Below are 57,671 nucleotides of genomic sequence, written 5' to 3'. Positions count from 1 at the left end.
CACGCCTTCAAGCCGGACCCGCGCACCAACCTGGACGATGACTCCCGTCGCTTCGACTTCTTCTCTCATGTTCCCGAGGCCACTCGCACACTTACCGAGTTGTATTCCGACTCTGGCACCCCGGCCAGTTACCGGGAAATGGACGGCAATGGCGTACATGCCTACAAATTGATCAACGCCAAGGGCGAAGTGCATTACGTCAAGTTCCACTGGAAGAGCCTGCAAGGCATCAAGAACCTCGACCCCAAGCAAGTCACCGAAGTGCAGGGGCGTGACTACAGCCATATGACCAACGACTTGGTCACCCATATCAACAAGGGCGATTTCCCCAAGTGGGACCTGTATGTGCAGGTACTCAAGCCAGAAGACTTGGCCAAGTTTGATTTCGACCCGCTGGACGCCACCAAGATCTGGCCGAATGTGCCCGAGCGCAAAGTCGGGCAGATGGTGCTGAACCGCAACCCGGCGAATGTCTTCCAGGAAACCGAGCAAGTGGCCATGGCCCCGGCCAACCTGGTACCGGGTATCGAGCCGTCGGAAGACCGCCTGCTGCAAGGCCGGGTGTTCTCGTATGCCGACACGCAGATGTATCGCCTGGGCGCCAATGCCCTGCAATTGCCGATCAACGCCCCACGGGTGACCGTCAACAACGGGAACCAGGACGGCGCGCTGAACTTCGGCAAGACCACCAGCGGCGTGAACTACCAGCCAAGCCGCCTGGAAAACCGTGAAGAGCCGCAAACCGCGCGCTACAGCCAGACGGCACTGTCGGGCAGCACCCAGCAGGCGAAGATCCAGCGTGAGCAGAACTTCAAACAAGCGGGTGACCTGTATCGCTCCTACAGCCCGAAAGAGCGTCAGGACTTGATCGACAACTTCGGCGGCTCCCTGGCCACGACCGATGACGAGAGCAAGCACATCATCCTGTCGTTCCTCTACAAGGCTGATCCGGAATACGGCACCGGCGTGGCCAAGGTCGCCAAGGGTGATCTGGCGCGCGTGAAGGCGCTGGCCGAAAAACTCACTGACTGATGTTGGTTTTGGTCGACGCCCATGCGGGCGTCGACCTCTGGCAGGAGAGAACCCATGCGTATTTCTATCGGCTTACTGATGGCCATGCTGGCCTTTGTCGCCCATGCCGAGTCGCCCGACCCGGTCGCCCTCAAGGCGCAGCTCCAGGATTATTACTTCGACGCCGCCCGCCGTGGCGACCTCGACATGCTCAACACCTTTATCGACTCCGGTTTCTCCCTCAACACCCAGGACGATAAGGGTTACACCGCGCTGATCCTCGCTGCTTACCATGGCGAAAGCGCTTACGTGGAGCGATTGCTCGCCGCCGGTGCCGACGCCTGCGTGCAGGACAAGCGCGGCAACACCGCGTTGATGGGCGCGATCTTCAAGGGTGAACTGAAAATCGCCCAGCGCCTGCTGGCCACCGACTGCAACCCCGACCAGCGTAACGGTGCCGGTCAGACGGCAGCCATGTATGCCGGGCTGTTCAAGCGCATCGAGTTGCTCGACGAACTCAAGGCCAAGGGCGCCGATCTCAACGCCGAAGACCCGGTCGGCAATAGTGCTTCACGATTGGCCAGCGGTGAAATCCGGACCCCGGCGTCGCGCTGAGCTATCATCGCGGTTTTTCGGTTGGAGGTTCTCAAATGGCAAAGGCCAAGCGCATGTACGGCTGCACGGAGTGCGGCGCGACCTTTCCCAAGTGGGCCGGCCAATGCACCGAGTGTGGTGCGTGGAATACCCTGACTGAAACCATGATCGAAAGCGGCGGCGCCGCTGCCCCTACCGGGCGTGCCGGTTGGACCGGGCAGCAGGCGCAGATCAAGACCCTGGCCGAAGTCAGCGTTGAAGAGATCCCGCGTTTCTCGACGGCTTCCGGCGAGCTGGATCGGGTTCTGGGTGGCGGCCTGGTGGACGGTTCGGTGGTGTTGATTGGCGGCGACCCCGGCATCGGCAAATCGACGATTCTGCTGCAAACCCTGTGCAGCATCGCCAGCCGCATGCCGGCGCTGTACGTCACCGGCGAAGAATCCCAGCAACAGGTGGCCATGCGCGCGCGCCGCCTCGGCTTGCCCCAGGACCAACTGCGGGTCATGACCGAAACCTGCATCGAAAGCATCATCGCCACGGCCCGGATCGAAAAACCCAAGGTCATGGTGATCGACTCGATCCAGACGATTTTCACCGAGCAATTGCAGTCGGCGCCGGGCGGTGTGTCTCAGGTGCGCGAAAGTGCGGCGTTGCTGGTGCGCTACGCCAAGCAGAGCGGCACGGCGATCTTCCTGGTCGGCCACGTCACCAAAGAGGGCGCGCTGGCCGGGCCACGGGTGTTGGAGCATATGGTCGACACCGTGCTGTATTTCGAAGGCGAGTCCGATGGTCGTTTGCGCTTGCTGAGGGCGGTGAAGAACCGCTTCGGCGCGGTGAACGAACTGGGTGTGTTCGCCATGACTGACCGAGGGCTGAAAGAAGTCTCCAACCCATCGGCGATTTTCCTGACCCGTGCCCAGGAAGAAGTCCCAGGCAGTGTGGTCATGGCGACGTGGGAAGGCACCCGGCCGATGCTGGTGGAAGTCCAGGCGCTGGTGGATGACAGCCATTTGGCCAACCCGCGCCGCGTCACGCTTGGCCTGGATCAGAACCGCCTGGCGATGCTGCTGGCGGTGCTGCACCGTCACGGCGGCATCCCGACCCACGACCAGGACGTGTTCCTCAACGTGGTCGGCGGGGTCAAGGTGCTGGAAACCGCGTCCGACCTGGCGTTGATGGCGGCGGTGATGTCCAGCCTGCGTAACCGGCCATTGCCCCACGACCTGCTGGTGTTCGGTGAGGTGGGGCTGTCGGGCGAAGTGCGCCCGGTGCCCAGCGGCCAGGAACGCTTGAAGGAAGCGGCCAAGCATGGCTTCAAGCGCGCGATCGTGCCCAAGGGCAATGCGCCGAAGGAAATGCCGCCAGGATTGCAGGTAATTGGAGTCACGCGCCTGGAACAGGCGTTGGATGCACTTTTCGAATAACTCAGGGATGGACGCCATGCAACGATCGAATCGCTGGGGTGTAGTCGCCCTGTTTATCGCCTTGGCCGGCTTGCCCGCCATGGCCTGGGCTGAGCTGCCAACGGGCTATCGCCTGGCGCAAACGCTGGTGACGCCAGATGGCAGTGTGCTGCAGGTGCTCGAAGACCAGCGCATCAGCCCCCAACTGCACAAGGACAGTTGGGGCAGTGGGCTGGATGAAGACTCGTTCGACGAGCCCGACGATTTGGTCGACAACCCGCTGCTCGAAGCCCAGGTGCGCTGGGTGTCGGCCTCTGGCGAGGTGATAGCTCACGAAGACCTCGGCTACCCGTTGGCCGAGGTCAAGAACGCCCCACTCAAAGGGCTGCCCGAACCTGTGTATTTTTTGACCATCGACCAGACCGCTCCCATGGGCAGCTACAGCGGGCCTGCCACGCAGCTGTTGCTGCCTGGCAAGCAGCAACTCAAACCGTTGAGTTACCAGGGGGCCGACGGCAAAGTCCAGGCGCTGACCCTGGCTCACACCGGCAAGGCTGCGTGGATGATCGCAACGCCAGCCAGTGGCGGCGCGGATGAACTGCTGCAGGTGTCGTCATTTATGGACGGCGACGGCGAGGACGACTTTGCCACCCGTTATCAGACTTATCGGTTTGTCGACGGGCAGTGGCACAGCGCCTCAAGTCAGAAGAAGGGCTACTGGGACACGGAAAGCGAATTTCCCGCACGTACCGCGTTCCCCTGAGCCATCACACTTCCAGCAACGCCGCCAGCTCCCGATCCAGTTCTTCCTGATCGCCTAGGTTCAGCTCGATCAGCCGCCGCAAGTGGCTGATCGAGTCCAGGTCGATGTATTGGCATACGAAACCCAACTGGCCAGGATCCTCGTGGGTCAGCTTCACCTGCATCTTTATATGGGCCTTTGGATCCAGACGAATATCGACGTCAAAGGGCAGCGCCTTATTTCCCTTCCACTCTTCAGGCCGTTGCGCCAACAGGCCCTTGAGCGACAAATCCACCAATTGCACTGGCCATTCGTTGCCGTTTTGCCGAAGTTCGGTCTTGGCATCAAAGGCGATCCGGCGAAAACGGCGACGATCAGACGCTTGCTCGGTCATGGTGAAACCCTCTGTGGATAACAGGATTGTAGCCCTGCGCCATCATTGGGCGATTTTTTCTGCTTTTTTTGCCCCTGCAAGGCTCTAGACCAACGTAGGGGGGTGGCCTTTAGGGCCAGTAGCGCTAAACTCCGGATGGCTGTCCTTTCTGTCCACCCTGGCTGGAATATAAAAATGAAAAATAATAATAGCCTGCTACGCCACTTACCCTGGCTGGTGCTGGCAATCGTAGGAGCGTGCGCCCTGGGCGTAGTGGCCTTGCGCCGCGGCGAGGCGATCAACGCCTTGTGGATCGTGGTCGCGGCCGTGGCCATCTATCTGGTTGCTTACCGCTACTACAGCCTGTTCATCGCTAACAATGTGATGCAACTCGATCCACGGCGGGCCACCCCCGCAGTGGTCAACAATGACGGTCTGGACTATGTGCCGACCAACAAACACATCCTTTTCGGTCACCACTTTGCGGCGATTGCCGGTGCAGGCCCTCTGGTCGGCCCGGTACTGGCGGCGCAAATGGGCTACCTGCCCGGCACGCTCTGGCTGATTGCCGGCGTGGTGCTGGCCGGTGCGGTGCAGGACTTCATGGTCCTGTTCCTGTCCACTCGTCGTAATGGCCGTTCCCTGGGGGATATGGTCCGCGAAGAGATGGGCCGTATCCCGGGGACCATCGCGCTGTTCGGCTGCTTCCTGATCATGATCATCATCCTCGCGGTGCTGGCACTGATCGTGGTCAAGGCCCTGGCCGAGAGCCCATGGGGCATCTTCACGGTGATGGCGACCATCCCGATTGCGATGTTCATGGGCATCTATATGCGCTACATCCGCCCGGGCCGCATTGGTGAAATTTCGATCATCGGCGTGCTGTTGCTGCTCGGTTCGATCTGGCTGGGCGGGCAGATTGCCGCTGATCCGGTCTGGGCCAAGGCCTTCACGTTCACCGGGATCCAGATCACCTGGATGCTGATCGGCTACGGTTTCGTGGCAGCGGTACTGCCGGTGTGGCTGATCCTCGCGCCCCGTGACTACCTATCTACCTTCTTGAAAATCGGCACCATCATCGCCCTGGCGATTGGCATCCTGGTCACCATGCCCGACCTGAAAATGCCGGCGTTGACCCAGTTCATCGATGGTACCGGCCCGGTATGGAAGGGCGGCCTGTTCCCGTTCCTCTTCATCACCATTGCCTGTGGCGCAGTCTCTGGCTTCCACGCGCTGATCTCCTCGGGCACCACGCCCAAGCTGCTGGCCAGCGAAAGCCACGCCCGTTACATCGGTTACGGCGGCATGCTGATGGAGTCCTTCGTGGCGATCATGGCGATGGTTGCCGCTTCGGTGATCGAGCCAGGCGTGTACTTCGCCATGAACAGCCCGGCGGCGATTGTCGGCACCGACGTGGTCACCGTGGCGCAAACCGTCAGCAGCTGGGGCTTTGCAATTACCCCTGAGGCGCTGTCGGCCGTGGCCCATGACATCGGTGAAACGACCATCCTGGCGCGTGCCGGTGGTGCGCCGACGTTGGCGGTGGGTATCGCGCAGATCCTGCACAGTGTGCTGCCGGGTGAAAACACCATGGCGTTCTGGTACCACTTTGCGATCCTGTTCGAAGCGCTGTTCATCCTGACGGCAGTTGACGCCGGTACCCGTGCCGGTCGCTTCATGCTCCAAGACCTATTAGGTTCCTTCGTACCGGCGCTCAAGCGCACTGAGTCCTGGACCGCCAACCTGATCGCGACCGCCGGTTGCGTGGCCATGTGGGGTTACCTGCTGTACCAGGGCGTGATCGATCCACTGGGCGGTATCAATACCTTGTGGCCGCTGTTCGGTATATCCAACCAGATGCTGGCCGGTATCGCGCTGATGCTCGCTACGGTTGTGCTGATCAAAATGAAACGCCAACGCTACATCTGGGTGACCATGCTGCCGGCGGTATGGCTGCTGATCTGCACCACCACCGCAGGCTTCATCAAGCTGTTCGACGCCAACCCGGCGATCGGCTTCCTGTCCCTGGCGAAGAAGTACAGCGATGCCCTGGCGAACGGCCAGATCCTGGCCCCGGCCAAGAGCGTGGACCAGATGCAACATGTGATCTGGAACGCCTACACCAACGCAACGTTGACGGTGCTGTTTCTGTTCGTGGTGTTCAGCATCCTGTTCTATGCGCTCAAGGTCGGCGTCGCCGCCTGGGGCAACAAAGAACGTACGGATAAAGAAGCCCCGTTCCAGGCCGTACCTGACGCATAACCGAGGATTGCAAACATGTTCAATGACATCAGTCGCCTCGGTAAATACCTCGGTCAGGCCGCGCGCCTGATGGTCGGCATGCCCGACTACGACACGTACGTCGAGCATATGCAAACCAAGCACCCGGACAAGCCGATGATGGACTACAAGGCGTTCTTCCGGGAACGCCAGGAGGCCCGATACGGCGGCAAGGGTGGGCCCAAGTGCTGTTGATTTAACGCAACGCCCCTGTGGGAGGGGGCTTGCCGCCGATAGCGATGTGTCAGTGACAGATCAGTGCCTGACACACTGCTATCGGGGGCAAGCCCCCTCCCACATTTGTTTCTGTGTTCCTTCAAGGAGAATTTCTTTGTCCTCTCCCATTCCAGTCACCGTCCTCAGTGGCTTCCTCGGCGCCGGCAAGACCACTTTGTTGCGCCATCTGCTCAAGGCCGAACACGGCTTGAAAATCGCCGTGATCGAAAACGAATTCAGCGATGCCGGTATCGACACCCAGTTGCTGGGCGCAGAACCGGTGCAGGTCATGACCCTGTCCAACGGCTGCGTGTGCTGCACCATCCACACCGACCTCACCAAAGCCCTGTATCTGCTGCTAGAGCGCCTGGACAGCGGCGAGATCGCCTTCGACCGCCTGGTGATCGAGTGCACCGGCCTGGCCGACCCGGCGCCGGTGGCCCAGACCTTTTTCATCGATGAGGAGCTGCGCGAACGCTACATCCTCGACGGCATCATCACCCTTGTGGACGCGGCCCACGCCGAGCACCACCTGACCCAGACCATCGCCCAGGCGCAGATCGGTTTCGCCGACCGCCTGCTGGTGAGCAAGCGTGACCTGGTGGATGACGCCACCTTCGAGGCACTCAGTGAGCGCCTGACACGCATCAACCGCCGCGCGCCGATTCGCGTGGTCGAGCACGGCAAGATTGATTTGGCCGAACTGCTCGACGTGCGTGGTTTCAACCTCAACGCGGGCATGAGCCTGCGCCCGGTGAGTAAGGCGCCGTCCATCGACCGTATATCCAGCCTGGTGCTGCGCACCGACCAGCCGCTGGATATCGACCGTCTCAGTGAGTTCATGAACGAACTGCTGGAAGACCATGGCAAGCAGCTGCTGCGCTACAAAGGCGTGCTCAACATCGCCGGCGAAGACCGCCGCATGGTGTTCCAAGGCGTGCTCAAGCTCTATGGTTTCGACTGGGATACCGAGTGGGCCGAAGGCGAGGTGCGGGAGAGTGTGATCGTGTTTATTGCCGATGAGTTGCCGGAGGACAAGATCCGAAAAGGCTTTGAGCGGGTCTATCAGGCATAAAAAAGCCCACCTGTAGGAGCGAGCTTGCTCGCGAAGAACTCACAGGCAACGCGTGCACCCAAGATGCACGCGTTATCGTTGACGTTTTTCGCGAGCAAGCTCGCTCCTACAGTGGGCTTCTTTGTATTACGCGCCGTATACCGGCAGTTTTTTGCAGATGGCCTTGACCTTCTCACGTACCGCGTCGATCACGGCTTCGTTGTTCAGGTCCGCCAGGATGTCGCAGATCCAGCCGGCCAGTTCCTTGCACTCTGCTTCTTTAAAACCACGAGTGGTCACAGCCGGGGTGCCGAAGCGCAGGCCCGAGGTGACGAACGGCGAACGTGGGTCGTTCGGCACGGAGTTTTTGTTCACGGTGATGAAGGCTTTGCCCAGGGCAGCGTCAGCATCTTTACCGGAAATGTCCTGCTTGATCAGGGACAGCAGGAACAGGTGGTTTTCAGTACCGCCGGACACCACGTCAAAGCCGCGCTCAATGAACACGCTGGCCATGGTCTGGGCGTTTTTCACCACTTGTTGCTGGTAGGTCTTGAACTCAGGTTGCAGTGCTTCCTTGAAGCAGATCGCTTTAGCGGCGATCACGTGCTCCAGTGGGCCACCCTGGGCGCCCGGGAATACGGCGGAGTTCAGCTTCTTCTCGATCTCGGCGTTGGCGCGAGCCAGGATCAGGCCACCACGTGGACCGCGCAGGGTCTTGTGGGTGGTGGTGGTGACCACGTCAGCGAAAGGCACCGGGTTCGGGTAGACGCCAGCGGCGACCAGACCGGCCACGTGAGCCATGTCGACGAACAGGTAGGCGCCCACCTTGTCAGCGATCGCGCGAAAGCGTGGGAAGTCCAGGATCTGCGAGTAGGCAGAGAAACCGGCCACGATCATTTTTGGCTTGTGTTCAACCGCCAGACGCTCGACTTCGTCGTAGTCGATCAGGCCGTTGGCATCGATGCCGTATTGAACGGCGTTGTACAGCTTGCCGGAGGAGGAAACGCTGGCACCGTGGGTCAGGTGACCGCCGTGGGCCAGGCTCATGCCCAGGATGGTGTCGCCGCCTTGCAGCAGGGCCAGGTAGACGGCGCTGTTGGCTTGGGAGCCGGCGTGTGGCTGGACGTTGGCGTAATCGGCACCGAACAGTTCTTTTGCACGGTCGATGGCCAGTTGCTCAACCACGTCGACGTACTCGCAGCCACCGTAGTAGCGCTTGCCTGGGTAGCCTTCGGCGTACTTGTTGGTCAGAACCGAACCTTGAGCCTCCATCACCGCAGGGCTGGTGTAGTTTTCCGAAGCGATCAGCTCAATGTGCTCTTCCTGGCGCACGGCTTCTTGCTCCATGGCGGCGAAGAGATCGGCGTCGTACTTGGCAATAGTCAAATCACGGCTGAACATGGCGGTCCTCAAGGATCGGGGGCAGAAAAGGAGGGCATTCTAACCCAATGGGTTTTAGATGGCATATGAAAGGACATCATGTCGCGGACAAGTGGGGCTCATCTCGGGATGGGTGGTGACTGTACCGGCCTCATCGGGAGCAAGCCCCCTCCCACCTTTTGACTTGTGGATACATTCAAATGTGGGAGGGGGCTTGCCCCGATGAGGCCAGTGGCTTCACCACAAAATCTCAGTCGAACATGAAGAGGGCATCATTGCTGAACTGCGCCTCGAACCGATTCGCCGGCATCGGCCGCCCGAACAGATAACCCTGCACTTCATCGCAACCATGCTCGCGCAGGAAGTCCAATTGCTCATGGGTTTCCACACCTTCGGCGATCACCGCCAGATTGAGGCTGTGGGCCATGGCGATAATCGCGCGGGCGATTTGCGCGTCCTGCTCGCCGGAGGGCAAGCCATCGACGAAGGTGCGGTCGATTTTCAGCACGTCGATGGGGAATTGCTTGAGGTAGTTGAGCGACGAATAACCGGTGCCGAAGTCGTCCACCGCAATGCTCAGGCCCAGGTTTTTCAGGCTATCGAGGATATGCAGTGCTTCGTTGACTTCGCGCATCAGGATACTTTCGGTCAGCTCCAGCTCCAGGCACGCCGGCGGCAGGCCGGTGTCCTTGAGGATGGTGGCGATGCGCGTGCCCAGTTGGCCATCGGAGAACTGCCGCGCGGAGATGTTCACCGAGACTTTCGGCACCCGCACCTTGTTCTGGTGCCAGGTCTTGAGCTGGCGACAGGCTTCGCTGATCACCCAGTCGCCCACGTCCACGACCAGGCCCAACTCTTCGAGCACCGGAATGAAGTCCCCCGGCGGCACCAGCCCGCGGCGTGGATGGCGCCAGCGCAGCAGGGCTTCGGCGCCGGTCAGGCGTTTGCCGTCGCCGCTGAACTGCGGCTGGTAATAGAGCACGAATTCGTCCTGCTCCAGCGCGTGGCGCAGGTCGCTTTCCAGCTCCAGGCGTTCCAGGGCACTGGCGTTCATGTCGGCCTGGTAGAACTGGAAGTTGTTCTTGCCACGCTCCTTGGCGTGATACATCGCGGTGTCGGCGTTCTTCATCAGCTGGCTCAGCTCGTTGCCATCCTGGGGGCTGAGGGCGATGCCGATACTGGCGGTCACAAAGAACTCGCGACCCTCCAGCACAAACGGCTTCACCAGGCTCGCAAGGATCTGCTCGGCCACATGAATCGCGCGGTTCAGCGCCATTTCGCGGCTGACCCGCGGTTGCAGCAGCAAGGTGAACTCGTCACCGCCCATGCGCGCCACGGTGTCGTCTTCGGCCACGCAACCGAGCAGGCGGGTGGCCATTTCCTTGAGCATGCGGTCGCCGGCGGCGTGGCCCAGGGAGTCGTTGATCGGCTTGAAGCGATCAAGGTCGAGGAACATCAGCACCACCCACGACTTCTGCCGTTCGGCCGACTGCAACGCGGTGTGCAGGCGGTCCTGGAACAAGGTGCGGTTGGGCAGGTGGGTCAGGGCGTCGTAATAGGCCAGGCGGTGGATGCGCTGTTCGCTGGCCTTGCGCTCGCTGATATCACTGAAGAAACAAACATAGCTGGCCAGGTCGCCTTCGTCGTCGAACACCGCCGTAATACCCACCCAGGCCGGGTAATGCTCGCCGTTGCGGCGCTTGAGCCACACTTCGCCTTCCCAGGTGCTGTGCTGGTGCAGTTGCTTGAGCACGTAGCGCAGGTGCGCTTCCTGTTGTTCGTCGACGGTCAGCATGTTTGGCAACTGGTCGAGTACATCCGCCACTGCATAACCGCTGACCCGGCTGAAGGCCTCGTTGGCCTGCACGATGTAACCGGCGGGGTCGGTGATCAGGATCGCCGACGTGGAGTGCTCGAATACGGTGGCGGCCATGCGCAGGTCTTTTTCGGCGCGGCGTTGCTGGCTGATGTCGCGGCCCACGCCGAGGATGCCTTCGAAGGCGCCGTGCTCATCCCACACCAGTACCAGGCGCAGCTCAATCGGCACCTTGCGGCCATCGGCGCGCAGGCAGTCGAACAGGAACAATTGGGTGTGCACTTGATCGCGGAGTCGGTTCAGTGCCTCGGGATCGCCCAGTGCCCGGCTGACCTGTTCCATCAGGCTATAAATACCGGTCAATTGCTGCGGGTTGGCGATGATCGACTGCCAGCCGTTCTTGAATACCCAGTCCACGTCGTAACCCAGCACGGCGTTGACCGAGGGGCTGACGTAGTTCAGGGCCAGTTGGCTGTCGGTGGAGCAGATCACGTCGCTGATGCTTTCGGCCAGCATGCGATAGCGCTTTTCGCTGTCGCGCAGGGACTCGCTGGCTTCGATCTGGTCGGTGATGTCCTTGGCCACACCGATGATGCGCGTGACTTGCGCAGTCTTGTCCCGCGCCAGGGCTTGCTCGCGAATATCAAAGCGCCGCCATTGGTTATTGCGATGGCGAAAGCGCAACTGGCAGTGCAGCTGGGTGGTGTAGCCGACATGACGTTGCTGCTGGCGCAAATCGTGGTAATGCTCGGCATCTTCGGGGTGTAGCAGGATTTCCCAGAAGTACTCGCCCATTTGCTGCAGTTCGGCCTTGGTATAACCGAGGGTGTGACCCAGATGGTGGTTGCTGAAGATCATGCGCTGGCTGATCACATCCTGCACATACAGGTGGTCGGGCACCGTACGCACCACATCCGACCAGAAACCCTCGCGTTCTACCAACGACAGCTCGATCAGCTTGCGGCTGGTGATATCGCTGATGCTGAGGATCACCGCCTTGAAGTCGTCCTGCTGCTCCGGCAGGCGCATTACCAGCCACAGGTATTGCTCGTTGCCGGCTGCATCCTTGAGCTGGATTTCCAACTCAAGCTGGTTTTGTTGGGTCAGCACCGCTTCGAGTATCTGATGCCCGATGGATGTGGTGTTGCGCGGGCAATCACTGATCAGCCGTTCCCAAGCCTCCTCGCAGGAGCCCACTCTGAGCAGACGCACTGCCACCTGGTTGATCTCGGTGATGCGCAGTTCGGTGAGCAACCGCTGGCATTCCTCAGGGGCGTTTTGCAGCCAGTCGTGAAGTTGCTCGCGGGTGTGCAAGTGCACCTTGGCAAAAAACGCATTCAGGCCCGACAGATCAAGTACGCACAGGGCCACGCCGGTGCCTTCGAAAATATCCTGGTAGCGGCGCCGGCCTTCATGCACCTGGCGCTGACGGCGACGCATATTCAGCAGCACGATCACCGGGATCAACGAGAAGGCCAGGCCCAGCAGGCATTTACCGATAAACGCTGGCAGCAGTTGTTCCAGCACGGCTGAGCGGTCGAACATCCCGCGCAACTGCCAGTCGCTTTTGCTCAGGGGGGTGACCAGTACGCTTTTGTTCAAGTCATCCGGGGTCAGGGCGCCGGCCCATTGTGCCGGCATGCCGCTGTCACGGCTGACCACGCGGTGGTTCAGGCGGTTCTCGATGGCCCACGTGGGGCGCTGGCCCTGGCTGTCCTGGCGGGTCAGGTTGACCAGGTAGTCGGGTGCCAGGCGCAGTGCCCAGTACATCCTTGAGCCGCCGCTGGGCTGGTGCAGCAGCAGATAGATGATGGTGCCGTCGTCGTTATTGCTCAGGTAGTAGGGTTGGCCATGGCTGCGCTGCACCAACTCTTCCAGCCAACTGCTGTCCTGGCTGTCAGTGGCGCTGTCGCTGATCAGCGCGCCGCTGGGCGCGAGCAGGGCGATACTGCGCAGTTCCGGCAGCGAGCGCTGCAGCGTGCGCGTCAAGGCCTGTTGCTGTTCGACGTCGCGCGGCGGCTCGACCATCGGCAGCAGGTTCAGGGCAATTTTGGCACTCAGGGCCATATTCAGGCTGATCTGTTCAGCCAGGTCGGCGCTGTAGTCGATGGTGTATTGCTGTTGGTTTTTCTGGTTTTGCTGCAGTTGGTCCAGCAACTGCCAGAACAATAATGCGAGCAGCATGAGGACGAGCGTCGCCAATGCGCCTTTGAGGGTACCGTGCAGGGGCGCTCCCGGCGCTATATGAGCGGCGCGCAAGGGAGTTGGCGGCGTGACTTTGGACAAGCTGTGATCCTGCGGTTTGGCTGGACTGGCGCGCGACGTGCACTATAAGCCGGACGCCCGAAGGGCGGCTAGCATGCCTTGACTTGTGGCAAAGTGCCAGCCCTGCTTGGCTGGACTGACCAAGCGCATTCAGGTAGCTTTGCCGGTTACGCGGTGGCGTTCCAGCCCCAGATCTTCAGGTTTTTCCGCTCGCTGGCCTTGATGATAGTCAACGGCCCGCGCGGCGCATGGCCTGGCACGGGCTTCGCCCGCTTAATTCATCAGTCACAGACGCTAGGTTCACCATGGCTCAATACGTCTTCACCATGCATCGGCTGGGAAAAGTTGTTCCGCCGAAGCGGGAAATCCTGAAAAACATTTCGCTGTCCTTCTTCCCTGGCGCCAAGATCGGCGTGCTCGGCCTCAACGGTTCGGGTAAGTCCACGCTGCTGAAAATCATGGCCGGCGTCGACACCGAGTTCGAAGGCGAAGCCCGCCCGATGCCGGAACTGAACATCGGCTACCTGCCACAGGAACCGATCCTGGACCCGACCAAGACCGTGCGTGAAGTGGTTGAGGAAGCCGTCAGCGTGATCAAGGACGCCCAGGCCCGCCTGGACGAGGTCTACGCCGCCTACGCCGAACCGGATGCCGACTTCGACAAGCTGGCCGCCGAACAGGCCAAGCTCGAAGCCATCCTGCAGGCCGGCGACGGTCACAACCTGGAGCGCCAGCTGGAAGTCGCCGCCGATGCGCTGCGCCTGCCGGCCTGGGACGCCAAGGTCGAGTTCCTGTCCGGTGGTGAAAAACGTCGCGTGGCCCTGTGCCGCCTGCTGCTGTCGGCTCCCGACATGCTGCTGCTCGACGAACCGACCAACCACTTGGACGCCGACTCCGTCGCCTGGCTGGAGCACTTCCTGCACGACTTCCCGGGCACCGTGGTTGCGATCACGCACGACCGGTACTTCCTCGACAACGTTGCCGGCTGGATCCTCGAACTCGACCGAGGCGCCGGTATCCCTTACGAGGGCAACTACTCTGGTTGGCTCGAAGCCAAGTCCGACCGTCTGGCCGCCGAATCCAAGCAGCAATCGGCCCATGAAAAAGCCATGAAGGAAGAGCTGGAGTGGGTGCGCAAAGGCGCCAAGGCCCGCCAGTCCAAATCCAAGGCCCGTCTGCAACGCTTCGAAGAAATGCAGTCGCAGGAATTCCAGAAGCGCAGCGAAACCAACGAGATCTACATCCCGGCCGGTCCGCGCCTGGGTGACAAGGTCATCGAGTTCAAGAACGTGACAAAAGGCTATGGCGACCGCGTGCTGATCGACAACCTGTCGTTCTCCATGCCAAAAGGCGCGATCGTCGGCGTAATTGGTGGTAACGGTGCGGGTAAATCCACCCTGTTCCGCATGCTGATGGGTAAGGAAACACCGGATTCGGGCACCATCGAAGTCGGCGAAACCGTGCAACTGGCCTGTGTGGACCAGAGCCGCGAAGACCTGGATGGCAGCAAGACCGTATTCCAGCAAATCTCCGACGGTTCCGACCAGATCCGCATCGGCAACTATGAAATCCCGTCGCGCACCTACGTCGGCCGTTTCAACTTCAAGGGCGGCGACCAGCAGAAGTTCGTCAAGGACCTGTCCGGTGGTGAGCGCGGTCGCTTGCACCTGGCCCTGACCCTGAAAGAGGGCGGCAACGTCCTGCTGCTCGACGAACCGTCCAACGACCTCGACGTTGAAACCCTGCGTTCCCTGGAAGAAGCCCTGCTGGACTTCCCGGGCGCCGCCATTGTGATCTCTCACGATCGGTGGTTCCTTGACCGCGTCGCGACCCACATCCTGGCGTACGAAGACGACTCGCAAGCCGTGTTCTTCGAAGGCAACTACACCGAGTACGAAGCGGACCGTAAAAAGCGCCTGGGCGAAGCTGCTGCCCAGCCGCACCGTGTACGGCACAAAAAACTGGCCTGATCCGGCTGGTCAAAAAAAGCGGGGCCCTCGGGCTCCGCTTTTTTTTGCGCTGGGGTTTTGCAGTGTTTTTGATGGCCCTATCGGGAGCAAGCCCCTCCCACATTTGATTTGTGAATACATTCAAAATGTGGGAGGGGGCTTGCCCCGATAGCTATTTCCCTGCTGGTGCATAACCTGCCTTGGAAATCCCCTTTTAGGTGCGATAAATCCCTGTTTCCTGGGTTTATTTATATCTAATGCACCATTTAAATTCACAAAAGCGACATTTTGCCCTGTCGCGGTGCGACATGAATTGATAAAGTCCGGCTCAATCTCCGTTAAAAACAATCAATTTGCCGAGACTTTTCATGATCGAATCCGTCGAATCCTTCCTCGCCCGCCTCAAAAAACGTGACCCCGACCAGCCGGAATTCCACCAGGCGGTAGAAGAAGTCCTACGCAGCCTGTGGCCGTTTCTTGAAGCCAATCCCCACTACCTGACCTCGGGCATCCTGGAGCGCATCTGCGAGCCGGAACGCGCGATTACCTTTCGGGTGTCGTGGGTCGATGATCATGGCAAGGTCCAGGTCAATCGCGGTTTCCGTATCCAGATGAACAGCGCCATCGGTCCTTACAAGGGCGGCTTGCGTTTCCACCCGTCGGTGAACCTGGGCGTGCTGAAATTCCTCGCCTTCGAGCAAACCTTCAAGAACTCCCTGACGTCGCTGCCGATGGGCGGCGGTAAAGGCGGCTCGGACTTTGATCCAAAAGGTAAGAGTGACGCCGAAGTCATGCGCTTCTGCCAGGCGTTCATGAGCGAGCTGTACCGGCATATCGGCGCAGACGTGGACGTGCCGGCTGGCGATATCGGCGTGGGCGCCCGTGAAATTGGCTTCCTGTTTGGCCAATACAAGCGCCTGAGCAACCAGTTCACCTCGGTGCTGACCGGCAAGGGCATGACCTACGGCGGCAGCCTGATCCGCCCGGAAGCCACCGGATTCGGGTGTGTGTACTTCGCCGAAGAAATGCTCAAGCGCGACGGTCAGCGGGTGGAGGGCAAGCGCGTGGCGGTCTCCGGCTCCGGCAACGTTGCCCAATACGCGGCGCGCAAGGTCATGGACCTGGGCGGCAAGGTGATTTCCCTGTCCGACTCCGAAGGCACGCTGTACGCCGAAAGCGGCTTGACCGAGGAACAATGGTCGGCGCTGCTCGAGCTGAAAAACGTGCAGCGTGGGCGCATCAGCGAACTGGCTGCCCGTTACGGCCTGGAGTTTCGCGCCGGTAAAAACCCTTGGGAACTGGCCTGCGATATTGCCCTGCCATGCGCTACCCAGAACGAACTCGACGCCGAAGCCGCCCGCACGTTGCTGCGCAACGGCTGTATCTGTGTGGCCGAAGGCGCCAACATGCCGACCACGCTTGAGGCGGTGGATATCTTTATCGAGGCGGGCATTCTGTTTGCGCCGGGCAAGGCATCCAATGCCGGCGGCGTTGCAGTGAGCGGCCTGGAGATGTCGCAGAACGCCATGCGCCTGCTGTGGACTGCCGGTGAAGTGGACAGCAAGCTGCACAACATCATGCAGTCGATCCACCATGCCTGCGTGCACTACGGCGAAGAGAACGGTCGGATCAACTACGTGAAGGGCGCGAACATTGCGGGCTTCGTGAAAGTTGCCGACGCGATGCTGGCCCAAGGCATCGTCTAAGCCTCGGCTTCGATGCGCAGCACTTCGATCAACTGATCGCCGACGGGGCGCTTCCACAGCACCTCGTCACCCACTTGGGTGCCCAGCAAGGCACGGCCCAGGGGCGAGCCCCAGTTGATCAGGCCGGCGGCGGCATTGGCTTGGTCTTCGCCGACCAATTGAATGCGCTGCTGTTCGTCATGCTCATTGGCGAAGGTGACCCAACTGCCGATCTGCACCTTGTCGGTAGACGTAGCGGGCGCCACCACCTGGGCGCTCTGCACGCGCTGGTTGAAGTAGCGCAAATCCCGCTCAAGGTCGGCCTGGCGCTGCTTATCGGCCTGTTCGCCCTTGGCGGATTCGGCGCTGTGTTCGGCCTGTAACTGCGCAACCTTGGCCTGCAATTGCGCCAACCCTTGCGCAGTCAGGCGATTGGGCTGCTCACTGACCTGACGCTCCACCGGCTGATCAGCCTGGGCGGCGGCGTTGTCCTCATTTACAAAAGCTCGGCTCATGACGTTCTCCCTCTATGGAGCTTGGGCCATGTTCGCCGCGCTTTAGTTTCGATGGATGTCTGAAAGCGACCTATTGCGAGCGATAGGCCCGCGCCGCGTCGCGGTTCTTCTCCTGTTGCCAGGCGCGCTCACGGTCGTCCCAGTGGTCGTTCTTGTAGTCGCGCAGTTCCTCGTTCTCGCGCATGGCCTTGCACTGGCGAAAACCATCCTCCCAGCCAGCGGCGTATTCCCGGTCTTTCAGGTAGCGCGGCACATTCTTGCGAAACTCCCCCGTGATCACGCCAGCGGCCTGGCGACCGCTGCTGCAGCCATCATCAAAGCCATCGGCAAAGGCCGGTGGATAGCCCTTGGCCAACAAGTCCTGGTGAGTTGATTGGCAACCCGCCAGCCACACCACCGCACACAGCATTACTGCATACCGCCACATTGCTTGCTCCCTGGCCGTTTCACGGCTGATAGGGGAAGTCTAGATAGGGATTTGTCGGGGAGGTGTGAAAGGGGTGTGAGAAAGGTGTGGAGCGCGATGAGATCGAGCGGTGAGCACTGAATCTGTGGCGAGGGCGCTGGCTTCCGTAAGGCTGCAAAGCAGCCCAATGCTGACGGTGGATATTTTCTCGGTAGGAACGCTTCGCCCGGTTCGGTGGCTGCTGCGCAGCCCAGCGGAAGCAAACTCTTATCAAACTTAAAATAACTCACTGATTTTAAAAGGTTAAAATTTCACCCTGAGGTTTTGAGTCTTGCATAAATAATTTCAGGCGACCGCATTCTTGTGGCGAGCGGGCTTGTCCCGCGTTGGGCTGCGCAGCAGCCCCAAAACCAGGCGCAGAGGAGTGTCTGATACACCACATTTGTCTTCATCAGGGGCGCTTCGCACCCCAACGCGGGACAAGCCCGCTCGCCACAGAGGTCCCCGTTTGCTGAGCGACAGCGCTACATCGAAGAGGTAGTGGCACCTCCCTAGCAACAGATTTCACTCATCTTGAATAAGTGTTGCCTGATGCAATCTGGCCTTCAGGCGTAATAGCCCACGGTCCTTTTCAACTGATCGGCGTACTCGTAAATCTCATCAATGGATGAGATAGCGTGCCGAGTCTCATTTTTCTCCTCGTCGAATATTCCGAGGTATTTCTGACTTCTGTTGAAGTGAAGGCGACAAATCGGTTTACGATTGTTGTCGTCCAGCAAGATGCCAAAATAACTTTGGGTATCTCGCTGAACGATTCTTTTGGCATCGACAACGGAGCGGACGACAGCCCGGACGATGTGATAGCCCTCAAGCTCTTCAAGCGTTGTCAGGATTTTATCTTCTGACTCGTCTCGATCCTGAGTCTCAGCATTCGTGCTGTTCGCGACAGTCAGTGACGCTATCGTCGGCTGAATAGCGCCGCTCATAGCCGACTTGAGCCGATCATTGATTTGGTCATTCAGAAACTGAGCTAACGCTTTCCGTGTCAGTTCGAAAAATTGCTCACGGACTTTCTGCGTGATTGCGCCCTCGTAAACGCGGGAAGCGAAGAATTTCACGAAGTCGTCTTCTGGTTTGCTGACTTGGGCGCCAATAAGCTTCTTTAGCTGGCTGACGTATTTCAACTCTCCGGCAGCGTTGATGATCGAGTCGACGTCGAAGGCCGACTTTGTAAGCTTTATCAGCTCAGGTACGGAGTACTCATCGATGTCCAGTAGATCCAATTCTAAAAATGGCTTTTCGTCCATTTTATTAGGTGCATCCAGGTCAGTGAAAAACCTGTAGACCTGGCCGTTCGTGAGAATTGAGATTCTTGCGCTTGTGACGTGAAAGTATCGAAACAACTGCGATGCGTGATTAATGCTCAATGACTCGCCGATTTTTTTGCATTCGATGAGTATTTGAACCTCACCGTTTTTCATAATTGCGTAGTCGATTTTTTCGCCTTTTTTTGTCCCTATATCGCAGACAAACTCAGGCGTTACCTCCTGTGGATCAAACACGTCGTAACCCAAAACCGTGTTGATAAAAGGCATTACAAAAGCGTTCTTTGTTGCTTCTTCTGTTTGGATGGCAGGGCCTTGCAACCGAACTTTTGCTGCCAGACTGGTGAGCTTTTCAAAAAATTCCATATAAGCCTCTTACCCTATTCGAATCCGTGTATAGACGTGATGGCAAATTGACTGCCATTCGATACTAGACACAAATCTTCACAAAGAGAATGGAGTGAGAGGGAGTTTGTTTTGACTGAAAAAAGCTAAAAATTTGTCGGAAATTTCTTGCCTATTTATCAATAGGTTGGAAGCCGAGTAGTAATTTGTACTTGCATGCAAAAGTCTGAAAATTCTGAGTGGATCAGTTTGATGGATTAGGTTTGTGGCTTTTCAGCTCTCGCCAGAGCCGCATGTTCCGCCAATTCCTGCTGGATAAACGCCGCAATCATGGCGCGATAGACCTGCTCGGTCACCTCGGGGTTGGCGCCCACGGTCTGCGCCAGATCCCGCACCTTGGTGATCACCTGCTCAACCCGCTGTGGGGCCTTGACGCCATCGGTGTCTTTTTTGAAGCGTGCCGCCTGGGAGACGTAGCGGCCGCGTTCGGCCAGCAGGGTGACGATTTGCTGGTCGAGGCGGTCGATGTTGTTTCGGACTTCTTCAAGGGTGGTGCAGGTAACGGCCATGTCGAGTGAACTCCTGATGGTGCGGGCAATGCTGACAAAAGATGTTAGTCAGTAGTGATACCACTTCACCTCAAGCATCACTTCATTCACCGGCGTCGACAAGTGGCTGTACTCGCGCTGTGCACTCAGGCGTAGGCCGAGGTTGCGGGACAGTTCCCACTGCTGGTTCAGGCTGAGGCTGCGCCGTACTTCGCCATTGGTGAAGAAGTCTCCTTTAGCCTCCAGGCTCAAGTTGCCCAGGGGGTTTTTCCACAGCACGCCGGTATTGAAACCGGCAGCGGGGGAGATGGCTTCGTTGAAGTCGTTGTTGTGTTCCACGCGCACGGTGCCGAGGGCGAAGCCGAGCATGTCGTCGCTCAGTTGCCAGGTGCCACCGGCGCCGCCGTTGACGTGGGCAACCAGGGTTTCGTCGTCGTGCTTACCGGGCACCCGCTCCAGGCCGCCGGTGACTTGCCAGGACCACGGCTGCAGCAAGGCGTTGCGCGGGGTCAGGGAGCGGATGGTGGCTAAGTCCAGTTGCTGCAGTTGCCAGTGGTTACCTTCGTACTGGCGCAGCTTCATCTGCAGGATTTCGATCTGCGCGCCGAGGGGGAAGCCTTCGGCGTTGTCGTTGAGGTCGTGGTAGGCCATGCGCAGGCCATATTCGCCGAAGGCCTTGTCACCACGGGTGCCGATGCCGGCTTGCCAGGTGCGCGATTCATGGCCGTTTTCGGGCAGGCCGGGGGGTGTGATCTTCAGGTCGGGCGCTGGGTTCTGGTTGATCGCGCGCAGCAGCTCGAAGCTGCGTTGGGAGCGTGCGGTGTCGCGTTCCAGGCCATTGGCGCGATAGCGACCGAGGCGGTAAGCCGCGTCGATGATCAGGGCCTGGCGGTCGCGAGGCAACGCTTTGAAGGCCGGCGCCTGCAATTGCTGCTGGTCGTCGCTGACCTTCAGCACCCATTGTTGTTCGTCGCTGTTCAGCGGCTTGGCGCGCTCCAGCAACTCGCGCTCGCGGGAGGGGCGGTAGTCGATTTTCTCTACCAAACCTGCATCCTTCACCGCCTTGACGGTGTCGGTGGGGATGGCGGTGAGCGGGAATTGCTCGGTCAGGCGCAGGCCCGGACGGGCCACTTGCAGCAGTTCCAGCAGGCGATAGGAGCAGTTTTCATCGAAGAAGAAGTAGTCGAACTGGATCTGCTTGAGTTCCCACACATGCTCGACCATGCGCTCGGTCTCGACCTGGGTGAGGTGGAGGCGGTATTCCCACAGGTCACGGTTTTCGAGGCTGCGGTACTCGGAGAGTTTTTCCTGGTAGGGCACCAGGGCGAACAGGCCGGGGTAGCCGCCCATCAGGCCTTTCCAGGCATAAAGGATGCTGTTGTCCGAACCTTCGATGTAGGCGCCGAAGTTGATCGCGTAGCTGAGCAGCGCAGTCTTGTTGCTCTGCACGTCGGCCTGGTCGATACGCAGCAGGGTGTGGCCGAACATCGACGACGGGCTGTTGAGGTAGGCCGCCGGGAAGATCATCACCGCGCTATGGGGCGCGACGTCCTTGAACCATTGCTTGAATTCTTTGCAGTCCACGGCAGGCAGGTCAGTGAGGTGCAACTGATCCTTGAGCCAGCGGGTACGTGCGGGGTAAACGCATTGGGCGTGTTTTTCACCCAGGCTGGCCGGAGCGTAAAGCGCATCGACGGTGGCCTTGAGTTCTGCATCCGGGTGGTGGGCGCCATCGGCTGCGAGGAAAAATTTCTTTTCACTGACATAACTGCGCCAGCCACTGATTTTGCCGGCTTCGTAATGGCCTAAAGAAAGCCAGAACGGATCATTGGCCAATTGCTGCAAACGTTGATCATCAAGGTGCGGTGCCGCGTACAGCGGGGCGCAGGCGAGGAGTGCCATCCAGGCAAAGCGTTTGAGCATAGGGGCAACTTAAGTCGGAAATTAGAGAGACCCAAAGGGAGGTGGGTCCAAAAATAAAACCCGCGCCTGGGGAGGCGCGGGCAGGTCGAGCTTAAGCCTGGGTAGCGTATTTCGCCAGACGGGCATCGCCTTTCAGTACAGCCAGGGTGTTGTTGTGCACGTCTTCAGCGGTTACATCGGCCTTGCTGAAGATTTGCTGGAAGTGTTCGTGAGCCACGGCAGCGAAGTGCTCGCGATCTTCCGGCGCAACGCCCAGTACCACGGCATAGGTGGTCAGTGCTTCACCATTACCCTTGGCCATGTCTTCGGACAGCTCGTTCATCATGCCATTCATGGCAATCCAGGACTTGCCGCCGTAGGTCAGCGCGCTGTTGGTGCTGCAACCGTTGGTGCCCGAGGTCATGCCGAAGGTGGCGTTACCCGAAGTACCGTTGGTGGTGGAAGCCAGGAAGTGAGCCGGAGTACCGCGCTGGCCTTCGAACAACATGTTGCCCCAACCGCAGTTAGGGCCGCCTGGTGCTTCAGCCATTGCATTGAGGGAGACGACGGTGAAGAGAGTACCGAGAAGGATCCGTTTCATAGCTTTGTTCTCTTTGTGTGCAAACCAATGGACAAGGGTTCAGGCACTTCATAGCGCCCCTGGGATCGGTTATTAGTCCAACCCGCGCAGTTTGGAGTTTAGGCATGTTCCAACGGTTCCGTGTGTTTTTATAAAACAATCAGCAATGTCGCGTTTTTTTTGTAGGGTATGTTCCGTGTCTATGCTTTCCCTACGGCTCGCCTTGCCAGAGCGCGCAACGGAGAGCCAGAATGCCGTCATCTGCCCCGCCTGATGTAAGGAAGCCCGATGCCTGATCCTGTTGCTGCCAGCTTGCGTCTAGCGCCCGAAGCGCTGACTCGCCCTTTCTCCGCTGAACAGTTCAGCTTCTCGACCACCAATGATCTGGAGCCCTTTCGCGGTGTGCTTGGCCAGGAACGCGCGGTTGAAGCGTTGCAGTTCGGTGTGGCCATGCCACGCCCCGGTTACAACGTGTTTGTCATGGGCGAGCCGGGTACCGGCCGCTTTTCGTTCGTCAAACGTTACCTGAAGGCTGAAGGCAAGCGCCTGCAGACCCCGGCGGACTGGGTCTATGTGAATAACTTTGACGAGCCTCGCGAACCCCGCGCCCTGGAATTGCCCGGCGGTGCGGCAGCGGCGTTCATTGCTGACATCAATGGCCTGGTCGACAACCTCGTCGCGACCTTCCCGGCGGTGTTCGAGCACCCGACTTATCAACAGCGTAAAAGTGCCATCGACCGCGCCTTCAACCAGCGTTACGACAAGGCGCTGGACGTGATCGAACGTCTGGCCCTGGAAAAGGACGTGGCGCTTTACCGCGACAGCTCCAACATCGCCTTCACGCCGATGCTCGACGGCAAGGCGCTGGATGAGGCCGAGTTCTCGCAGCTGCCGGAAGTGGATCGCGAGCGTTTCCATACGGATATTTCCGAGCTGGAAGAACGCCTCAACGAGGAGTTGGCCAGCCTCCCTCAGTGGAAGCGCGAGTCCAACAACCAACTGCGTCAGTTCAACGAAGAAACCATCACCCTGGCCCTGCAACCATTGCTCGCGCCGCTGTCGGAAAAATACGCCGAGAACGCCGGCGTCTGCGGTTACCTGCAGGCCATGCAGGTGTACCTGCTGAAAACCGTGGTGGAACAATTGGTGGACGACGCCAAGACCGACGCCCAGGCCCGCAAGCTGCTCGAAGAGCAATACTGCCCGAGCCTGGTGGTGGGCCATCCGGTCAACGGTGGCGCGCCGGTGGTGTTTGAACCGCACCCGACCTACGACAACCTGTTCGGCCGTATCGAATACAGCACCGACCAGGGCGCGCTGTACACCACCTATCGCCAGTTACGCCCGGGCGCCTTGCACCGTGCCAACGGCGGGTTCCTGATTCTTGAAGCCGAGAAGATGCTCAGCGAGCCGTTTGTGTGGGACGCCCTCAAGCGTTCCTTGCAGTCGCGCAAGCTGAAGATGGAATCGCCCCTGGGCGAACTGGGCCGCCTGGCCACTGTGACCCTCAACCCGCAGATGATCCCGTTGCAGGTCAAGGTCATCATCATCGGTTCGCGCCAGTTGTATTACGCGTTGCAGGACGCCGATCCGGACTTCCAGGAGATGTTCCGGGTGCTGGTGGACTTCGACGAAGACATCCCGATGGTGGATGAGAGCCTGGAGCAGTTCGCCCAGTTGCTCAAAACCCGGACCTCGGAGGAAGGCATGGCGCCGCTGACCTCGGACGCGGTCGCGCGGCTGGCCACTTACAGCGCACGCCTGGCCGAACACCAGGGGCGTTTGTCGGCGCGTATTGGGGATTTGTTCCAGTTGGTCAGCGAGGCAGATTTCATTCGCCACTTGGCGGGCGACGAGATGACCGATGCTGGCCATATCGAGCGTGCACTGAAGGCCAAGGCTACGCGTACCGGGCGTGTGTCGGCGCGGATTCTCGACGACATGCTCGCCGGAGTCATCCTGATCGACACCGCCGGCGCGGCGGTCGGCAAGTGCAACGGGCTGACGGTGCTGGAGGTCGGTGATTCGGCGTTCGGTGTGCCGGCACGGATTTCCGCCACGGTGTATCCGGGCGGCAGCGGCATTGTCGACATCGAGCGCGAAGTTAACCTCGGTCAGCCGATTCACTCCAAGGGCGTGATGATCCTCACCGGTTACCTGGGCAGCCGCTATGCACAGGAGTTCCCGCTGGCGATCTCGGCAAGCATCGCGTTGGAACAGTCCTACGGTTACGTGGACGGTGACAGCGCGTCCTTGGGCGAGGCGTGCACCTTGATTTCGGCCTTGTCGAAGACGCCGCTCAAACAGTGTTTTGCCATCACCGGATCGATCAACCAGTTTGGTGAAGTGCAGGCCGTGGGCGGGGTCAACGAGAAGATCGAAGGTTTCTTCCGCCTGTGTGAAGCCCGTGGTTTGACCGGTGAGCAAGGGGCGATCATTCCCCAGGCCAACGTCGCCACTCTGATGCTGGATGAGAAGGTGTTGCAGGCCGTGCGTGCTGGGCAATTCCACATCTATGCGGTGCGCCAGGCGGATGAGGCGTTGAGCCTGCTGGTGGGCGAGGATGCCGGTGAGCCGGACGCCGAGGGGCAGTTCCCGGAAGGCACCGTCAATGCCCGGGTGGTCGAGCGCTTGCGCGCGATTGCCGAGATGATCAGCGAGGAAGACCTGAAGGAAGCCGAGAAGGAGTTGGCGCAGCAGGCGCTGGCCGAAGCCAAGCCCACCTGAGTTCTGAGGCCAGGCCCGATCAAACCTGTGGGAGGGGGCTTGCTCCCGATTGCGATAGGTCAGTCATGTAGATGTCGGCTGACACACTGCATCGGGAGCGAGCCCCCTCCCACATTTGGATCTGGTTGCGTCATTAAATTGACTTCTTTCTGAGGGACTAATGTCCGTTGGTCCCTACAGCCTTGGTTTGTCGTGTTTTTCTTCTATTCTGAGCGTAGGGATATCCACAGGAGTCGCTGGATAGAAACAGCCTCGCTTCAGGCTGAGGTTGAACGCCGATCTACCGAGGGTCGCCGCCATGCCGCGCAACCTCTGCCTCACCCGCCAGTGCTTCGGCCTGGTCACCCGTATTGAATGTTCCATTCGCCCGCTCGCGGGGGATAACGGAATGTGGACCTTGTTGTTTGCCGCCGGAATGACTGGCGAGCAGCCTTCCACCATTAAGTCCCAAGGCCCGTTTCATGGGCCTTTTGTGGCAGAAACCATTCTGCAATCGATCGTCGATAGCCTGACTTTGTACGGCTATGAGGTGGCGGCCGACCCGCAGATCTGGTGCCTGCATATGCAGGCCCATCTGCGGCAGCTCAATGGTGGGCATGAACGGCTTGCCCTGTGACGATCGGTCATTTGTTCTCAGGCTTGTGCAGCTTGACCTCGAAACCGTACTGCACGGTGCTCAGGTCGGTGCGCTGGTAGCTTTCAAACGCCGTTGGCCGGCCGTAGAAATAATGCACGTCAAACAATGCCGTGCCGTATTCCTCGGCGCGGTGGCTGACGCCGAGGATTTCCTTGAGGTAGTTGCCGCTGGCGTCCTTGGCGTAGAAGCGCCAGCTGTCGGCGGGGAATTCCTTTTGGTCGATGATCAGCGCGTTGTCCTTGAGTGACAAACCCTTGGGCAGCTTGGCCGCATCGATGTCGCCTTTCTCGATAGTCGCCAGGAACAGCGGGATCGAACCCACCACAAATGCCGGGTTTTCCGGGAACAGGTTGAGGTCGTAGGTGAGGGTGCCGCGCGCCGGGTTCAATTCATACGCCTCGGTGGGCAACTCGATGGGCTCGCCGCGCTCACCTTTTTCGTCGGCGGTGAAGAACGTCACCGGCGATTCGCTGCTGTTGCGCTCGCTGCCCACCAGGTCGTCATTGAAGGTGAACGGGTGGTCGAACACGATATGGGCGGCGCTGGCATCTTCGACGGACTGGCTGATGGTGACGCTGTTCTTCAGTTGCTCCTCAGTCATCGTCGCGTCCTTGAGCCAGCTGGCGGCGCCGTCGTCATACACGGTGACCGGCATGGGCAAGGCTTGTACGGTCTTTTCCAGGCTGTTCTTGTCGAAGCGCAGCACCGGCAGGTCGAGATCCTTGCGGGTGACCGTGGCCGTGGAAAAATCCAGCACGTTGATCTGCAAGGTGTCGATCACGCCATTGAAATAGACCTTGGCGTAATGGCTGCTCTGCTTGTGTTCGAAGGCTTTCTGCTCATCGGTCAACTGCTTTTCAAAGGCATCTGACCAGGCTTTCTGTTTTTGCATCTCGGCCAGTTGCTTCTCGTAGAACTCGACTTGCGCGGCACTTTCGTTGATCGAGCCCGAACGCGTGAGGAATTGCCCGGTGCTGTCCCGCGCCTGCACCAGCAAGGGGTTGGGCGATTCGTCACCGACTTCAGGTGCCAGCGGCTGGCTGTTGGTCAGCTCGATTTCGGCGTAGTTCTTTTCCAGAAGCAGCAGGTTGACGGTGATGTTGCCGTCGGTGCGCTTATGGCCCACGTCCTTTTTCGACAGATCGAAGGTCAGCACTTTGCCCGGCGCGATCACTTCCACTGTGCCTTTGAGGCTGATGGGCTGCGGTTGGCTTTTGTTTTCCGTCTCGATGCCATCGATGAACGGGTAAGTCACCGTCAGGTCATCCGGGTTGGTCAGGTTGGAGCTGCTGGGGCTCAACTGGATGCCGGGATCGGTTTCCGACCATTCCGGCTGGAACGGCACGACCTTGTTGTTGCTCAAGGTGACGGACTGCCACTCCAGGCCATGGGGGAAGGGGAATTGGTCCGGGATGTTGAAGTTGAACGGGAAGACCGGCTGCAAGTCCGTCAGGTAATCGGAGTGTGAGTTTTTGCGCAGTACGAACAAGCCATTGATGTAGGTGTCCACCAGCCCCTGGGGTGTAGGGTAATGCTTGAGCAGGGCGAGGGTATCTTCGCCGTATTCGGCTTCGACGGGCTTGGTGGCGAGCTTGACCCGCGCCCGTTCCAGCAACAGCAGCGAACCGCCGAGGTCGGCCACGGCATCGCGCAGCTTGGGGTCCTGGATGCTGTCGAGGGATTGTTCGAACGTTGCGGTTTTCTCTTCGAGGGTGGTGTGTTTCTGCTCATCGCTTGGGGAACAGCCGCCGGCCAGCAGCAATGCCGCGCACAGGCCGAGGCTGGCCAAAGGGGATCGCACATCCATCATCTGAGTTTCTTCCTGTCCGACGTCATTGAGCCGAGTTGATGGGCTCGACACTAGCAGAAAAATTCTCTTACAGAAGCCGCCTGGGTCAGTTTTCTCGTGGTTACAGGTGTCTTATAGCGGCTGGTATACTCGCCGCCATTTCTAGCCATGCTGTGTGAGATCCAATGGAACGCTTTATCGAAAATGCTATGTACGCCTCGCGCTGGCTGCTGGCGCCGATCTATTTCGGCTTGTCCCTCGGGTTGCTGGCGCTGGCGCTGAAATTCTTCCAGGAAGTGATTCACCTGCTGCCGAGCGTGTTCTCGATGGCCGAGTCGGAGCTGATCCTGGTGCTGCTGTCTTTGATCGACATGGCCCTGGTCGGCGGCTTGCTGGTGATGGTGATGATTTCCGGCTACGAGAACTTCGTCTCGCAGCTGGATATCGATGAAAGCAAGGAAAAGCTCAACTGGCTGGGCACCATGGACTCTTCGTCGTTGAAGATGAAAGTGGCGGCCTCCATCGTGGCGATTTCCTCCATCCACTTGCTGCGCATCTTCATGGACGCCAAGAACGTCGATCCACAACACTTGATGTGGTACGTGATCATCCACATGACCTTCGTGATCTCGGCGTTCGCCATGGGTTACCTGGACAAGGTCACCAAGCACTGATGCCCCACGCCGGCCTTACTGCTCGATGAAGTAGTAGGGCTGGCGGTTGATTGCCATCTCCTTGATCACCGTGACCTTGGTGGTCAACTCGTTGGTATGGTCCAGCAGCGCAATGTTGCCGGGCTTGGCCGCGAGGTAGCTGTGCAGTTCGGTTTCTGTCTGCAGGATTGGCAGGTAGGCCTGGGTGTAGAACACGCTGGCCCCGGCAATCCTTTCGTTAGGCTGAAACAACACCACTTCCCTGCCTTCGGCTTGCAGTGCCTGGATCTGACTGATCAGCGGCACAAATGACTGGCGCACGTCGGCTTTGGGCGCGAACCAGAAAGCAGCGATCAGGTAGCACGCCACTGCCAGGGTGAAAACGCCGCCAATCACGCGGCGGTGATAGGTGTACAAGGCCGGCTTGTGATCCTTCAGCCATTCCAGCAGCACCCGCACATATTCTGCGGCCAGTACGGCGGCGGCTGGGGTCAGGGCCATCAAGTAAACCGTGCGCTTGCTTGAGGCCAGCGTCAGCAGGGTGAACTGCGCCACCAGCCATACGCTGAAAAACAGGCGATAGCGGTTACGCACCAGGCTTTTACGGAAATGCCACAGGCCCAGGTACACCAGGATGTTCCACGGCAGGAAAGCCTCGGGCAGTTTGGCGATGTAGTAGTAGAACGGTTCGTAATGCCCGGCCTCGACAAACGAGCCGCTGAAGCGCCCGACGCTGTTGGTCCACAGCACTTCGCCCACGGCCTGCATCCCGCCGCGCTGGAACAGGAAGCCCAGCCAGATCATCAGCGGCACCAATGCCAGCAGGGTGAACAGCGCCGGCTTGAGCCAGTCGGCCAGGCGCAGGCGCTTGTCCATCAGGCTGATGCTGGCCAGGTACACAAAGATCACGATGCCCGGCATCGCCAGGCCCAGCACGCCTTTGCTCAAGGTGGCGATCACCATGCCGGCGGTAAACAACGCCCAGGTCCACGTTGTGGAGCCTTGGCGCTCGGACTCAGGCCGCATCGCCTGGTAGAACGCCAGCAGTGCAGTGGTCACGCCCAGGCTTAGCAGTGAGTCTTCCCCCACGCCGCGCACATTGCTCCAGTAGCTGGCCATGGTCGCCAGGATCAGTGCCGCGCTGAAGGCCAGTGTCTTCGGGCGCCCGAACCTGCGCAGCATTGCGTAGAGCAGCATCACGCTGAACAGACCGGCAAATGCCGAGGCCAGGCGTACGGCCCCGGGCGTGCCGCCAAACAGGCGAATCGCTCCGGCGTCCAGCCACAGGCTCAGGGGCGGTTTTTCCAGGAAGGGTTCACGAAACAGCTGCGGCACGACCCAGTTATTGTCCAAGTGCATGGCCATGGCGATCCCCGCCACGCGGGCCTCGGTGGAGCCTTGCAGTTCATGGTTTCCCAGGGCAAAGAAGAACAACAGACCAGCAAGCAGGAGCAGCAGGGGAACGGGACGCGTCATGGAGTCTGGCTACCGAGGCAGGAGGCCGTTCGGGGGAACGGCACGCAATCGGTGAGTATAGGGAGACGATTCTTAATATTTCATGAATGAGAGTGGGGTTATGTCGTTGGGCCAGGAGGTTGACGTCCTCCTGGCTTCGCTTGAGGCATTACGAGACTTTGACTTTGAAGCGGCTCAGGCCCTGTTGCATGGAGTTGGCCCGTTCCGACAGGTTCTTGGCCGCCTCCGCGCATTGTTGGGAGTTTGCTTGATTCTGCTGGGTGACTTCGTCGATCTGCTCCAGGCCGATGCTTGCCTGTTGCAGGCCGGAAGCCTGCTCACTGGAGGCTTGGTAGATCAACGACACCAGGCTGGAAACCGTGCTGGTGCCGGTGACGATATTTCTCAACGAGTCGGCTGTACGGCCGGCGATGATCATGCCGCGTTGCGTCTTGGTCGAAGAATCGGCAATCAGCGCGGCGGTTTGCTGGGCGGCTTCGGCGCTGCGGGCGGCGAGGCTCCTGACTTCGTCGGCGACCACCGCAAAACCACGACCCAGTTCGCCGGCACGTGCCGCCTCGATGGCCGCGTTCAGCGCCAGCAGGTTGGTTTGAGCGGCGATGTTGTCGATGGTGGTGATAATGGCCGTGATGTCTTTGCCCGAGTTGTCGATTTCCGCCATGGCCGCGATCAATTCGCTCATCAACTTGTCACTTTCCCCGGCGTCGGCGCGCGAGGCCTGGGATTGCTCGTCGGCCTTTTTCGCATTGGCGGCGTTGTCGGTAGTCTGGGCTGCCATCTGGGTCATCACCGCGCTGATTTCGGTGATGGAGGATGCAGAGTTCGACGCGCCGTCGGACAGCGACTGGCTCAACTCGGTGACCTGCGCAGAGCTGCCGGTGATTTGCGTGGCGCTGGCCTGCACCTGGGAAATCAGGGTGTTGAGGTTGCCGACCATTTTTTCCAACGACTTGCCCAGGGTGTCGTTGGGCGAGGACAGGCGTACTTCCAGATCCAGGTCCCCTTCGGAAATGCGCTCGGCCACGCGTACCTGGCGTTGCAGGCTTTCCGACATATCGTTCAAGGCAAAGGACAATTGGCCGACTTCATCTTCAGACTTTTGCACCAGCCGACGAGAGAAATCACCCAGGCTGATGTTGGCGGCCAGGGCGGCGGCTTCACGAATCGGGCCGACGATTTTCGCTGTGGCAAACCACAACGCCAGCAATGCCAGCAACGAGATGCCCACGCCGACCGAGACCTGCCAGATGCTGCTCCTGACGCCACGTGACTGCAGTTCCTGCTCCAGGGCCATGGCCTGGCTCATGACCACCGCCTTGGGCAGATGGATCACGATCGCCCAGGGCTTGCCGGTGCGACCCAGGTTGATCGGCATCTGCACTTCGATTTCCTGGGAGTCCTGGTTGAACCGGCTGTCTCCCTGGCCCTTCTGCACATTGGCCAGCACTTTTTCCCATGTGCCGGGCAACAAGGCTTTCAGTGACTGGCCGATGAGTTCCGGGCGTTTGCTGTCGGCCACCACCAGCCCTTGATTGCTCAGGATCGCCACGGAGCCTTTGCCGCCATACAGGTCGGCGGACATTTGTTCGCTGAGCTTCTGGATAAACGAGATGTCGAAGTCAGCACCGACCACGCCGTAGAACTTGCCATTGGCGGTGATAGGTACCGACAGCGTGGTCAGCCATACATTTTTGCCTTGCACCACATAGGGAAGTGGGTCCAGTACGCTTTCTTTCTGGGTGTCCCGAGGGCCGGAGTACCAGCCGCCCTTCAACACGCCATTGGGGTGGCGGGCATCGGAGTCGTACTCAACCAGCGGTTGCACGGCGATATGGCCATCTGAGCTGCGTGTCCAGTAGGGGGTGAAGCGGCCCGTCAACGGGTTGTTACCGCCCTCATTGATACGAAAAGCTTGATCCTGGCCGTCGAGCGCATCCGGCTCCCAGCATGAATACGTGCCGTTGAAGTCGGGGTTGTCCTTGAGCACGCTGAGCAGCATCGTATTGATCTGCTCACGGCCCAGGGTCAGCGGGCTCTGGGCACTTTTACTCGCGCCCAGCGTATTGGCCATTGTGCGTGCCGAGTCCAAGGCGTTCTGCAGTTTTGCCTGGATGGCATTGGCACGCGACTCGGCCAGGTTTTGCACTTCGCGGATGGTGGCGCTTTCAATCAGGGTTGAAACCTCAGTGCCTACATAGGCCTGGTTGGCGTTCGAGGAGTACAAGCCATATGACACCAAACTCGCACATGAGATAAACAGGCAGAGCCCGGCGGTGAAGCAAATTCGAGTCTGCAATGAGTTGAATTTCATGATATTTCCTGCCCACGCTAATAGTTACCAACATAAACGGATGTTGGCATTCCAATGTCTTTTTGCACGCGAGGCTTATTGTTTGATCGTCGGCTGTTTAGGCATAGGCATGCTGTACAGCGCTGGGCATTACTTAACGCTTTTCGGGCATATCTTCATCGAGCCATAAACGTTCGGTATTTTTAAAACCGTAACGCTGGGGTGGTACTCGCGCAACAATTCGGTCGGGTTGTGCGGGATCACTCAGGTCAATTGTTTTCGGCGTTACATAGATATTTAGAACGGGCAGGAAAAACACTTTTATTTTTGGCGTCAATAATGAGTCGGGATGTTGTTCTATCACTACACCGATACTGCCACTTTTCAATTGAACGATAGAGCCGACTGGGTAAATACCCACGGACTTTAAAAACGCGCGGAACACCTCATCATCAAAATGCCCGGCCCATGTGGACATTTGCTGGATGGCGACGGCGGGGTCCCAGCCCTGGTTGTAGGGGCGGTCCGAGGTGATTGCGTCGTAGACATCGCACACCGCAGCCATTCGGGCCGCTAGGCTGATCTGGTCCCCCGCCAATTGATGGGGGTATCCGCTGCCGTCGACTTTTTCGTGGTGATGCAGGCACACATCCACCACCATCTCGCACATCTGCGAGGCTGCCAGCAGGGTTTTTTCCCCCTCCAGTGGGTGGGTGCGCACCAGTTGCCATTCGTCACTGCTCAACCGTCCAGGCTTGTTGAGGATAGCGCCCGGTATGGTCATTTTGCCGATGTCGTGCAGCAGTCCGGCCATCCCGACGCGTCGAATCAGTGCGGTGGACAGGCCCAATTGATTACCCAAGGCAATCATCAGCGCACACACGGCGACCGAATGCATGTAGGTGTAGTCGTCGACGCTTTTCAGGCGTGCCAGGCTGATAAAGGCATTGGGATGGCGGGCGATCGAGCTCGAAATGTCGTCCACCAGGGCACTGATGTGTTCAAGCTCCAGGGCCCGGCCCATACGGGCATGGCCGAACATTTCGATAACGGCGGTCTTGGCGCGGCTACAGATTTCCTGTGCGGCGAGCAACTCGTCCTGCATGGATGTGGGGATGGCTGGCACAGCCGTTGGTGCGGGGGCGGGCGGCTGAGCGCCGCAGCCCAAGGCGCACGGCCCCTCTGACGGTGCGCTGTCCCGCCAGAATGGCTTTGCCTCGCCGTGAGGCGCCTGAAGGTTTAGTTCATTGCACTTCAACATGGTATGCCCTCTGTTGATGTTCTTTTTATGCGTTTCTTATCAGCCTCCTTGGCTTGAGCAAGTTCGTTTTGCCTTTCAGACAGTGCTTGCGGCCTTGATACGTGCGACCACGCGGCCTGCCAGGTCATCCGGGCGAAACTTCGCCAGGAAGTCATCGGCTCCGACCTTCTTGACCATGGCCTGGTTGAAACCGCCCGACAGGGAGGTGTGCAGCACGATATGCAACTTGGCCATGCGCGGGTCGCTGCGTATTTCGGCGGTCAGGGTATAGCCGTCCATTTCCGGCATTTCGATGTCTGAAATCATCATCAGGAACTCCTCGTCGGGGTTGCGCCCCTCGTCGAGCATGGCCCGAAGGTAATCCAGCGCCTGGCGCCCATCGTTCAACGCGACCACCTCGACGCCCACCGTCTCCAGGCAGCGGGTCACCTGTTTACGCGCCACCATCGAGTCATCCACGGTCAGCACACGCAGGTGCCTGGCCTGTTGGGTGACCGCGTCGTCCACCACGCCAATGGATATTTCTTCGGACGAGGGCGAGATTTCCGTCAGTACCTTTTCCACATCGATGATTTCGACCAGACGATCATCGGCACGGGTAACGGCCGTCAGGTAATTGTTGTCACCGCTGCCCTTGGGGGGCGGATGAATGTCTTCCCAGTTCAAATTGACGATGTGTTCAACCGCATGGACGAGGAAACCTTGAACGCGGTTGTTGTACTCCGTAAGTATAATAAAAGCGCTTTCTTTATCGGTGATGCCGGGCAGTCCTGTTGCCATCGCGAGGTCTAGAATAGGGATACAAGCGCCGCGTATATTGGCAACGCCACAAATGTTGTTATTAGACTTTGGTAGTATGGATAACTTGGGGCAGCGGATAACTTCCCGCACTTTAAAGACGTTGATCCCGTATAGCTGTTGATCGTTGAAGCGGAATAGCAATAATTCCAGCCTGTTCTGGCCGACCAATTGCGTACGGCTGTTAACGGATGCCATTACTCCTGCCATACACACCCCTTGATTCTGGTTGGAATAGCATTGATGCCTTAATGACACTAGCATATGTAAGGGGATGTAAAATATATGTGAATTAAAAATAATCGCAGGGTTTATCGTTAAAGCAATAGCGATGCGGATGATGAGCTATTCAAGTGGATGGTTGAAAGTCGTTAGTTGGCTAACTTGCTAATTTAAGTGTTGAGAATGATTAAGATTGGAAGCCCGTTTGCGTGCCCTGGGTGAGTACCATCACTCGCTCGACCAAGCGTTCACCCAGCACGATCAAGTGTTGGGTGGCCAGTAGCTTGTGACGGTTGGCGCCTTCGAACTCGAAGGCCAGATCGGTGGTCATGGCGTTGAGTGAGGCGAGGGTTTCGCTGGCCTGGATCAGCAGAGTTTCGGGGGAGATGTTGCGCGGATGGCCGCCCAGGCCCGGCAGTTGCTGACGAACCATGCGCTGGGCGATTAGATTTTCAGGGCGTTGGCCAGGCGCAACGTGGCGGCTTCGATTTCATGTGCGGTCAGGGAGGAGTAGCCCAACAGCCAGCCCTGTTGCTTCGGGTCGCCCACGTACAAGCCGCTGAGGCCGGACAGTTGTACGCCAGCAGCGGCGGCCTGGCGGATGGTTTTTTCCTCGGACCATCCGGCCTTCAGCAAGCAGGGGATTTGCAATCCGCCCGGCGGCAGTTCGGTGCTGACCACCGTGCTCAAGTACTTGCCGATCGCGTCGTGCATGCTCGACCGGCGTCCGGCATAGAGCTTGCGCATGGCCCGGACATGCGCGTTGTAATGGCCGTCCTCCATAAAACGCGCCAGCGTCAGTTGCAGCGTTTGCGGCGTGTGGCCGTCCATCATGCTGCGCGCATAGGCAAAGGGCTTGACCAGTTCGGGGGGCAGCACCATGTACCCCATGCGCAGGCCGGGGTAGAGCGTCTTGCTGAATGTGCCGATGTAGAGCGTGCGCTGATACTTGTCCAGGCCTTGCACACACGCCGTGGGTTGCCCGTCGTAATGGAACTCGCTGTCGTAGTCATCCTCGATGATCCACTTGCCTTTCTGTGCCGCCCAATTGATCAAATCAAGACGCCGCTCCAGCGGCAACGTCACGCCGGTGGGGTATTGGTGCGAGGGCGTGACATACACGCAATTGGCGCCGCTGCGGTCGGCGTACAGCAGGTCGGTGCGGATGCCGCGTTCATCGACATCAATGGGCAGCACCTTGGTTTCGGCGATTTCGAAGGCCTTGCGGGCGCCGTAATAGCCGGGATTTTCCAGCAGAATCGGCTTGCCGGCGTCCACCAGTAACTGCGCGCACAAGTACAAGGCCTGACGCGTACTGCTCAAGACCAGTACCTGGTCGGGGGAGCATTTGGCGCCGCGTTCGAGGTTCAGGTAAGTGGCAATCGCCTTGCGCAGGGGCTCGACCCCTTGTGGGTCGCCATGCAGCAGCACGCTGGCGCGATAGTCTTTCATGACCTGGCGCTGCAAGCGCTCCCAGACATCCATCGGGAAGCTACGGGTTTCCGGCAGGCCGGTGGCGAATGCCTTGATAACTTGCTGATCGCGCACGCCGCCGGTGTCGAAGATCATCCGTCCGCGTTGGCTGAGTGCAGCGCCCGGTGCGGCGACACTGCTCCTGACTTCCTGAGCCCTCAGACGTCGACGACCGGCACCGCGCAATTCGACGCCCAGCGTGTCGCAGACATAACTGCCAGCCCCTTCGCGGCGCACGATAAACCCGTCCCGATGCAACTGCACATAGGCGTTCTCAACAGTGTCGCGGGCGCAGCCCAGTGACTTGGACAGCACCCGCGTGGCGGGCAGTTTCAGGCCGGGGCCGAGGGCGCCGTCGAGAATCAGGGCACGCAACGCACGCTGGATCCGCTGGTGCAGATCCAGCAACTGAAACTCCGCGTCGTTGAGGCGCATCTTCAGGGTTTCCAGCTCGAAGGTCTTTGCCATGTGGTCTGCTCTCTTTCCATGAAATGGCAGGTAAGGGCAGGCCAGCTTATCCGTAGACTCTGGCCCTCGCCACCCCAGGCTTTACCTCGTTGATCAGGCTCGTTTGCGCGCGAGCATTGCTGAGCCGACCGCGCAACGTGGTCTGGTCTTCTACGCTGCAGCGTCGGGGGTAAAGCCTGCCATTCAACGGCTATAAATGACCGCTTACCCATGGACGAATGCGTCGTCCCGCAAGGAGCCAAGACCTATGTCATCTACTCGATCCCCGTCGTCCCTGGGGCTGCGGGACCTGCTGCATCCGGTGGTTGCCGGACTGATCTCGGTGATCGTCAATTACGGCGGCACCTTCATCCTGGTGTTTCAGGCCGCCAAGGTCGCAGGACTCAGCCCTGAATTGACGGCGTCGTGGGTGTGGTCTGTGTCGATCGGGGTCGGTGTGACCGGGTTGTTCCTGAGCTGGGTGAGTCGCGAGCCGATCATCACCGCCTGGTCGACCCCGGCGGCGGCGTTTTTGATCGTCGCCTTGGCGACCACACCCTACGCCGAGGCCATTGGGGCATACATGATTTCGGCTGCAGCGTTCGTGCTGCTGGGCGTGTCCGGTTACTTTGAAAAAGCCGTTCGCCTTATCCCGCCCGGTGTGGCAGCGGGCTTGTTGGGCGGCATCCTGCTGCAGTTCGGCATCGGTGCGTTCGCCAGCATGAGCGTCGACCCGTTATTGGTCGGGGTGTTGATAGGCGCCTACATCCTGTTCAAGCGCTTGAGTGCGCGCTATGCAGTGGTCGGCATTCTGGTGCTGGGGCTTGGCTTTCTGCTGATGCAGGAGCGCGTGGACTTCACGGGGCTGGCGCTGGAGTTTGCGACCCCGGTGTTCACACGCCCTGAGTTCTCGGTCAATGCGTTGTTGAGCGTGGCGTTGCCGCTGTTTCTGATCACCCTCACGGGGCAGTACATGCCGGGCATGCTGGTGCTGCGCAATGATGGCTTCAACACCAGTGCCAACCCGATCCTCAGTGTGACCGGGCTGGGTTCTTTGCTGATGGCGCCGTTCGGTTCCCATGCCTTCAACCTCGCGGCAATCACGGCCGCCATCTGCACGGGCAAGGAAGCGTCTGAAGACCCGTCCAAGCGCTGGATCGCAGGCGTGGCCGCGGGCATCTTCTACATCCTCGTGGGGATCTTCGGCGTGACCCTGGCGGCGGTGTTCATGGCCTTCCCGGCGACCTTCATCACCACCCTGGCCGGGCTGGCCCTGTTGGGCACACTCGGCATGAGTGTGGCCAACGCGATGGCGGACGTGAGATCGCGGGAAGCGTCGCTGATTACCTTTCTGGCCTGCGCGGCCAATATCACCCTGCTGGGCATCGGCGGCGCGTTCTGGGGCCTAGTCATCGGCCTAGCGGCCTACGCGGTGCTCAATGGGCAGTGGCCGCGTCGGGAAAAGACGGCTGTGCCACAGGCCGACCGCTGATGCTTGCCCCTGTCATCCGCCGCTTGAATTCTTGACCAAGGACACTTTGCGCATGTACGACTCGACGCTGACCCTCAACGCTTTCGACCCTGAGCTGTATGAATCGATTCACAACGAAGAGCATCGCCAGGAAGACCATATCGAGCTGATCGCCTCGGAAAACTATGCCAGCCCGCTGGTGATGAAAACCCAGAGCACGGTGCTCACCAACAAGTACGCCGAAGGCTACCCCGGCAAGCGCTATTACAGCGGCTGCGAATACGTCGATGTGGCCGAGCGGCTGGCCATCAAGCGGGTCAAGGCCCTGTTCGACTGCGACTACGCCAACGTGCAGCCCCATGCTGGCGCACAGGCCAACGCGGCGGTCTTCCTGGCACTGATCAACCCCGGTGACACGGTGATGGGCATGAACCTGGCCCAGGGCGGTCACCTGACCCACGGCAACCCGGCCAACTTTTCGGGGCGTCACTACACCATCGTGCCTTACGGACTGGACCCCAAAACCGGCTTTCTTGACTACGACGAGATGGAACGCATCGCCCTGCAGACACGCCCCAAAATGTTGATCGGTGGTTTTTCCGCGTATTCGCGCTACAAGGACTGGGCACGCATGCGCAGCATTGCCGACAAGGTCGGGGCTATCTTCTGGGTCGATATGGCCCACGTCGCCGGGCTGGTCGCCGCGGGACAATACCCGGACCCGCTTCCCCATGCCCATGTGGTCACCAGCACCACGCACAAAACCCTGCGCGGGCCACGCGGCGGTTTGATTTTGTCCAAGGGACAGGATGAAGCCTTCTACAAGAAGCTCGATTCCGCTGTGTTTCCGGGCGTACAGGGCGGGCCGTTGATGCACCAGATCGCGGCCAAGGCCGTGGCGTTCAAGGAAGCGCTTGCGCCGGAGTTCAGCCTCTACCAGGCCCAGGTGGTCATCAACGCCCGGGCCATGGCCGGGGTGTTGCAAGAGCGCGGGTACAAAATCGTCTCAGGCGGCACCGACAACCACATGATGCTGATCGACCTGTCCGACAAGCCCTACACCGGCAAAGAAGCCGACACCGCCCTGAGCAGTGCCTACATCACCGCCAACAAAAACTCGGTGCCAAATGACCCACGCTCACCGTTTGTGACCTCCGGCCTTCGCATCGGCACCCCAGCGGTGACCACCCGCGGGTTTGGTGTGGAGGCCTGCCAGCAAGTGGCCGGCTGGTTGTGCGACGTACTGGACGCCTTGGAAAACGGTGAAAGCGACAAGGTCGGACACCACGTGCGCGAACAGGCTGTTGCGCTGTGCCGTCGTTTTCCGGTGTATCGCTGAGTTTGGTTTGGTCGTTGCGCGCGTGTTATGCCGCAAGCGTTTATGAGCATTGTAGTGGGGGGGAGGGTGGATTTTGGCAATAAAAAAGCCGTAAAGCTTTGATTTATCTAGGCTTTACGGCTTTTTTTGGCCTTCGTGGGAAGGCGAATTGGTGGAGCCGGGGGGATTTGAACCCCCGTCCGCCAGTACTCCGCTGTCGGTACTACATGCGTAGCCGTTTCTATTAAGTTAACCCTCAGCGACCCGAAGGGCAGGGTGCTTTGGGCGAGTTGTGTAAGTTTTAGCCGCTTCGTCCACAACGTACTGCACGGCGATTCTGTTCTATATGACAATCACTTTGGGTTTACAGACATCCCCTGGTGATTGCTGGACCCGAAGGTACCAGAAGCTCAGGATCTAAGGCTGCTTACGCAGCGATAGCGGTTTCCCAGCTTGGATTTTCGTCATTGGCAACTATAAGAAGTTGCAACAGTGGATTTACGAGTTCTGTTACCAACTCGGCATGCACCTAAAGTTTCGCGACCGGCGTCGAATCCTAAACGGCCCCGTGCTTGTAACTCGTTGTTTCATAGTGAGTGACAAGCCTGTGCAGTGTACGCCAAACGGTTACGGAAGGCCAACCCGAAGGTTGGCCCTGCGCTTATTGGCCGCCTTTGTCCATGTTCTGCAGGTCTTGCAGGGCCTTGGAGGTGATCTCGATGCACTTCTTGTCATCGCCGGCGGCGTGGGCGGCCTTGGCCTGGGAGACGGCTGTGTCGATTTCGCCACTTTTGCCACTGGAATCGGTGGCGAGCAGCGCTTTACCGTTGTTGATTTTGTCCAGGTTGATCTTGCACAGGTCGGGCTCGCCCGCCGCAAAAACAGGGGAGGCCAACATCGCAGCGGTAATGAACAAGCCAGCAAGAGCGGAACGCTTCATAGGGTATCTCCTTGCGCAAAGGGCTCGACGCTGCTGGCGTTCAAGGGCTGCCAGCGACATCACTGATGAGCCTCGTTTGTCGAGGCCTATGCAGATGACTACGCCGGCGCGCAGGGGTTCTGTTTTTTTGCGGGATTAATGCGCGCGGGCCTGGGTCACGCGATCCACGAGGTACACCAATCCGTGATAATCGATACCGCCGTGCTGGCTCAGGCCGATCTCGCAGGTGCGGCTGGTGGAGATACCTTCGCTGCAGTCTTGCACTGCATCCTTGAGGGAGCGCAGCGAGTGGGCGTTGAGTTCCGGCGTGGTGAAACCTTTGTCGCCGGCAAATCCGCAGCAGTGGATGCCTTCCGGTATTACCACGGTCTTGGCGCAACGGCGGGCCAGGTCGATCAGCGCCTGGCTTTCCCCCAGGTGTTGGGTGCTACAGGTGACGTGCACGGCGATCGGCGCCTCTTGCGGTGTGAAATCGAGACGGTCCATCAGGTGCGTACGGATGAAGCGTACAGGGTCGTAAAGGTCCAGGCGCGTTTCGCCGAGGTCTTGCACCAGGCGCAGGGTGCAGGGGCTGGTGTCGCAATAGATCGGGTCCAGGCCGCCACGGCTGGCATGGAGCAGGGCGCCGATCAGCTCCTGGCGTTTGTGTTCTGCCTGTTCGGCGTAGCCTTTGGACGCGAAAGGCTGGCCGCAGCACAAGCTGTCCTGATCATCGGGAAACACGACTTGGTAACCGGCTTTTTCCAGCAGGCCTTGGGTTTTTTCGTACAGCGACATCTGCTCTTTGTCACCGGCCGCTGGCCCCATGGCGCGTGAGACACAAGCCGCCAGGTAGACCACTCGTGGCCGCTCATCCGTCACGGCCGGGCTGAAGCGAATGGCTTTTTCCGGTTGTGGCATGGCGTTGGTCCACTGTGGGATCTGTCCCTTGGACAGCTTGGTCACGGTGGCTGACAGCTTCGCCAGGCGAGGAGCGCCCAGCAGCATGCGCGCGCTATTGGCGACATGCAGGGTAAAGCGCGCACCTTGCAGTGCCGTGGCGAAATGGGTGGCCAGCCATTCGGCGGTTTTCGTACGGTCGGCGTCGCGGCTTCGCAGTTTTTTCACGAGGTCGCCGGTGTTGATTCCTACTGGGCAGCGCTGGGCACATAGGCCAGTAGCGGCGCACGTGTCGATGCCCTGATAGTGGTAGGCCGCTTCCAGTTCAGTGGTGTCGACGCCTGCACGTTTTTTTGCCTGTATATCTCGCCAGATCACGATGCGCTGGCGCGGGCTCAACGTCAGGCCTTTCGAGGGGCATACCGGTTCACAGAAACCACACTCAATGCACTTATCCACAAGCTCGTCGGCCGCCGGCAGCGGTTTGAGGTGTTTGAGGTGAATCTGGGGATCTTCGCTGAGCACCACATCCGGGTTGAGGATGCCGTTGGGATCGAGCAGGCGTTTAAGTTGCCACATCAGTTGATAGGCATCGCTGCCCCATTCCAGCTCGACGAACGGTGCCATATTGCGGCCGGTGCCGTGCTCGGCTTTCAGTGAGCCGCCGAACTCCACGGCGACCAATTGCGCGACGTCATCCATGAACGCTTGATAGCGTGTGACTTCTTGCGCACTGTTGAAGCCTTGGGTGAACACAAAGTGCAGATTACCTTCCAGGGCATGTCCGAAAAGGATGGCTTCGTCGTAGTGATGTTTGTCGAACAGTTCGATCAAACGGTTCACGCCAATCGCCAGTTGCTCGACCGGGAAGGTGACGTCTTCGATGATTACCGTGGTGCCGGTTTTGCGTACAGCACCTACGGCAGGGAAGGTGTCCTTGCGGATTGCCCACAGGCGAGCGTTTTCCACCGGGTCTTCGGTGAAGTCGACCTGTTTCTCCACTGGGAAACCGGCCAGCGACGCCATGATCAGCGCCAATTGTTCGTGTAGCAACGACGGCGATGCGGCGCGGGATTCAATCAGCAGCGCGCAGGCATTTTCTGATAAGTGCTGTACGAATGCGGGCATGCCCGGCTTGTTCTGCACCGAGCGCATGCTGCGCCGGTCCAGCAGTTCCACGGCCGATACCGGTTGGGTTTTCAGGACGGTGACCGCGTTACAGCAGGTCTCCACGTCTGGAAACACAATCAACGCCGACGCCTTGTTGGGGTGATCGATCACGGTGTCGTAGGTGACTGCGCTGATAAATCCCAGGGTGCCCTCGGAGCCCACCAATAAATGGCTGAGGATGTCCAGCGGATCATCAAAATCTACCAGGGCGTTGAGTGACAGGCCGGTGGTATTTTTCAGGCGGTATTTGTGGCGTATTTTTGCTGCCAATTCGGCGTTTGCCCGCGTCTCACGGCCGAGTGTCGCCAGGCGCTCCAGCAGTGCGCCGTGCTGTTCACGAAACGCCGTAACGCTGGTTGAGTCTTCTGTATCGAGGCGACTGCCATCAGCCAGAACCAGACAAATTCCGGCCAGGGTGTGGTAGGTGTTCTGCGCCGTACCGCAGCACATGCCACTGGCGTTGTTGGCGACGATTCCGCCGATCTTGCAGGCATTGATCGACGCCGGGTCGGGGCCGATCTTGCGCCCGAATGGCGCCAGCCAGGCGTTAGCCTGTGCGCCGATCACGCCGGGTTGCAGGCGGATCTGCGTACCTTGCCCGCGAATCTCACGGCCGTTCCAGTTGTCCCCCAGCACAATCAGCACCGAGTCGCTTATCGCTTGCCCGGAAAGGCTGGTGCCGGCTGCGCGGAACGTCACCGGCACGCGTTCACGCTGGGCCAGTTGCAGCAGCGCAACCACTTCGTCTTCCGACTCCACACGGATCACCAGTTGTGGGACCAATCGGTAAAAGCTGGCGTCGGTGCCGAATGCGAGGGTGGAAAGTGGATCGTCGAAGCGCCGACTTTTTGGGATCAGCTGTGCGACGTCAGCAAGGAAAGCGGCAGGCAGACTCATTGGTCCTCCAGGATCAGCACCCCCTGGGCGCCGTGTTGACACGATTACGCAAAACCGACGCCGAGGTTACCGCCCGGCGTCGGTTATTACCCTATTGCTTGTGGCTTTAGTGCACCAGCATGCCGGTAAACCAGTAAGCCTGGGCCAGGGTGATCAGCCCGACGATCGTGGCGAAGAATAGGCTGTGCTTGAGGGTGAAACGGAACAGATCGGATTCTTTGCCCACCAGTCCGGTCGCCGCGCAGGCCACAGCGATCGATTGCGGCGAGATCATTTTGCCGGTCACGCCGCCGCTGGTATTTGCCGCTACCAGCAGTGTGTCGTTGACGCCGATCTGGTGCGCCGTTGTGGCTTGCAACGAGCTGAACAGGGCGTTGGACGAAGTGTCGGAGCCTGTCAGGAACACTCCCAGCCAGCCGAGGAAAGGCGAGAAGAACGGGAAGGCTGCGCCGGTGCCGGCCAACACCAGCGCCATGGTCGAAGACATGCCGGAGTAATTGGTGACGAAAGCGAATGCCAGCACCATGCCGATGGACAGGATCGGCCAGCGTAGTTCGTAGAAGGTCTCTTTCAAAGTGGTAAGACCAATCTTGATGTTGATCTTCAGAACCAGCATCGAGATCAGTGCGGAGAAGAAAATCGCGGTGCCGGTCGCTGAGATCGGGTCCAGCTTGAATATCGCCGGAATTGCAGTCGGGTTGGTCACGATTGGTGCAACCTTGATCACCATTTGATCCAGGTGCGGGATCGCGAAGTTGAATACCCAGCTGTACATCGAGCCGCCAGCGGCGAACATTGCCTTGAAGGGTTTAAGGGTCCAGATGGTGACCAGCACGGTGAGGATCAGGAAGGGTGACCAAGCCTTGAAGATCTGCCCCAGGCTGTAAGGCGAGGCGACCGTGCTGCGTGGCAGACCGAAACCGCCTGCACTGGCGGTAATTGCTACGCCGGATGTGGCGCCGGCAATCTGTGCGCCCGCGGTGCGCTTGGGTTGCCAGACTTTAAGGAACAACGTCAGGGAAATCAGGCTGGCCAGGGCCGAGGTGATATCCGGCAGTTCCGGGCCGATGAAGTTGGAAGTGAAGTATTGGGTGATGGCAAAGCTCAGGCCGGCGACCAGCGCAGCCGGCCATGTTTCACGAACGCCACGCAGGCCATCCATCATGAATACCAGCCAGAACGGCACGAACAGCGACAGCAACGGCAGCTGGCGACCCGTCATGGCGCCGATCTTGAAGGCATCGATACCAGTCACTTGCCCTGCAACGATGATTGGAATCCCCAGGGCACCGAAGGCGACGGGCGCGGTGTTGGCAATCAGGCACAGGCCGGCCGCGTACAGTGGGTTGAAACCCAGGCCTACCAGCAGCGCGGCGGTAATCGCCACGGGCGCACCGAAACCGGCAGCACCTTCCAGGAATGCGCCGAAGCAGAAACCGATCAGCAGCACTTGCAGGCGTTGGTCATCGGTGATCGACAGGACGGAGCTGCGGATGATCTCGAATTGGCCGCTCTTAACGGTGAGTTTGTAGAGAAACACCGCCGCGACAATGATCCAGGCAATAGGCCACAGGCCATAGGCAAAACCGTAACCGGCGGCGGCCAGCGCCATATCCACTGGCATGTGAAAGGCAAAGATCGCCACCAGTATCGATAATGCCAGGGTGATGCTGCCGGCCACGTGGCCTTTGAGGCGAAACACGGCCAGGGCCAGGAAGAAGAACACGATCGGAATAACGGCGGCCAATGCGGACAGGCCGAGGCTGCCGAGAGGGCTGTAGAGCTGTTGCCAGGTTTGCATATGGGGTGGCCCCTAATTGTTGTTGGTCAGGCACTTCTTAGTCGATTTGGATAATTGGTAATACCAATTTACAATCGCTGGAGGCTAGGTTAAAAGCCTTCGGGGGGATGTGTCAATTTGCCGCTTGCGAAACTTTGGTCGTAGCTCGGCAGGCGAGGTGGTCTGATCGGGTCAATCGAAGCAGTTCTGATAGGTGCTGGAAGGGCGGCGATAGGCCAGAATAGAGGGCCCGGCGAGTGGTCGGGATGGTGGAGAGCGAGTTATGGGGTTTGATCAGGTGCGTCAGCGCCGTTTGTCTGACGATATTGTCGAGCAGCTTGAGGGGATGATCCTTGAGGGCACGCTGAAGTCGGGTGAGCGCTTGCCGGCGGAGCGCGCTTTGGCTGAGCAGTTTGGCGTGTCGCGTCCGTCATTGCGGGAGGCGATTCAGAAACTGGCGGCTAAGGGCTTGTTGGTGAGTCGTCAGGGCGGAGGCAATTATGTTGCTGAGTCACTGGGCTCGACGTTCAGCGATCCGCTGTTGCACCTGTTGGAAAACAATCCCGAGGCTCAGCGCGATTTGCTGGAATTTCGCCAGACCCTTGAAGCATCTTGTGCTTATTACGCGGCATTGCGAGCGACTGAGGTCGACCGTGAACGACTGACCGCTGCATTCGACGCGCTACAGGATTGCTATACCCGTGTTGATGAAGTGAGCCGGGTCGAGGAGGGCGCTGCTGATGCAAGGTTCCACCTGGCTATTGCGGAGGCCAGTCATAACGCGGTGTTGCTGCACACCATCCGTGGCTTGTTCGACCTGCTCAAGCGTAACGTGGTGACCAATATCGGTGGCATGTATCAGCAGCGGACGGAGACCCGCGACATGCTGATCAGCCAGCACCGGGAACTGTACCTGGCGATTATCGAGGGGCGAGCCGAGTTGGCGCGAGAGGTCTCTACACGTCACTTGGAGTACGTACAGGAAGTCTTGGAGGAAGTGCGCCAGGAAGTTCAGCGCGTGGCGCGTGCGGAGCGGCGCAAGGGGATGTAGCCTGGGAAAGTCCCAAGGCTACAACGTTACAAGGATTATTCTTCCTTGCCCTTGTTGCGCACGGCGCGATGCAATTCGCGGTTGGAATCGCGTTCGCGCTCAGTATCTCGCTTATCGTATTCCTTCTTGCCCTTGCCCAGTGCAATCTCACACTTGACCAGATGCTTGCTCCAATACCAGGACAGGCAGATACAGGCGTAGCCTTTCTGCTGTACGGCTGCGGCGAGTTTTTCCAGTTCGCGGGCATTGAGCAGCAGTTTGCGTGTGCGCACCGGGTCGGCAATTACGTGGGTGCTCGCGGTTGTCAGCGGGGTGATATGGCTGCCGAGCAGCCATGCCTCGCCATCCTTGAGCAATACGTAGCTGTCGACCAGCTGCAACTTGCTGGCACGCAGACTCTTTACTTCCCAGCCGGCCAGGACCAGACCAGCCTCGAACCGATGTTCGATGAAGTAATCGTGTCGCGCTTTTTTATTTTGCGCGATGGTCCCTGTGGGGTGTTTCTTTTGTTTAGCCATAGGGGCGGCATTATAGGGAGTTGCGAGCGTGTCGGCTACGGTCAACCTGCGTGCTTGAGCGTGTTGGTCGAATCCCGGACAATGCGGGAAGTACTTTGGTTATTTTCTCTCGCGGATCGGGCTGTTATTTCGCGATGTTTGCCGCTCAGCTGTGGAAATCACGCACACATGACGACGCATATTCAACGTTCGGCCCTGCTGCCCTATCCGGCGCAGGCGCTCTATGACCTGGTCAACGACGTGGCGCGTTACCCGGAATTCCTGCCTTGGTGTTCAACTGCCGAGGTGCTGGAAAGCAGTGATGACCATATGGTTGCCAGTGTTGGGGTGGCGAAAGGCGGGCTTAGTCAGCACTTTGTTACGCGTAATGTGCTGGTGCCCGGCAAGTCCATTGAAATGAATCTGCAGGAAGGGCCGTTTACCCAGTTGCATGGCGTATGGGTATTCAAGGCGCTGACGGACAAGGCCTGCAAGATCAGCCTGGACCTGTCGTTTGATTACGCCGGGCCGATTGTGCGGGCGACATTGGGGCCGTTGTTCAATCAGGCGACCAATACCCTGGTTGATGCATTCTGCCAGCGAGCCAAGCAACTGCATGGTTGAGATTGAGGTGGTATATGCCGCCGAGGATCGTCAGGTGTTGCTGGCGTTGACGGTGGCTTCGGGAACCAGTTTGCGCGCGGCAGTGCAAGTGTCAGGAATGGCTGCGCAGTTTCCTGAGCTGGATCTGGTTGAATGTCTTTTAGGGGTATTCGGTAAGGTTGCCACGGATGCTGACGTGCGCCCCGTGCAATCGGGCGATCGCATTGAGATCTATCGGCCATTGCTGGTCGACCCTAAAGAAGTGCGCAGGCTGCGAGCAGCCAAAGCCAAGGCGGCGCTGGGCAAACTGTAGAATCCATCAGTTGGTTAAACGGCAGGTAACAAAAAGCCCGGCATGCCGGGCTTTTTGTGGGCGCCGCAATATTACTGCGGGCTGGTGTCCAGAGGTTGAGGCGTCGGGACTGGAACGGTTTCCACCCCGTCGACGTCTTTCTGGATCTTGTCGAGCAAGGAGCCTGGTTTAGCCGGTACTTCGGACTTCGGCTTCTCGCTTTCCTGCGCTGGCGCAGTCACGTTAGCGCCATTGCCGTTGCCCAGCAGTGCTTCATCGCGGCTTACGCCTGGCATGAAGTCACCGGACAGGCTGACGAGCTGGTCATTGCCATTAAAAATGACGCTGACACGCTCCTGTTGGCGTTCACCGCCACCAGGCTGCAGGCTGTAGAGATAATCCCAGCGATCGGCGTGGAAAGTGTCGGTCAGCAGGGGGTTGCCCATAATAAACCGTACTTGCCGTCGGGTCATTCCCGGGCGTAACTGGTCTATCATGTCCTGCGTGACGACATTGCCCTGCTGGATGTCGATTTTGTAAACCCCGGGGAATGAACAACCGGCGAGTGCGAGCAGTCCCACAAAGGTGAAACTGGTTAGCAAGAGCTTGGTGTTTTGCATCGGTGGGCGACTTCCACTATCTTGGCTGGGACAACGTAAACGCCGATCATACCCGTATTAAGAGAAGCTGCGAAGCAGCATCCGCGAGAAAGCTAACCATGGTTGAAAATAGCGAACTACGCAAAGCCGGTCTTAAAGTGACTCTGCCACGAGTCAAGATTCTACAAATGCTCGATTCTGCTGAGCAGCGTCACATGAGTGCCGAGGATGTTTACAAGGCGCTGATGGAGTCTAACGAGGACGTCGGCCTGGCCACGGTTTACCGTGTACTGACCCAGTTTGAAGCCGCAGGGCTGGTGGTTCGTCATAATTTCGACGGCGGTCATGCAGTGTTCGAATTGGCTGACGGTGGTCATCACGATCACATGGTTGACCTGGATACCAATGAGGTTATCGAGTTCACCAGCCCGGCAATCGAAAAGCTCCAGCATGAGATTGCTGAGGAGCATGGATTCGATTTGGTCGACCACAATCTTGTGTTGTACATCCGTAAGAAAAAGTAAAAACGACGCAGAATTGCTCTGCGAAACGATCGAAGGCGACCCTAGGGTCGCCTTCGTGCTTTCTATAATAAGGAAAAGTTCGGCTCAAGCCTTGGTGGCTACGACCATTTTCTTCGCGTGTGCCAAAGACTCTTTGGTCAAGTCGATACCGCCTAGCATCCGCGCCACTTCTTCCACGCGTTCCGACTTGTTCAGTTTGGATACGGCTGTATGTGTCGCATCACTGCCTCTGACCTTGTGTACAAACAAATGTTGATGCCCTTGGGCCGCCACTTGCGGCAAGTGCGTGACGGTCAGCACCTGGCCCCGCTCTCCCAGGCGGCGCAGTAACTGACCAACAATTTCTGCGGTGGGCCCGCCGATACCTACGTCCACTTCGTCGAACACCAGTGTCGGTACCCGGGAGGTTTGCGCGGTAATCACTTGGATCGCCAAGCTGATTCGTGACAGCTCACCACCCGACGCCACTTTTGCCAGTGCCTTGAGCGGTTGCCCTGGGTTGGCGCTGACCAGTAGCTCTACCTGCTCCAGGCCGTGGGGTTGCAGCTCATTGCTGGTGTTGGTACGCAACTCGATGGTGAAGCGTCCGCCCGGCATGCCCAGGCGCTGAATTTCCTGCTCAACGGCACCAGCCAGGCTGGTGGCTGCCTGTTGGCGCAGGTCACTCAGTTCGCGGGCCTTCTCCTGATAGTGGCGGGCAAAAGCGCCTAGCTCTTCGCCGAGTCGCTCAATGGATTCGTCATTCGCGTTCAGGGTCTCGATTTCATCCAGCAGCTTCTGCTGCATTGTTGCCACTTCGGTGGGCTGGATTCGATGTTTGCGTGCCAAGGTATAGATGGTGTCGAGGCGCTCTTCTATTTCCTGCAGCCGCGCCGGGTCGGCATCGAAATGATCCAGAAAGCGGTTGAGCTCACCTACTGCTTCTTCTACCTGGATTTGCGCACTGGTCAGCAGCGTGGTGGCTTCACTCAGTGAGCCTGAGGCGCTGTTAACGCTGGACAGTCGGTTGAGGCTGGCCGTGAGCGCATTGAGCACATTGCCGGAATCGCTCTCGCTGCATTGCTCCACCACTTGGCGGCAGATACCCAGCAGGGTTTCGGCGTTGGTGAGGTTCTTGTGTTCCTGTTCCAGTTGTTCCAGCTCGTTTTCGCCAAGCCCCAGGCTTTCCAGCTCTTCAAGCTGATAGCTGAGCAATTGATGGCGAGCGCGTTGCTCATCACCGGAGTTGGAAAGTCGCTCCAGCTCCTGTCGGGTCTGGCGCCAGCGCTGGGCGGCAAGTTGTACTTGCCGGGCAAGGTCGGTGGCGCCAGCGTATTCGTCGAGCAGGCGGCGAGGGGTGTCGGTTTTGAGCAGGGACTGGTGTTCATGCTGGCTATGGATGTCGATCAGCAGTTCACCCAGGGCCTTCAGGTCGCCTAAGGGGCAGGGCGTGCCGTTGATATAGCCGCGCGAGCGACCCTCGGCGGTGATGACTCGGCGCAGGATGCACGGGCCGTCATTATTAAGGTCGCGCTCGGCCAGCCAGGCTTCGGCTTCGGGGATGTCCGCGAGGTCGAAAGTGGCCAGAATATCGGCCTTGTCCGCACCGGGGCGCACCACGCCACTGTCGGCGCGGTCGCCTAGGGTCAGGCCCAGCGCGTCGAGCATGATCGACTTGCCGGCGCCGGTTTCGCCTGTGATTACGCTCATCCCGCGATCCAGTTCGAGATCCAGGTGTTCAACGATGGCGTAGTTATGTACAGACAGGTGCACGAGCATGACGGCCGCTCCCAGGCTTTAGGTCTGGTTATTTATACAGTGTTTTGATCTGGGCTGACAATCCTGATGCTTAGCTCAAATTGCTTGGTTACCCAGGTTTTTTAGTGCAAAGGAGCATGTCGGTATGGAAACTGATCTGGGACAGTCGAAAGACTTTTGGTAACCCTTGCGCCCTTGAACCTGGAAATTGTGGCCCCATATACCGGAACAGAAGCGCGAGTTGAGCTCGCGCATGATTTTGAAAGGAGAAATCTATGGCTGACGAACAGACGCAGGATACGCAAACTCCAGACGCCAATTCGGCTGTCGGTGATGAACTGGCAACTCGTGTGCAAGTGCTCGAAGAGCAGTTGGCCGCTGCGCAGGATCAGTCTTTGCGTGTTGCCGCCGATCTGCAGAACGTCCGCCGCCGTGCCGAGCAGGATGTAGAAAAAGCTCACAAGTTCGGGCTGGAGAAATTCGCCGGTGACCTGCTGCCAATCATTGACAGTCTGGAGCGCGGCCTTGAGTTGTCCAACCCGGATGATGAAAACATCCGTCCGATGCGCGAAGGGATCGAACTGACCCTGAAAATGTTTCAGGACACCCTGAAGCGTTATCAGCTCGAAGCCATTGATCCGCAAGGCGGCGAACCGTTTAGCGCTGAGCATCATCAGGCCATGGCCATGCAAGAAAGCCATGATCTTGAGCCCAATAGTGTGTTGAAAGTGTTCCAGAAGGGCTACCAGCTCAATGGTCGCCTGCTGCGCCCGGCAATGGTGGTGGTGAGCAAGGCTCCTGCACCCGTTGCACCTTCTATTGATGAGCAGGCTTGAAATTCGCCGCAAGGCCCCCATCTATAAGTCAAGCGTTTAAGTGCTACCGCAGTTAGCCACCACTGCTGCGGCAACCCAATTCAAGTTTCGGGAGAGTAAATCATGGGCAAAATTATCGGTATTGACCTGGGGACCACCAACTCCTGCGTCTCCGTGCTGGAAAACGGCGTTGCAAAAGTAATCGAAAACGCCGAAGGCGCGCGTACCACGCCGTCGATCATCGCTTACGCCAACGATGGTGAAATCCTCGTTGGTCAGTCGGCCAAGCGTCAGGCTGTGACCAACCCGCATAACACCCTGTACGCGGTGAAGCGCCTGATCGGTCGTAAGTTCGACGAAGAAGTCGTACAGAAAGACATCAAGATGGTCCCTTACAAAATCGCCAAGGCTGACAACGGTGACGCCTGGGTTGAAGTAAATGGCCAGAAAATGTCGCCACCGCAAATCTCGGCTGAAATCTTGAAGAAGATGAAGAAGACTGCCGAAGATTACCTGGGTGAGACAGTGACTGAAGCGGTGATCACCGTTCCGGCCTACTTCAACGACAGCCAGCGCCAGGCGACCAAAGACGCCGGCCGCATCGCGGGCCTGGACGTAAAACGTATCATCAACGAACCGACCGCAGCTGCTCTGGCTTACGGTATGGACAAGGCTAAAGGCGATCACACCGTGATCGTTTATGACCTGGGTGGCGGTACGTTTGACGTTTCCGTGATCGAGATTGCCGAAGTAGACGGCGAGCACCAGTTCGAAGTGTTGGCCACTAACGGCGACACCTTCCTGGGTGGTGAAGACTTTGACATTCGTCTTATCGACTACCTCGTTGACGAATTCAAGAAAGAAAGCGGCATGAACCTCAAGGGTGATCCGCTGGCGATGCAGCGCCTGAAAGAAGCCGCTGAAAAAGCCAAGATCGAGCTGTCTTCTGCTCAGTCGACTGACGTTAACCTGCCGTACATCACTGCAGACGCTACCGGTCCTAAGCACTTGAACGTGAAGATCTCTCGCGCCAAGTTGGAAGCGCTGGTTGAAGACCTGGTTCAGCGCACTATCGAGCCTTGCCGCATTGCATTGAAAGACTCCGGGATCGATGTTGGTGCGATCAACGACGTGATTCTGGTAGGCGGTCAGACCCGTATGCCACTGGTTCAGAAGTTGGTCACCGAGTTCTTCGGTAAAGAAGCACGTAAAGACGTGAACCCGGACGAAGCTGTTGCCATGGGTGCTGCCATCCAGGGTGCGGTATTGGCCGGCGACGTGAAAGACGTGTTGCTGCTGGACGTAAGCCCGCTGACCCTGGGTATCGAAACCATGGGTGGCGTGATGACTGCGCTGATCGAGAAAAACACCACGATTCCTACCAAGAAATCCCAAGTGTTCTCGACTGCTGATGACAACCAAGGCGCTGTAACTATTCACGTGCTGCAAGGTGAGCGCAAACAGGCTGCTCAGAACAAGTCCCTGGGCAAGTTCGACCTGGCTGAGATTCCGCCAGCGCCACGTGGCGTGCCACAAATTGAAGTGACCTTCGACATCGACGCCAACGGCATTCTGCACGTAGGTGCGAAAGACAAGGCTACCGGTAAAGAGCAGAAGATCACCATCAAGGCCAACTCCGGTCTGTCTGATGAAGAAATTCAACAGATGATCCGTGACGCTGAAACCAATGCTGAAGCTGACAAGAAGTTCGAAGAGTTGGCAGGTGCCCGTAACCAGGGCGACGCACTGGTTCACTCGACGCGCAAAATGATCGCTGATGCTGGCGAGAAAGTGACCGCTGAAGAGAAGGCTGCAATCGAAGCTGCTGTGGTTGCCCTCGAAGCCGCTGTTAAGGGCGACGACAAGGCTGCTATTGAAGCCAAGGTTGAAGAGCTGTCGAAAGTCTCCGCGCCAGTGGCTCAAAAAATGTACGCCGAACAGGCTCAGCCAGCTGACGGTGCTGCTCAAAAAGCAGAGCCTGAAGCTAAAGACGATGTTGTCGATGCCGAGTTCGAAGAAGTTACAGACAAGAAGTAAGTTGCTCGCCCGGTTGACCGCTATCAAGCGGTGACTGGTAGGATGTCGCCGCGCGGGAGCTTGCTCCCGCGTTGGCGTGTCTGGGGTATGCGAATTTTTACAGCATGCGACAGCGTTCGGATGTTGGCGGTGTGATCGGGGATGCTCCTGCTTCCCGAGCAATAAATACCGCGTTTTTGGCCGGGTCCCTGGCTAAAAAGTAGTAATGACCAGGATCGTTGAATTGACGTGAGTTGGGTCCGGGCCTGTATTGGGGCTCAACGAGTTTGGTCGGGCTCAGGAGGGTCTGGCTGAACGTCCTTAAGAGTGCAAAGACTTATGGCAAAGCGTGACTATTACGAAGTATTGGGTGTGGAGCGCGGCTCCAGCGAGGCGGACCTGAAAAAGGCTTACCGTCGCCTGGCAATGAAGCACCACCCGGACCGTAATCCGGATAGCAAAGAATCCGAAGAGATGTTCAAAGAGGCCAACGAGGCCTACGAATGTCTGTCTGATCCCAACAAGCGTGCAGCCTACGACCAGTATGGACATGCCGGTGTCGATCCGAGCATGGGTGGCGGCGGTGCCGGTTTTGGTGGTCAGAACTTCTCCGATATTTTCGGTGATGTATTCAGTGACTTCTTTGGTGGTGGTCGGGGTGGTCAGCGTGGTGGTGCCCAGCGTGGCAGCGACCTGCGTTACACCCTGGAGCTGAACCTGGAAGAAGCTGTGCGCGGCACCAGCGTCAATATTCGCGTGCCGACGCTGGTTAACTGCAAACCGTGTGATGGTTCGGGGGCCAAGAAAGGCTCCTCGCCGATTACTTGCCCGACGTGCGGCGGTATCGGTCAGGTCCGTATGCAGCAGGGTTTCTTCTCCGTGCAGCAGACCTGTCCACGTTGCCATGGGCAGGGCAAGATCATTTCCGATCCGTGCGACTCCTGCCACGGCGAAGGTCGCGTCGAAGAGTACAAGACCTTGGCGGTGAAAGTGCCGGCGGGCGTGGATACCGGAGACCGTATTCGTCTGTCGGGTGAGGGAGAGGCCGGTACTCAGGGTGGTCCAACTGGCGACCTGTACGTGGTGATCAATGTGCGCGAGCACTCGATCTTCCAGCGCGACGGCAAGCACCTGTTCTGTGAAGTACCCATCAGTTTTGTCGATGCTGCCTTGGGTGGTGAGTTGGAGATCCCGACTCTCGACGGTCGAGTGAAGCTCAAGATCCCTGAGGGGACGCAGACCGGCAAGCAGTTCCGTATCCGTGGCAAAGGCGTAGCTCCGGTGCGCGGTGGCGGTGCTGGCGACCTGATGTGTCGCGTTGCGGTGGAGACCCCGGTCAATCTGGGTCGTCGTCAGCGTGAGCTGCTTGAGGAGTTCCGCAGTTCACTGGAGGGGGATGACACCCATTCGCCGAAAACCACTGGCTTCTTCGAAGGCGTGAAACGTTTCTTCGGTGACCTGTAAGGAAGTGAATATGCGACGTATAGCCGTAATGGGCGCTGCCGGGCGCATGGGCAAGACGCTGGTCGAAGCGGTGCAGCAGCGTTCCCCGGCCTCTGGGCTGACTGCTGCGATTGTGCGTCCCGGCAGCACGTTGATCGGTGCGGATGCTGGTGAGTTGGCTTCGCTGGGGCGTATCGGTGTTTCGTTGTCCGGCAATCTGGAGCAGGTTGCTGACGAATTCGATGTGTTGATCGACTTCACCCTGCCGGAGGTGATGCTGAAAAACCTCGCGTTCTGCCGCAAGGCGGGCAAGGCGATGGTGATCGGTACCACGGGTTTGACTGCTGAGCAGAAGCAGTTGCTGGTCGAGGCGGGTAAGGATATTCCTGTCGTCTTCGCTGCCAACTTCAGCGTTGGCGTGAACCTGTCGCTCAAGTTGTTGGATATGGCGGCGCGCGTGCTGGGGGATGAGGCGGATATCGAGATTATCGAGACTCATCACCGCCACAAGATCGATGCTCCGTCGGGGACGGCGCTGCGCATGGGTGAAGCTATTGCTGATGCGCTGGGGCGTGATCTGTCCAAGGTGGCGGTTTACGGTCGCGAAGGGCATACCGGTGCGCGTGCGCGTGACACCATTGGTTTTGCGACCGTCCGTGGCGGTGATGTCGTAGGCGATCACACGGTATTGTTCGCTACCGAGGGCGAGCGCCTGGAAATTACTCACAAGGCTTCCAGTCGCATGACATTCGCCAAGGGCGCGGTGCGTGCTGCGCTCTGGTTGGAAGGTCGCGAGCCTGGTCTGTACGACATGCGCGATGTGTTGGATCTGCACTAATCAGTAGCTAAAACGGGGCCTCAGGATTATCCTAAGGCCCCGTTTTTACCCGCTAAGCGACGTCCTGTCGCATTCTCCTGCCTTTAAGGCTCATTAGCGGTGGACCAAAAAAGCCTTTTTCTGTAAGCTACAGCTTTAGTGTGTCCACTAAAAGCGCGCAGAATAATTCAGTGAAGAAGCGGGGTGACGTGTCCATACGTCACTCCGCTTTTTTACAACCTGCGATCGCCCTTTCAGGCTTTATTTACGGGAGGTCTTCTTGACTAAGCCAGCCATACTCGCCCTTGCTGATGGCAGCATTTTTCGCGGCGAAGCCATTGGAGCCGACGGTCAGACCGTTGGAGAGGTGGTGTTTAACACCGCCATGACCGGCTATCAGGAAATCCTTACCGATCCTTCCTACGCCCAACAGATCGTTACCCTGACCTATCCGCACATCGGCAACACCGGTACTACGCCGGAAGACGTCGAGTCTGATCGTGTCTGGTCGGCAGGTCTGGTCATTCGTGATCTGCCACTGGTTGCCAGCAACTGGCGTAACACAATGTCGCTGTCCGATTACCTGAAAGCCAACAACGTTGTGGCGATCGCCGGTATCGATACGCGCCGCCTGACTCGCATCCTGCGTGAAAAGGGCTCGCAGAACGGCTGCATCATGGTCGGTGACAATATTTCCGAAGCCGCGGCGATTGCTGCAGCGCAAGGCTTCCCTGGCCTGAAAGGCATGGACCTGGCGAAAGTTGTCAGCACCAAGGAACAGTACGAGTGGCGCTCCACGGTCTGGGACTTGAAGACCGACAGCCACGAGACTATCGAAGCGGCTGACCTGCCGTATCACGTGGTCGCATACGACTACGGCGTCAAGTACAACATCCTGCGCATGCTGGTCGAGCGTGGTTGCCGCGTGACCGTGGTGCCGGCGCAAACACCTGCCAGCGATGTGCTGGCCCTGCAACCTGACGGTGTGTTCCTGTCCAACGGCCCGGGTGATCCGGAGCCTTGTGACTACGCCATCCAGGCTATCAAGGAAGTGCTGGAAACCGAGATTCCGGTATTTGGTATCTGCCTCGGTCACCAACTGCTGGCGCTGGCCTCCGGCGCCAAGACCCTGAAAATGGGTCATGGCCATCATGGTGCCAACCACCCTGTGCAAGATCTGGACACGGGCGTTGTGATGATCACCAGCCAGAACCACGGTTTTGCGGTAGATGAAGCGACCTTGCCGAGCAATGTCCGCGCGATTCACAAGTCGTTGTTCGACGGTTCCCTGCAAGGCATCGAGCGTACTGACAAGAGCGCGTTCAGCTTCCAGGGCCACCCTGAAGCAAGCCCGGGCCCGAACGACGTAGCGCCGCTGTTCGACCGTTTCATCAATGAGATGGCCAAGCGACGCTGACTGAGTGGCCTGCGGGCGGCCCCTGCATTGGTGGTCCCCGCAGGCTCTTCGAAGATGTTCAAGACGGCTTGCCGACTGACCTGCGGATTTGAGTGACAAACCCATGCCAAAACGTACAGACATAAAAAGCATCCTGATTCTCGGCGCTGGCCCGATCGTGATCGGCCAGGCCTGCGAATTCGACTACTCCGGCGCCCAGGCCTGTAAAGCCCTGCGCGAAGAGGGTTACCGCGTCATCCTGGTGAACTCCAACCCGGCCACCATCATGACCGATCCGGACATGGCTGACGCCACCTACATCGAGCCGATCAAGTGGCAGACGGTTGCCAAGATCATCGAGAAAGAGCGCCCAGACGCACTGCTGCCGACCATGGGCGGCCAGACTGCACTGAACTGCGCCTTGGACCTGGAGCGCGAAGGCGTCCTGGAAAAATTCGGTGTAGAGATGATCGGCGCCAACGCTGACACCATCGACAAGGCTGAAGACCGTTCGCGCTTCGACAAGGCCATGAAGTCCATCGGCCTTGACTGCCCGCGCTCCGGTATCGCCCACAGCATGGAGGAGGCCAACGCAGTTCTCGAAAAGCTGGGCTTCCCGTGCATTATCCGTCCGTCCTTCACCATGGGCGGCACCGGTGGTGGCATTGCTTACAACCGTGAAGAGTTCGAAGAAATCTGCGCGCGTGGCCTGGATCTGTCGCCGACTAAAGAGCTGCTGATCGACGAATCCCTGATCGGCTGGAAAGAGTATGAGATGGAGGTTGTCCGCGATAAAAAGGACAACTGCATCATCGTCTGCTCCATCGAAAACTTCGACCCGATGGGTGTCCACACTGGCGACTCGATCACCGTTGCTCCGGCACAGACCCTGACGGACAAGGAATACCAGATCATGCGTAACGCCTCGTTGGCGGTATTGCGTGAGATCGGCGTTGAAACCGGTGGTTCCAACGTTCAGTTCGGCATCTGCCCGAACACAGGCCGCATGGTCGTGATCGAGATGAACCCGCGTGTATCGCGTTCTTCGGCGCTGGCATCGAAAGCTACCGGCTTCCCGATTGCACGTATCGCCGCCAAGCTGGCCATCGGTTACACCTTGGACGAACTGCAAAACGAAATCACGGGCGGCGCTACGCCGGCGTCTTTCGAGCCGTCCATCGACTACGTCGTGACCAAGTTGCCACGCTTTGCTTTCGAGAAATTCCCGAAAGCCGATGCGCGCCTGACCACTCAGATGAAGTCG

General features: G+C 58.8%; 46 protein-coding genes and 1 other RNA gene (2 of these 47 cut by a window edge). 24 read left to right on the top strand and 23 right to left on the bottom strand.

The genetic code is table 11. The features are described 5' to 3' along the window. The 4 genes in view from katB to AD670_RS23290 are tightly spaced (at most 54 nt apart) and all read left to right on the top strand, a layout consistent with a single transcriptional unit that may run on beyond the window. Positions 1 to 1,032, top strand: the 3' portion of a protein-coding gene (gene katB / locus AD670_RS23305) for a catalase KatB (RefSeq protein WP_053137925.1). 510 nt of this gene lie to the left of the window's left edge; only the last 1,032 of its 1,542 coding nucleotides appear in the window; its start codon lies off the left edge, out of view; the stop codon is at positions 1,030 to 1,032. 54 nt (positions 1,033 to 1,086) lie between these two features. Continuing rightward, positions 1,087 to 1,626 (top strand): ankyrin repeat domain-containing protein, encoded by a 540-nt coding sequence (locus tag AD670_RS23300; protein ID WP_053137922.1) that lies wholly within the window; start codon positions 1,087 to 1,089, stop codon positions 1,624 to 1,626. A 35-nt stretch (positions 1,627 to 1,661) separates the two neighbouring features. After that, on the top strand, positions 1,662 to 3,029 hold the full coding sequence (radA, locus tag AD670_RS23295; RefSeq protein ID WP_053137919.1) for a DNA repair protein RadA: 1,368 nt from the start codon (positions 1,662 to 1,664) through the stop codon (positions 3,027 to 3,029). A 16-nt stretch (positions 3,030 to 3,045) separates the two neighbouring features. Next, on the top strand, positions 3,046 to 3,771 hold the full coding sequence (locus AD670_RS23290) for a hypothetical protein (protein ID WP_053138335.1): 726 nt from the start codon (positions 3,046 to 3,048) through the stop codon (positions 3,769 to 3,771). A gap of 4 nt (positions 3,772 to 3,775) precedes the next feature. On the opposite strand, the gene AD670_RS23285 is transcribed toward AD670_RS23290, so the two are convergent. Next, on the bottom strand, positions 3,776 to 4,144 hold the full coding sequence (locus AD670_RS23285; RefSeq protein ID WP_053137915.1) for a PilZ domain-containing protein: 369 nt from the start codon (positions 4,142 to 4,144) through the stop codon (positions 3,776 to 3,778). Positions 4,145 to 4,318: 174 nt separating this feature from the next. Between AD670_RS23285 and AD670_RS23280 the strand changes: the two genes are divergently transcribed. From AD670_RS23280 to yjiA, 3 genes are all read left to right on the top strand, one after another. After that, entirely contained in the window at positions 4,319 to 6,385 is a 2,067-nt protein-coding gene (locus AD670_RS23280; RefSeq protein WP_053137912.1) for a carbon starvation CstA family protein, read from the top strand. A 15-nt stretch (positions 6,386 to 6,400) separates the two neighbouring features. Beyond that, on the top strand, positions 6,401 to 6,598 hold the full coding sequence (locus AD670_RS23275; protein ID WP_003176208.1) for a YbdD/YjiX family protein: 198 nt from the start codon (positions 6,401 to 6,403) through the stop codon (positions 6,596 to 6,598). Positions 6,599 to 6,734: 136 nt separating this feature from the next. Continuing rightward, entirely contained in the window at positions 6,735 to 7,694 is a 960-nt protein-coding gene (yjiA, locus tag AD670_RS23270; protein ID WP_053137909.1) for a GTPase, read from the top strand. Between the two features lie 126 nt (positions 7,695 to 7,820). Here the strand turns inward: yjiA and glyA (AD670_RS23265) are convergent, their stop codons facing one another. Next, positions 7,821 to 9,074, bottom strand: a complete 1,254-nt coding sequence (gene glyA / locus AD670_RS23265) for a serine hydroxymethyltransferase (protein WP_053137906.1) — start codon at positions 9,072 to 9,074, stop codon at positions 7,821 to 7,823. A gap of 229 nt (positions 9,075 to 9,303) precedes the next feature. Next, positions 9,304 to 13,155, bottom strand: a complete 3,852-nt coding sequence (locus AD670_RS23260; protein ID WP_053137903.1) for a bifunctional diguanylate cyclase/phosphodiesterase — start codon at positions 13,153 to 13,155, stop codon at positions 9,304 to 9,306. 284 nt (positions 13,156 to 13,439) lie between these two features. Between AD670_RS23260 and ettA the strand changes: the two genes are divergently transcribed. Together ettA and gdhA are read left to right on the top strand one after the other, a co-directional pair. After that, the gene (gene ettA, locus AD670_RS23255; protein ID WP_053137900.1) at positions 13,440 to 15,104 is read left to right on the top strand and encodes an energy-dependent translational throttle protein EttA; all 1,665 of its coding nucleotides are present in this window, start codon (positions 13,440 to 13,442) and stop codon (positions 15,102 to 15,104) included. A gap of 347 nt (positions 15,105 to 15,451) precedes the next feature. Next, on the top strand, positions 15,452 to 16,789 hold the full coding sequence (gene gdhA, locus AD670_RS23250) for an NADP-specific glutamate dehydrogenase (protein ID WP_053137897.1): 1,338 nt from the start codon (positions 15,452 to 15,454) through the stop codon (positions 16,787 to 16,789). On the opposite strand, the gene AD670_RS23245 is transcribed toward gdhA, so the two are convergent. From AD670_RS23245 to AD670_RS23220, 6 genes are all read right to left on the bottom strand, one after another. Further along, positions 16,786 to 17,283 (bottom strand): GreA/GreB family elongation factor, encoded by a 498-nt coding sequence (locus tag AD670_RS23245; RefSeq protein ID WP_053137894.1) that lies wholly within the window; start codon positions 17,281 to 17,283, stop codon positions 16,786 to 16,788. The genes gdhA and AD670_RS23245 overlap by 4 nt on opposite strands. A gap of 70 nt (positions 17,284 to 17,353) precedes the next feature. Further along, positions 17,354 to 17,710 (bottom strand): hypothetical protein, encoded by a 357-nt coding sequence (locus tag AD670_RS23240; protein WP_053137891.1) that lies wholly within the window; start codon positions 17,708 to 17,710, stop codon positions 17,354 to 17,356. Positions 17,711 to 18,294: 584 nt separating this feature from the next. Further along, the gene (locus AD670_RS23235) at positions 18,295 to 19,380 is read right to left on the bottom strand and encodes a type I restriction endonuclease (protein WP_053137888.1); all 1,086 of its coding nucleotides are present in this window, start codon (positions 19,378 to 19,380) and stop codon (positions 18,295 to 18,297) included. 236 nt (positions 19,381 to 19,616) lie between these two features. After that, a complete protein-coding gene (locus AD670_RS23230; RefSeq protein ID WP_053137886.1) occupies positions 19,617 to 19,928 on the bottom strand; it encodes a chorismate mutase in 312 nt (103 codons plus the stop codon). Positions 19,929 to 19,976: 48 nt separating this feature from the next. Then, the gene (locus tag AD670_RS23225) at positions 19,977 to 21,830 is read right to left on the bottom strand and encodes a DUF4105 domain-containing protein (protein WP_053137883.1); all 1,854 of its coding nucleotides are present in this window, start codon (positions 21,828 to 21,830) and stop codon (positions 19,977 to 19,979) included. A 91-nt stretch (positions 21,831 to 21,921) separates the two neighbouring features. Continuing rightward, positions 21,922 to 22,410, bottom strand: a complete 489-nt coding sequence (locus tag AD670_RS23220) for a DUF3015 domain-containing protein (RefSeq protein WP_027605327.1) — start codon at positions 22,408 to 22,410, stop codon at positions 21,922 to 21,924. A gap of 267 nt (positions 22,411 to 22,677) precedes the next feature. Here AD670_RS23220 and AD670_RS23215 point away from each other — a divergent pair, with 267 nt between their 5' ends. Both AD670_RS23215 and AD670_RS23210 read left to right on the top strand, forming a co-directional pair. Next, complete coding sequence (locus tag AD670_RS23215) at positions 22,678 to 25,116, top strand: Lon protease family protein (protein WP_053137880.1); 2,439 nt, start codon at positions 22,678 to 22,680, stop codon at positions 25,114 to 25,116. Positions 25,117 to 25,414: 298 nt separating this feature from the next. Then, positions 25,415 to 25,732 (top strand): hypothetical protein, encoded by a 318-nt coding sequence (locus AD670_RS23210; protein ID WP_053137877.1) that lies wholly within the window; start codon positions 25,415 to 25,417, stop codon positions 25,730 to 25,732. Between the two features lie 7 nt (positions 25,733 to 25,739). On the opposite strand, the gene AD670_RS23205 is transcribed toward AD670_RS23210, so the two are convergent. After that, complete coding sequence (locus tag AD670_RS23205; protein ID WP_082341034.1) at positions 25,740 to 27,563, bottom strand: hypothetical protein; 1,824 nt, start codon at positions 27,561 to 27,563, stop codon at positions 25,740 to 25,742. A 164-nt stretch (positions 27,564 to 27,727) separates the two neighbouring features. Between AD670_RS23205 and AD670_RS23200 the strand changes: the two genes are divergently transcribed. After that, entirely contained in the window at positions 27,728 to 28,216 is a 489-nt protein-coding gene (locus AD670_RS23200) for a TIGR00645 family protein (protein ID WP_016976786.1), read from the top strand. A gap of 15 nt (positions 28,217 to 28,231) precedes the next feature. Here AD670_RS23200 and AD670_RS23195 read toward each other — a convergent pair whose 3' ends face one another. From AD670_RS23195 to AD670_RS23170, 6 genes are all read right to left on the bottom strand, one after another. Next, complete coding sequence (locus AD670_RS23195; protein ID WP_053137874.1) at positions 28,232 to 29,671, bottom strand: glycosyltransferase family 39 protein; 1,440 nt, start codon at positions 29,669 to 29,671, stop codon at positions 28,232 to 28,234. Positions 29,672 to 29,819: 148 nt separating this feature from the next. Further along, the gene (locus AD670_RS23190; RefSeq protein WP_053137871.1) at positions 29,820 to 31,982 is read right to left on the bottom strand and encodes a methyl-accepting chemotaxis protein; all 2,163 of its coding nucleotides are present in this window, start codon (positions 31,980 to 31,982) and stop codon (positions 29,820 to 29,822) included. Positions 31,983 to 32,115: 133 nt separating this feature from the next. Continuing rightward, a complete protein-coding gene (locus AD670_RS23185; RefSeq protein ID WP_082341033.1) occupies positions 32,116 to 33,222 on the bottom strand; it encodes an HD-GYP domain-containing protein in 1,107 nt (368 codons plus the stop codon). Between the two features lie 75 nt (positions 33,223 to 33,297). Continuing rightward, entirely contained in the window at positions 33,298 to 34,230 is a 933-nt protein-coding gene (locus AD670_RS23180) for a chemotaxis protein CheV (RefSeq protein WP_053137863.1), read from the bottom strand. A gap of 199 nt (positions 34,231 to 34,429) precedes the next feature. Further along, a complete protein-coding gene (locus tag AD670_RS23175; protein WP_053137860.1) occupies positions 34,430 to 34,675 on the bottom strand; it encodes a DUF6124 family protein in 246 nt (81 codons plus the stop codon). Positions 34,676 to 34,686: 11 nt separating this feature from the next. Beyond that, entirely contained in the window at positions 34,687 to 36,183 is a 1,497-nt protein-coding gene (locus AD670_RS23170) for a PLP-dependent aminotransferase family protein (RefSeq protein WP_053137857.1), read from the bottom strand. Between the two features lie 247 nt (positions 36,184 to 36,430). Here AD670_RS23170 and AD670_RS23165 point away from each other — a divergent pair, with 247 nt between their 5' ends. Next, positions 36,431 to 37,654: a benzoate/H(+) symporter BenE family transporter gene (locus AD670_RS23165; RefSeq protein WP_053137854.1), complete on the top strand. Its 1,224-nt coding sequence runs from the start codon at positions 36,431 to 36,433 to the stop codon at positions 37,652 to 37,654. A gap of 52 nt (positions 37,655 to 37,706) precedes the next feature. Next, positions 37,707 to 38,972, top strand: a complete 1,266-nt coding sequence (gene glyA / locus AD670_RS23160) for a serine hydroxymethyltransferase (RefSeq protein ID WP_053137851.1) — start codon at positions 37,707 to 37,709, stop codon at positions 38,970 to 38,972. Between the two features lie 149 nt (positions 38,973 to 39,121). Here the strand turns inward: glyA (AD670_RS23160) and ssrA are convergent. The 4 genes from ssrA to AD670_RS23145 form a co-directional block, all read right to left on the bottom strand. Next, positions 39,122 to 39,519, bottom strand: a transfer-messenger RNA (tmRNA) gene (gene ssrA / locus AD670_RS31160). A gap of 93 nt (positions 39,520 to 39,612) precedes the next feature. Next, positions 39,613 to 39,891, bottom strand: a complete 279-nt coding sequence (locus AD670_RS23155; RefSeq protein ID WP_053137848.1) for a hypothetical protein — start codon at positions 39,889 to 39,891, stop codon at positions 39,613 to 39,615. 135 nt (positions 39,892 to 40,026) lie between these two features. Then, on the bottom strand, positions 40,027 to 42,837 hold the full coding sequence (locus AD670_RS23150) for an FAD-binding and (Fe-S)-binding domain-containing protein (RefSeq protein WP_053137845.1): 2,811 nt from the start codon (positions 42,835 to 42,837) through the stop codon (positions 40,027 to 40,029). Positions 42,838 to 42,943: 106 nt separating this feature from the next. Next, entirely contained in the window at positions 42,944 to 44,638 is a 1,695-nt protein-coding gene (locus AD670_RS23145) for a lactate permease LctP family transporter (RefSeq protein WP_053137842.1), read from the bottom strand. 262 nt (positions 44,639 to 44,900) lie between these two features. Between AD670_RS23145 and AD670_RS23140 the strand changes: the two genes are divergently transcribed. Further along, positions 44,901 to 45,668, top strand: a complete 768-nt coding sequence (locus tag AD670_RS23140; RefSeq protein ID WP_053137839.1) for an FCD domain-containing protein — start codon at positions 44,901 to 44,903, stop codon at positions 45,666 to 45,668. 35 nt (positions 45,669 to 45,703) lie between these two features. On the opposite strand, the gene smpB is transcribed toward AD670_RS23140, so the two are convergent. After that, positions 45,704 to 46,186, bottom strand: coding sequence for an SsrA-binding protein SmpB (gene smpB, locus AD670_RS23135; protein WP_003176160.1), 483 nt, complete (start codon positions 46,184 to 46,186; stop codon positions 45,704 to 45,706). Between the two features lie 168 nt (positions 46,187 to 46,354). Here smpB and AD670_RS23130 point away from each other — a divergent pair, with 168 nt between their 5' ends. Both AD670_RS23130 and AD670_RS23125 read left to right on the top strand, forming a co-directional pair. Beyond that, positions 46,355 to 46,789, top strand: coding sequence for a type II toxin-antitoxin system RatA family toxin (locus AD670_RS23130; RefSeq protein WP_053137836.1), 435 nt, complete (start codon positions 46,355 to 46,357; stop codon positions 46,787 to 46,789). Beyond that, positions 46,782 to 47,081, top strand: a complete 300-nt coding sequence (locus tag AD670_RS23125; RefSeq protein ID WP_053137833.1) for an RnfH family protein — start codon at positions 46,782 to 46,784, stop codon at positions 47,079 to 47,081. The genes AD670_RS23130 and AD670_RS23125 overlap by 8 nt, the downstream gene beginning before the upstream one ends. Positions 47,082 to 47,152: 71 nt before the next feature. Here the strand turns inward: AD670_RS23125 and AD670_RS23120 are convergent, their stop codons facing one another. Then, positions 47,153 to 47,680 carry an outer membrane protein assembly factor BamE gene (locus AD670_RS23120; RefSeq protein WP_053137830.1) on the bottom strand — a complete coding sequence of 176 codons (528 nt, stop codon included), beginning with the start codon at positions 47,678 to 47,680 and terminating at the stop codon, positions 47,153 to 47,155. 98 nt (positions 47,681 to 47,778) lie between these two features. On the opposite strand from AD670_RS23120, the gene fur reads away from it, so the two are divergent. Next, a complete protein-coding gene (gene fur / locus AD670_RS23115) occupies positions 47,779 to 48,183 on the top strand; it encodes a ferric iron uptake transcriptional regulator (RefSeq protein WP_010562662.1) in 405 nt (134 codons plus the stop codon). Positions 48,184 to 48,267: 84 nt separating this feature from the next. Here fur and recN read toward each other — a convergent pair whose 3' ends face one another. Continuing rightward, positions 48,268 to 49,941: a DNA repair protein RecN gene (gene recN / locus AD670_RS23110; RefSeq protein WP_053137827.1), complete on the bottom strand. Its 1,674-nt coding sequence runs from the start codon at positions 49,939 to 49,941 to the stop codon at positions 48,268 to 48,270. Positions 49,942 to 50,195: 254 nt separating this feature from the next. Between recN and grpE the strand changes: the two genes are divergently transcribed. From grpE to carB, 6 genes are all read left to right on the top strand, one after another. Next, positions 50,196 to 50,756, top strand: a complete 561-nt coding sequence (grpE, locus tag AD670_RS23105; RefSeq protein ID WP_053137824.1) for a nucleotide exchange factor GrpE — start codon at positions 50,196 to 50,198, stop codon at positions 50,754 to 50,756. Between the two features lie 102 nt (positions 50,757 to 50,858). Continuing rightward, on the top strand, positions 50,859 to 52,772 hold the full coding sequence (dnaK, locus tag AD670_RS23100; protein ID WP_053137821.1) for a molecular chaperone DnaK: 1,914 nt from the start codon (positions 50,859 to 50,861) through the stop codon (positions 52,770 to 52,772). A gap of 318 nt (positions 52,773 to 53,090) precedes the next feature. Beyond that, positions 53,091 to 54,215, top strand: coding sequence for a molecular chaperone DnaJ (dnaJ, locus tag AD670_RS23095; RefSeq protein WP_053137818.1), 1,125 nt, complete (start codon positions 53,091 to 53,093; stop codon positions 54,213 to 54,215). 10 nt (positions 54,216 to 54,225) lie between these two features. Next, positions 54,226 to 55,032, top strand: a complete 807-nt coding sequence (gene dapB / locus AD670_RS23090; RefSeq protein ID WP_053137815.1) for a 4-hydroxy-tetrahydrodipicolinate reductase — start codon at positions 54,226 to 54,228, stop codon at positions 55,030 to 55,032. Positions 55,033 to 55,291: 259 nt separating this feature from the next. Beyond that, positions 55,292 to 56,428 (top strand): glutamine-hydrolyzing carbamoyl-phosphate synthase small subunit, encoded by a 1,137-nt coding sequence (gene carA, locus AD670_RS23085; RefSeq protein ID WP_027605361.1) that lies wholly within the window; start codon positions 55,292 to 55,294, stop codon positions 56,426 to 56,428. A gap of 103 nt (positions 56,429 to 56,531) precedes the next feature. Continuing rightward, a protein-coding gene (carB, locus tag AD670_RS23080; RefSeq protein WP_053137812.1) for a carbamoyl-phosphate synthase large subunit crosses the window boundary here: on the top strand, positions 56,532 to 57,671 show its beginning. Its footprint extends 2,082 nt past the window's final position; the window shows 1,140 of its 3,222 coding nt (coding positions 1-1,140); it begins with the start codon at positions 56,532 to 56,534; the stop codon falls past the right edge of the window.

The sequence above is a fragment of the Pseudomonas sp. MIACH genome, from assembly GCF_001269925.1.
Classification (GTDB): domain Bacteria; phylum Pseudomonadota; class Gammaproteobacteria; order Pseudomonadales; family Pseudomonadaceae; genus Aquipseudomonas.
The sequence above is the reverse complement of the archived record's forward strand: the minus strand, read 5'-3'. Positions and strand labels throughout refer to the sequence as shown.

Coding starts and splice junctions, on each gene's coding strand:
- AD670_RS23300 (WP_053137922.1), top strand. CDS start 1,087: ATGCGTATTTCTATCGGCTTACTGATGGCCATGCTGGCCTTTGTCGCC.
- radA (WP_053137919.1), top strand. CDS start 1,662: ATGGCAAAGGCCAAGCGCATGTACGGCTGCACGGAGTGCGGCGCGACC.
- AD670_RS23290 (WP_053138335.1), top strand. CDS start 3,046: ATGCAACGATCGAATCGCTGGGGTGTAGTCGCCCTGTTTATCGCCTTG.
- AD670_RS23285 (WP_053137915.1), bottom strand. CDS start 4,144: ATGACCGAGCAAGCGTCTGATCGTCGCCGTTTTCGCCGGATCGCCTTT.
- AD670_RS23280 (WP_053137912.1), top strand. CDS start 4,319: ATGAAAAATAATAATAGCCTGCTACGCCACTTACCCTGGCTGGTGCTG.
- AD670_RS23275 (WP_003176208.1), top strand. CDS start 6,401: ATGTTCAATGACATCAGTCGCCTCGGTAAATACCTCGGTCAGGCCGCG.
- glyA (WP_053137906.1), bottom strand. CDS start 9,074: ATGTTCAGCCGTGATTTGACTATTGCCAAGTACGACGCCGATCTCTTC.
- ettA (WP_053137900.1), top strand. CDS start 13,440: ATGGCTCAATACGTCTTCACCATGCATCGGCTGGGAAAAGTTGTTCCG.
- gdhA (WP_053137897.1), top strand. CDS start 15,452: ATGATCGAATCCGTCGAATCCTTCCTCGCCCGCCTCAAAAAACGTGAC.
- AD670_RS23245 (WP_053137894.1), bottom strand. CDS start 17,283: ATGAGCCGAGCTTTTGTAAATGAGGACAACGCCGCCGCCCAGGCTGAT.
- AD670_RS23240 (WP_053137891.1), bottom strand. CDS start 17,710: ATGTGGCGGTATGCAGTAATGCTGTGTGCGGTGGTGTGGCTGGCGGGT.
- AD670_RS23235 (WP_053137888.1), bottom strand. CDS start 19,380: ATGGAATTTTTTGAAAAGCTCACCAGTCTGGCAGCAAAAGTTCGGTTG.
- AD670_RS23230 (WP_053137886.1), bottom strand. CDS start 19,928: ATGGCCGTTACCTGCACCACCCTTGAAGAAGTCCGAAACAACATCGAC.
- AD670_RS23225 (WP_053137883.1), bottom strand. CDS start 21,830: ATGCTCAAACGCTTTGCCTGGATGGCACTCCTCGCCTGCGCCCCGCTG.
- AD670_RS23220 (WP_027605327.1), bottom strand. CDS start 22,410: ATGAAACGGATCCTTCTCGGTACTCTCTTCACCGTCGTCTCCCTCAAT.
- AD670_RS23215 (WP_053137880.1), top strand. CDS start 22,678: ATGCCTGATCCTGTTGCTGCCAGCTTGCGTCTAGCGCCCGAAGCGCTG.
- AD670_RS23210 (WP_053137877.1), top strand. CDS start 25,415: ATGCCGCGCAACCTCTGCCTCACCCGCCAGTGCTTCGGCCTGGTCACC.
- AD670_RS23205 (WP_082341034.1), bottom strand. CDS start 27,563: ATGATGGATGTGCGATCCCCTTTGGCCAGCCTCGGCCTGTGCGCGGCA.
- AD670_RS23200 (WP_016976786.1), top strand. CDS start 27,728: ATGGAACGCTTTATCGAAAATGCTATGTACGCCTCGCGCTGGCTGCTG.
- AD670_RS23195 (WP_053137874.1), bottom strand. CDS start 29,671: ATGACGCGTCCCGTTCCCCTGCTGCTCCTGCTTGCTGGTCTGTTGTTC.
- AD670_RS23190 (WP_053137871.1), bottom strand. CDS start 31,982: ATGAAATTCAACTCATTGCAGACTCGAATTTGCTTCACCGCCGGGCTC.
- AD670_RS23185 (WP_082341033.1), bottom strand. CDS start 33,222: ATGTTGAAGTGCAATGAACTAAACCTTCAGGCGCCTCACGGCGAGGCA.
- AD670_RS23180 (WP_053137863.1), bottom strand. CDS start 34,230: ATGGCAGGAGTAATGGCATCCGTTAACAGCCGTACGCAATTGGTCGGC.
- AD670_RS23175 (WP_053137860.1), bottom strand. CDS start 34,675: ATGGTTCGTCAGCAACTGCCGGGCCTGGGCGGCCATCCGCGCAACATC.
- AD670_RS23170 (WP_053137857.1), bottom strand. CDS start 36,183: ATGGCAAAGACCTTCGAGCTGGAAACCCTGAAGATGCGCCTCAACGAC.
- AD670_RS23165 (WP_053137854.1), top strand. CDS start 36,431: ATGTCATCTACTCGATCCCCGTCGTCCCTGGGGCTGCGGGACCTGCTG.
- glyA (WP_053137851.1), top strand. CDS start 37,707: ATGTACGACTCGACGCTGACCCTCAACGCTTTCGACCCTGAGCTGTAT.
- AD670_RS23155 (WP_053137848.1), bottom strand. CDS start 39,891: ATGAAGCGTTCCGCTCTTGCTGGCTTGTTCATTACCGCTGCGATGTTG.
- AD670_RS23150 (WP_053137845.1), bottom strand. CDS start 42,837: ATGAGTCTGCCTGCCGCTTTCCTTGCTGACGTCGCACAGCTGATCCCA.
- AD670_RS23145 (WP_053137842.1), bottom strand. CDS start 44,638: ATGCAAACCTGGCAACAGCTCTACAGCCCTCTCGGCAGCCTCGGCCTG.
- AD670_RS23140 (WP_053137839.1), top strand. CDS start 44,901: ATGGGGTTTGATCAGGTGCGTCAGCGCCGTTTGTCTGACGATATTGTC.
- smpB (WP_003176160.1), bottom strand. CDS start 46,186: ATGGCTAAACAAAAGAAACACCCCACAGGGACCATCGCGCAAAATAAA.
- AD670_RS23130 (WP_053137836.1), top strand. CDS start 46,355: ATGACGACGCATATTCAACGTTCGGCCCTGCTGCCCTATCCGGCGCAG.
- AD670_RS23125 (WP_053137833.1), top strand. CDS start 46,782: ATGGTTGAGATTGAGGTGGTATATGCCGCCGAGGATCGTCAGGTGTTG.
- AD670_RS23120 (WP_053137830.1), bottom strand. CDS start 47,680: ATGCAAAACACCAAGCTCTTGCTAACCAGTTTCACCTTTGTGGGACTG.
- fur (WP_010562662.1), top strand. CDS start 47,779: ATGGTTGAAAATAGCGAACTACGCAAAGCCGGTCTTAAAGTGACTCTG.
- recN (WP_053137827.1), bottom strand. CDS start 49,941: ATGCTCGTGCACCTGTCTGTACATAACTACGCCATCGTTGAACACCTG.
- grpE (WP_053137824.1), top strand. CDS start 50,196: ATGGCTGACGAACAGACGCAGGATACGCAAACTCCAGACGCCAATTCG.
- dnaK (WP_053137821.1), top strand. CDS start 50,859: ATGGGCAAAATTATCGGTATTGACCTGGGGACCACCAACTCCTGCGTC.
- dnaJ (WP_053137818.1), top strand. CDS start 53,091: ATGGCAAAGCGTGACTATTACGAAGTATTGGGTGTGGAGCGCGGCTCC.
- dapB (WP_053137815.1), top strand. CDS start 54,226: ATGCGACGTATAGCCGTAATGGGCGCTGCCGGGCGCATGGGCAAGACG.